This is a genomic window from Paenibacillus macerans, assembly GCF_900454495.1.
In the GTDB taxonomy this organism is placed as follows: domain Bacteria; phylum Bacillota; class Bacilli; order Paenibacillales; family Paenibacillaceae; genus Fontibacillus; species Fontibacillus macerans.
In genome coordinates this window covers 57672-115342 of record NZ_UGSI01000002.1, presented here as the reverse complement: position 1 = coordinate 115342, position 57671 = coordinate 57672, and the positions used below count along the sequence as shown (strand labels likewise).

50 protein-coding genes (1 of these 50 only partly in view) are annotated in these 57671 nt (G+C 52.4%); 7 read left to right on the top strand and 43 right to left on the bottom strand.

The genetic code is table 11. The annotated features are described in order from the left end of the window. Nucleotides 1-202 precede the first annotated feature (202 nt). The gene (locus DYE26_RS23590; RefSeq protein WP_036618319.1) at nucleotides 203-1540 is read left to right on the top strand and encodes a 6-phospho-beta-glucosidase; all 1338 of its coding nucleotides are present in this window, start codon (nucleotides 203-205) and stop codon (nucleotides 1538-1540) included. A gap of 1403 nt (nucleotides 1541-2943) precedes the next feature. Here the strand turns inward: DYE26_RS23590 and DYE26_RS23580 are convergent. After that, on the bottom strand, nucleotides 2944-3810 hold the full coding sequence (locus DYE26_RS23580; RefSeq protein WP_036618316.1) for an AraC family transcriptional regulator: 867 nt from the start codon (nucleotides 3808-3810) through the stop codon (nucleotides 2944-2946). Between the two features lie 154 nt (nucleotides 3811-3964). Here DYE26_RS23580 and DYE26_RS23575 point away from each other — a divergent pair, with 154 nt between their 5' ends. Further along, nucleotides 3965-5359, top strand: coding sequence for a family 4 glycosyl hydrolase (locus DYE26_RS23575; protein WP_036618314.1), 1395 nt, complete (start codon nucleotides 3965-3967; stop codon nucleotides 5357-5359). Nucleotides 5360-5423: 64 nt separating this feature from the next. Then, a complete protein-coding gene (locus tag DYE26_RS23570) occupies nucleotides 5424-5813 on the top strand; it encodes a GGDEF domain-containing protein (protein WP_036618313.1) in 390 nt (129 codons plus the stop codon). 70 nt (nucleotides 5814-5883) lie between these two features. On the opposite strand, the gene DYE26_RS23565 is transcribed toward DYE26_RS23570, so the two are convergent. The 3 genes from DYE26_RS23565 to DYE26_RS23555 form a co-directional block, all read right to left on the bottom strand. Then, nucleotides 5884-6069, bottom strand: coding sequence for an aspartyl-phosphate phosphatase Spo0E family protein (locus DYE26_RS23565; protein ID WP_036618311.1), 186 nt, complete (start codon nucleotides 6067-6069; stop codon nucleotides 5884-5886). 399 nt (nucleotides 6070-6468) lie between these two features. Beyond that, the gene (locus tag DYE26_RS23560) at nucleotides 6469-7851 is read right to left on the bottom strand and encodes a helix-turn-helix domain-containing protein (RefSeq protein ID WP_036618309.1); all 1383 of its coding nucleotides are present in this window, start codon (nucleotides 7849-7851) and stop codon (nucleotides 6469-6471) included. 168 nt (nucleotides 7852-8019) lie between these two features. Next, the gene (locus DYE26_RS23555; protein WP_306308141.1) at nucleotides 8020-9369 is read right to left on the bottom strand and encodes a helix-turn-helix domain-containing protein; all 1350 of its coding nucleotides are present in this window, start codon (nucleotides 9367-9369) and stop codon (nucleotides 8020-8022) included. Nucleotides 9370-9765: 396 nt separating this feature from the next. On the opposite strand from DYE26_RS23555, the gene DYE26_RS23550 reads away from it, so the two are divergent. Further along, on the top strand, nucleotides 9766-10731 hold the full coding sequence (locus DYE26_RS23550; RefSeq protein WP_051985155.1) for an Rpn family recombination-promoting nuclease/putative transposase: 966 nt from the start codon (nucleotides 9766-9768) through the stop codon (nucleotides 10729-10731). 106 nt (nucleotides 10732-10837) lie between these two features. Here the strand turns inward: DYE26_RS23550 and DYE26_RS23545 are convergent, their stop codons facing one another. After that, nucleotides 10838-11224 carry a hypothetical protein gene (locus DYE26_RS23545; RefSeq protein WP_227872791.1) on the bottom strand — a complete coding sequence of 129 codons (387 nt, stop codon included), beginning with the start codon at nucleotides 11222-11224 and terminating at the stop codon, nucleotides 10838-10840. 142 nt (nucleotides 11225-11366) lie between these two features. Between DYE26_RS23545 and DYE26_RS33195 the strand changes: the two genes are divergently transcribed. Further along, nucleotides 11367-11561 carry a PIN domain-containing protein gene (locus tag DYE26_RS33195; RefSeq protein ID WP_124332254.1) on the top strand — a complete coding sequence of 65 codons (195 nt, stop codon included), beginning with the start codon at nucleotides 11367-11369 and terminating at the stop codon, nucleotides 11559-11561. A gap of 609 nt (nucleotides 11562-12170) precedes the next feature. After that, nucleotides 12171-12896: a hypothetical protein gene (locus DYE26_RS23540; RefSeq protein WP_036618305.1), complete on the top strand. Its 726-nt coding sequence runs from the start codon at nucleotides 12171-12173 to the stop codon at nucleotides 12894-12896. 298 nt (nucleotides 12897-13194) lie between these two features. On the opposite strand, the gene DYE26_RS23535 is transcribed toward DYE26_RS23540, so the two are convergent. The 18 genes from DYE26_RS23535 to DYE26_RS23450 form a co-directional block, all read right to left on the bottom strand. Beyond that, the gene (locus DYE26_RS23535) at nucleotides 13195-13932 is read right to left on the bottom strand and encodes an amino acid ABC transporter ATP-binding protein (protein ID WP_036618303.1); all 738 of its coding nucleotides are present in this window, start codon (nucleotides 13930-13932) and stop codon (nucleotides 13195-13197) included. 14 nt (nucleotides 13933-13946) lie between these two features. After that, entirely contained in the window at nucleotides 13947-14618 is a 672-nt protein-coding gene (locus DYE26_RS23530; protein ID WP_036618302.1) for an amino acid ABC transporter permease, read from the bottom strand. 33 nt (nucleotides 14619-14651) lie between these two features. Continuing rightward, nucleotides 14652-15446, bottom strand: coding sequence for an amino acid ABC transporter substrate-binding protein (locus DYE26_RS23525; protein ID WP_036618301.1), 795 nt, complete (start codon nucleotides 15444-15446; stop codon nucleotides 14652-14654). Nucleotides 15447-15546: 100 nt separating this feature from the next. Next, nucleotides 15547-16068 (bottom strand): GNAT family N-acetyltransferase, encoded by a 522-nt coding sequence (locus tag DYE26_RS23520; protein WP_036618300.1) that lies wholly within the window; start codon nucleotides 16066-16068, stop codon nucleotides 15547-15549. 118 nt (nucleotides 16069-16186) lie between these two features. After that, entirely contained in the window at nucleotides 16187-17563 is a 1377-nt protein-coding gene (gene purB, locus DYE26_RS23515) for an adenylosuccinate lyase (protein WP_036618299.1), read from the bottom strand. Between the two features lie 527 nt (nucleotides 17564-18090). Next, complete coding sequence (locus DYE26_RS23510; protein ID WP_036618297.1) at nucleotides 18091-19464, bottom strand: MmgE/PrpD family protein; 1374 nt, start codon at nucleotides 19462-19464, stop codon at nucleotides 18091-18093. Beyond that, nucleotides 19461-20627 carry an amidohydrolase gene (locus DYE26_RS23505; RefSeq protein ID WP_036618295.1) on the bottom strand — a complete coding sequence of 389 codons (1167 nt, stop codon included), beginning with the start codon at nucleotides 20625-20627 and terminating at the stop codon, nucleotides 19461-19463. The genes DYE26_RS23510 and DYE26_RS23505 overlap by 4 nt, the downstream gene beginning before the upstream one ends. 367 nt (nucleotides 20628-20994) lie before the next feature. Continuing rightward, a complete protein-coding gene (locus DYE26_RS23500) occupies nucleotides 20995-22146 on the bottom strand; it encodes a LacI family DNA-binding transcriptional regulator (protein WP_036618293.1) in 1152 nt (383 codons plus the stop codon). Nucleotides 22147-22399: 253 nt separating this feature from the next. Beyond that, on the bottom strand, nucleotides 22400-24544 hold the full coding sequence (locus DYE26_RS23495) for an alpha-amylase family glycosyl hydrolase (protein WP_036618292.1): 2145 nt from the start codon (nucleotides 24542-24544) through the stop codon (nucleotides 22400-22402). Between the two features lie 322 nt (nucleotides 24545-24866). Continuing rightward, nucleotides 24867-25154, bottom strand: coding sequence for a nucleotidyltransferase family protein (locus DYE26_RS23490; protein WP_051985153.1), 288 nt, complete (start codon nucleotides 25152-25154; stop codon nucleotides 24867-24869). After that, on the bottom strand, nucleotides 25144-25575 hold the full coding sequence (locus tag DYE26_RS23485) for an HI0074 family nucleotidyltransferase substrate-binding subunit (RefSeq protein WP_230876948.1): 432 nt from the start codon (nucleotides 25573-25575) through the stop codon (nucleotides 25144-25146). The genes DYE26_RS23490 and DYE26_RS23485 overlap by 11 nt, the downstream gene beginning before the upstream one ends. Nucleotides 25576-25677: 102 nt before the next feature. Continuing rightward, on the bottom strand, nucleotides 25678-26484 hold the full coding sequence (locus DYE26_RS23480; RefSeq protein WP_036618289.1) for an MBL fold metallo-hydrolase: 807 nt from the start codon (nucleotides 26482-26484) through the stop codon (nucleotides 25678-25680). 9 nt (nucleotides 26485-26493) lie between these two features. Next, nucleotides 26494-27243, bottom strand: coding sequence for a two-component system regulatory protein YycI (gene yycI / locus DYE26_RS23475; protein WP_036618287.1), 750 nt, complete (start codon nucleotides 27241-27243; stop codon nucleotides 26494-26496). Nucleotides 27244-27294: 51 nt separating this feature from the next. Beyond that, nucleotides 27295-28590 (bottom strand): YycH family regulatory protein, encoded by a 1296-nt coding sequence (locus DYE26_RS23470; RefSeq protein ID WP_036618285.1) that lies wholly within the window; start codon nucleotides 28588-28590, stop codon nucleotides 27295-27297. Next, on the bottom strand, nucleotides 28587-30410 hold the full coding sequence (gene walK, locus DYE26_RS23465; protein WP_036618283.1) for a cell wall metabolism sensor histidine kinase WalK: 1824 nt from the start codon (nucleotides 30408-30410) through the stop codon (nucleotides 28587-28589). Before walK ends, DYE26_RS23470 begins: the two co-directional genes overlap by 4 nt. 3 nt (nucleotides 30411-30413) lie before the next feature. After that, nucleotides 30414-31130: a response regulator YycF gene (gene yycF / locus DYE26_RS23460; RefSeq protein WP_036618281.1), complete on the bottom strand. Its 717-nt coding sequence runs from the start codon at nucleotides 31128-31130 to the stop codon at nucleotides 30414-30416. A gap of 263 nt (nucleotides 31131-31393) precedes the next feature. Further along, entirely contained in the window at nucleotides 31394-32965 is a 1572-nt protein-coding gene (locus DYE26_RS23455) for a M23 family metallopeptidase (RefSeq protein WP_051985151.1), read from the bottom strand. A 242-nt stretch (nucleotides 32966-33207) separates the two neighbouring features. Continuing rightward, complete coding sequence (locus tag DYE26_RS23450; protein ID WP_036618279.1) at nucleotides 33208-33996, bottom strand: nucleoside-diphosphate kinase; 789 nt, start codon at nucleotides 33994-33996, stop codon at nucleotides 33208-33210. Nucleotides 33997-34388: 392 nt separating this feature from the next. On the opposite strand from DYE26_RS23450, the gene DYE26_RS23445 reads away from it, so the two are divergent. Continuing rightward, on the top strand, nucleotides 34389-35102 hold the full coding sequence (locus DYE26_RS23445) for a hypothetical protein (protein ID WP_036618276.1): 714 nt from the start codon (nucleotides 34389-34391) through the stop codon (nucleotides 35100-35102). 299 nt (nucleotides 35103-35401) lie between these two features. Here the strand turns inward: DYE26_RS23445 and DYE26_RS23440 are convergent, their stop codons facing one another. From DYE26_RS23440 to DYE26_RS23340, 20 genes are all read right to left on the bottom strand, one after another. Next, nucleotides 35402-36688 (bottom strand): adenylosuccinate synthase, encoded by a 1287-nt coding sequence (locus DYE26_RS23440; protein WP_036618274.1) that lies wholly within the window; start codon nucleotides 36686-36688, stop codon nucleotides 35402-35404. A 344-nt stretch (nucleotides 36689-37032) separates the two neighbouring features. Continuing rightward, on the bottom strand, nucleotides 37033-38112 hold the full coding sequence (locus DYE26_RS23435) for a methyl-accepting chemotaxis protein (protein ID WP_255310176.1): 1080 nt from the start codon (nucleotides 38110-38112) through the stop codon (nucleotides 37033-37035). Nucleotides 38113-38595: 483 nt separating this feature from the next. Then, nucleotides 38596-39957, bottom strand: coding sequence for a replicative DNA helicase (gene dnaB, locus DYE26_RS23430; RefSeq protein WP_036618272.1), 1362 nt, complete (start codon nucleotides 39955-39957; stop codon nucleotides 38596-38598). Then, entirely contained in the window at nucleotides 39958-40401 is a 444-nt protein-coding gene (gene rplI, locus DYE26_RS23425) for a 50S ribosomal protein L9 (RefSeq protein ID WP_036618270.1), read from the bottom strand. After that, nucleotides 40398-42389, bottom strand: coding sequence for a DHH family phosphoesterase (locus DYE26_RS23420; RefSeq protein WP_036618268.1), 1992 nt, complete (start codon nucleotides 42387-42389; stop codon nucleotides 40398-40400). Before DYE26_RS23420 ends, rplI begins: the two co-directional genes overlap by 4 nt. An 11-nt stretch (nucleotides 42390-42400) precedes the next feature. Continuing rightward, complete coding sequence (locus DYE26_RS23415; RefSeq protein ID WP_036618266.1) at nucleotides 42401-43321, bottom strand: DUF2232 domain-containing protein; 921 nt, start codon at nucleotides 43319-43321, stop codon at nucleotides 42401-42403. A 6-nt stretch (nucleotides 43322-43327) separates the two neighbouring features. Continuing rightward, the gene (locus DYE26_RS23410) at nucleotides 43328-43630 is read right to left on the bottom strand and encodes a MazG-like family protein (protein ID WP_036618264.1); all 303 of its coding nucleotides are present in this window, start codon (nucleotides 43628-43630) and stop codon (nucleotides 43328-43330) included. Between the two features lie 83 nt (nucleotides 43631-43713). Continuing rightward, nucleotides 43714-44142: a CBS domain-containing protein gene (locus DYE26_RS23405; RefSeq protein WP_036618263.1), complete on the bottom strand. Its 429-nt coding sequence runs from the start codon at nucleotides 44140-44142 to the stop codon at nucleotides 43714-43716. A gap of 174 nt (nucleotides 44143-44316) precedes the next feature. Then, the gene (locus tag DYE26_RS23400) at nucleotides 44317-45408 is read right to left on the bottom strand and encodes an LCP family protein (RefSeq protein ID WP_036618261.1); all 1092 of its coding nucleotides are present in this window, start codon (nucleotides 45406-45408) and stop codon (nucleotides 44317-44319) included. 477 nt (nucleotides 45409-45885) lie between these two features. Further along, nucleotides 45886-47082 (bottom strand): IS4 family transposase, encoded by a 1197-nt coding sequence (locus tag DYE26_RS23395; RefSeq protein WP_115311256.1) that lies wholly within the window; start codon nucleotides 47080-47082, stop codon nucleotides 45886-45888. A 702-nt stretch (nucleotides 47083-47784) separates the two neighbouring features. Beyond that, complete coding sequence (locus tag DYE26_RS23385) at nucleotides 47785-48828, bottom strand: ABC transporter ATP-binding protein (protein WP_051985150.1); 1044 nt, start codon at nucleotides 48826-48828, stop codon at nucleotides 47785-47787. Further along, nucleotides 48825-49853: an ABC transporter ATP-binding protein gene (locus tag DYE26_RS23380; RefSeq protein WP_036618258.1), complete on the bottom strand. Its 1029-nt coding sequence runs from the start codon at nucleotides 49851-49853 to the stop codon at nucleotides 48825-48827. The genes DYE26_RS23385 and DYE26_RS23380 overlap by 4 nt, the downstream gene beginning before the upstream one ends. Continuing rightward, nucleotides 49820-50830, bottom strand: a complete 1011-nt coding sequence (locus DYE26_RS23375) for an ABC transporter permease (RefSeq protein WP_230876947.1) — start codon at nucleotides 50828-50830, stop codon at nucleotides 49820-49822. The genes DYE26_RS23380 and DYE26_RS23375 overlap by 34 nt, the downstream gene beginning before the upstream one ends. 5 nt (nucleotides 50831-50835) lie before the next feature. Beyond that, nucleotides 50836-51807 carry an ABC transporter permease gene (locus tag DYE26_RS23370; RefSeq protein WP_036618254.1) on the bottom strand — a complete coding sequence of 324 codons (972 nt, stop codon included), beginning with the start codon at nucleotides 51805-51807 and terminating at the stop codon, nucleotides 50836-50838. Between the two features lie 115 nt (nucleotides 51808-51922). Further along, nucleotides 51923-53656 carry a peptide-binding protein gene (locus tag DYE26_RS23365; protein WP_036618252.1) on the bottom strand — a complete coding sequence of 578 codons (1734 nt, stop codon included), beginning with the start codon at nucleotides 53654-53656 and terminating at the stop codon, nucleotides 51923-51925. Nucleotides 53657-54125: 469 nt separating this feature from the next. Continuing rightward, complete coding sequence (locus DYE26_RS23360; RefSeq protein ID WP_051985149.1) at nucleotides 54126-54893, bottom strand: carbohydrate-binding protein; 768 nt, start codon at nucleotides 54891-54893, stop codon at nucleotides 54126-54128. 364 nt (nucleotides 54894-55257) lie between these two features. Next, nucleotides 55258-55527, bottom strand: coding sequence for a 30S ribosomal protein S18 (gene rpsR / locus DYE26_RS23355; RefSeq protein WP_082207605.1), 270 nt, complete (start codon nucleotides 55525-55527; stop codon nucleotides 55258-55260). A gap of 21 nt (nucleotides 55528-55548) precedes the next feature. Next, entirely contained in the window at nucleotides 55549-56046 is a 498-nt protein-coding gene (gene ssb / locus DYE26_RS23350) for a single-stranded DNA-binding protein (RefSeq protein ID WP_036618248.1), read from the bottom strand. Between the two features lie 43 nt (nucleotides 56047-56089). Further along, a complete protein-coding gene (rpsF, locus tag DYE26_RS23345) occupies nucleotides 56090-56374 on the bottom strand; it encodes a 30S ribosomal protein S6 (protein ID WP_036618247.1) in 285 nt (94 codons plus the stop codon). Between the two features lie 160 nt (nucleotides 56375-56534). Further along, nucleotides 56535-57671, bottom strand: the 3' portion of a protein-coding gene (locus tag DYE26_RS23340; RefSeq protein ID WP_063836287.1) for an MFS transporter. It continues 129 nt past the right edge of the window; the window shows 1137 of its 1266 coding nt (coding positions 130-1266); its start codon lies beyond the right edge, outside the window; it ends in the stop codon at nucleotides 56535-56537.

Here is a 57671-nt window from a genome sequence, read left to right as displayed (position 1 = left end):
AGTTGGGGTTAGAGGTGTGCCTTGTGTAACTTGTGTATCTTGTCAGAATTAATGCAACGCTAGTGTTTATTTGCCCGATAACGACCAAATCATGCCCGAATGTGCCTAAATATTCCCTAATATCCCTGTAAAGGCCAAATAAGGTCGATAGGGTCTGCTTTTTATTAAATTGAACTTATAATATCGACAGGAGTGATGGATCTTGGCAACGGAGCAAGGCTTGAAAATCGCCGTCATCGGCGGCGGCTCTTCGTATACGCCGGAGCTCGTCGAAGGCTTCATCCTGCATTACGGGGGGCTGCCGGTACGCGAGCTGTGGCTCGTCGACATCGAGCCCGGCCTGCGCAAGCTGAACATTGTCGGCAATCTGGCCCAACGAATGGTCGAGAAGTCGGGACTGCCGATCGAAGTACACCTGACGACCGACCGCCGGGCGGCGATCGAAGGCGCCGATTTCGTCAGCACGCAGATGCGCGTCGGCATGCTGGACGCCCGGGCGCGCGATGAATCGATTCCGCCGAAATACGGCGTGATCGGCCAGGAGACGACCGGTCCCGGCGGCATGATGAAGGCGCTGCGCACGATTCCGGTGCTGCTGGACGTGTGCCGGGATATCGAGGAGCTGGCGCCGGACGCGTGGCTGCTCAACTTCACCAACCCGGCAGGCATGGTGACCGAAGCGATTCACAAGTATTCCAAGGTGAAGAGTATCGGTCTCTGCAATGCCCCGATCGGCCTGATCAAGCAGGTATCGGCCAAATACGGCGTAGCTGCGGACCGGGTGTATGCCGAATTCGTCGGCTTGAACCACCTGCATTGGGTGTCGCGGATCGATGTGAACGGCGAAGACAAGCTGGATGACATGCTGGCCGACACGGGCGGCTACAGCGCGCAAAACGTGCCGCCCCGGGAATGGAATCCGGAATTTCTGCAATCCCTGCGCGCCCTGCCCTCTTATTATTTGAAATATTTTTACATGACCGACGCGATGCTGGAGGAGCAGCTGGAATCCCTGAAACAAGGGCAAAACCGCGCCGAGGTTGTGAAGCGCGTTGAAGAAGAGCTGTTCGAGCTCTACAACGATCCCGATCTGAAGGAGAAGCCGAAGCAGCTTGAGCAGCGGGGCGGCGCGTTCTACTCGGAGGCGGCGGTCAATCTGATGCGCTCGCTCTACAATGGCACAAACGATATCCAAACGCTCAACGTGGCCAATCGCGGCATCCTGGACTTTCTGCCGGACGACGCCTGCATCGAGGTCAACTGCGTCGTGACCCGAAACGGCCCGCTCCCGCTCCCGCTGACCAAAATCCCGCCGATGGCCAAAGGGCTGATCCACGCGGTCAAAACCTACGAGCAGCTGGCCATCGACGCCGCCGTCACCGGCGACCGCAGCCTAGCCCTCCAGGCGTTGGCCCATCACCCGCTGGTGCCGTCCGTCGAGGCGGCCATCCGCATGCTGGATGAAATGCTGGAGGCGAACAAGGAGTTCCTGCCGAGCTTTTTCCCGAAGGAAGCGGCCGCAGCGAAAGACGTTAACTAAACTAATCCGCTATTTAAAAGACATCAATAAAGATGTATTAGAAGGCAAATATACTACTAACAAGAATTTGTCTTGCTACCTATGAACGAGTTATTAATCTTGCCGCTAAGAATGGAAATGGAATAATAATAATGCAGAATAAAAACTGGCAAAACCCTGATTTGCCAATTATCACTGTAGTACCGCAAGGTGAGTGAATAATAACATGAAGATGAGTCTGGCTTCCCTGTTTTTGGGGAGTCAGACTCAAAACTATGTTTATTGGGAGTGCTTCCAATGTATCGGCTTCAATTAAAATTAATAATTATCTATTTTATTGCTTCTCTAATAATAGGTCTCTCTGTCCTATATGATTATCATCAATTTGGCGCTATAACCAGATCGGATTTATCTTATATATTTCTCACACCTGGACTTATCACTGGGCTCTCCTTACATTACATCTACAGTAAAAGTAAAAATGGAATGCATAACTTTTTATTTTCAATATCCCATTTTTGCTTTTACTTAATCCCCTTTTTAATTATTTTTATGATTTCCGGTATGAGTCCGCTCGAAATAACGAACTACTTTTTAATCTCTCTATTCTATTTCGTGATTTCTTTTCAGTTCTTTTTTGTCTATAACGTAAAGAAGTATTTGTTTATAAGAGTAACAATGACCATCATCTTTATAGTTATCTTTATAGTTATCTTTTTAGCCCCATTATTCCATGTTTTAACTTACTTACAGGCTGTAACCATTTCGCCAATCATTGCTTTTCTTTATTCCTTGATACTCGTATTAATATTTAACTCAAGCAAAAAATACAATTAATCTTATCAGCCCCACTCCTGCGAAAAACATAAGGACAATAAATGGCGTTATTCCGACGATATCCGTCCATTTGAGAAAAATAGAGGAAATTAATGGCTCAACACCGAGATCAGTGTGCTTGACAAAATAAATTATGACTTTGGCTCTGGGGTGGCTGTCTATAGTGTTCGTGTCTTGGTATCCCTGCATACTGCTTTGCACGATTATCCCTTTTGTTCCGGGGGTTGAGGGTGGGGGTTGATCACGGTACTTTCGTTTTTCCCGGTGTCTTGCCCCGTTCCTCCCGTCAGGTCTGCTTCACTTCTCCTAGACCTCCTTCTCACAAACTTGTCTAACGATCTCGAGCATGTCTGCTGCTCCCAAACCTATTTTCTTCTCCTGAATTTATCTTTTTCTCTGCTTCCGGATCAAACGGGATAATCATGCAAAGCGTCCGGACAGTGGATATTGACCTGCCGGTATTTCTTGCCACGATCGGTTACCGGCTTAACTATCAAGCGCTGCCTTCTAGGTTGGGATCCTGCTTCGGGGTGCTTTTTGCATGGCTCAGTTAAATAAGGGAGCTCCTTCCCACGTGATCCCCCGCCCTATCCCCCCAACATCCCCTGCTCCCTTCGATACCCCTGCGGCGAGACGCCTTTCGCCTTTTTGAACACGCGGCCGAAATGCGTTCCGCTTTGGTAGCCGATGCGGTAGGCGATTTCCGTCACCGGCAGCTCCGTCTCCCGCAGCAGCCGGCAGGCCTGCTCGATTCGGACGCGGTTGATGTAAGCGACCAGCGTCATTCCTGTCACCCGGGGAAAAATGTGGCTGAGGTAATACGCGCTGAGGTGGAATCGGCCGGCAAGCCCGCTTAGGCTGAGGTTTTCTTCGTAATGGGCGGTGATGTACTTGGCCACCTCGGTGACTTCCCGGTAAGGCCGCTTCCCCGCCTCCGCTTCCCCATGATCAACTGGGCGGTTCTCCGCCAAGCGTACCAGGGTTAGCAGCAGTTGTGACAAAAGAAGCCGGCAATAATCCTCGTACCCGGTCCCCCTCCCGCTCTGCTCGGCAAGCATCCGGGCGAGCAGAGGCTGCACAAAGTTTTGCTCATCCGCGCTTAACCGCATCACCGGAAAGTCATTGAACAAACGCTCAAAGTCCTCTTTCCTGCCCGGCAGATGACCGGCGAACGCCTCCGTGCGAAAATTGATCAGAATCCGCTCATGGGGCTGCGACAGCTTGCCGGAAGGCGATGTTTTGTGCAGCACATCCAGCGGGATCAGCACCACGTCGCCGCCGCGGATATGATATGTTTGATTTTTGATAAAATAGCAGCGCTCCCCGGACACCAAATAGTAGATTTCCCAGGCATCGTGAAAATGCTCCCCATCCATGGTAAACCGGCCCGGCTGCTTGGCCGCCTCGATCGTGAAATGCCGCGCGATGGGCGCGAGCTGCCCTTCCATATTCATCCCGGTTCCCCCCTGCCGCAGATGGATTTACTTCCCTGGTCCATTTCAGCAAAAAATGTAGAATCCGCCGATCAATTCAGCAATAATCGTGCTGTAATCGCTCTCATTTTGCTCTATCGTAATTGTAACACGACACGAAGGAGTGAATAAATCGATGGATTTGAAAATCGCTTATATCGGGGGCGGCTCGCGCGGCTGGGCTTGGGGGTTGATGAGCGACCTGGCTTTAGAGCCGGCGCTTTCGGGGGCCGTCGCTTTGTACGATATCAACTTGGCTGCCGCCAAAGCCAACGAGCAAATCGGCAACCGGCTGCAGGAGCATCCCGAGGCCGTCGGCCGCTGGCGTTACCAAGCGGTGAAGACGCTGCCGGAGGCGCTGAAAGGAGCCGATTTCGTCATCATCTCGATTTTGCCCGGCACGTTCGCCGAGATGCAATCGGACGTTCATGCGCCTGAAGCATATGGCGTGTATCAGTCCGTCGGCGACACCGTCGGTCCGGGCGGCGCCATCCGCGCGCTGCGCAGCGTCCCGATGTACGCCGAGATCGCCGCCGCCATCCGCGACCACGCGCCGCGCGCCTGGGTCATCAACTACACCAACCCGATGAGCGTGCTGACCCGTACGCTGTACGAAGTGTTCCCGGGCATCAAAGCGTTCGGCTGCTGTCATGAGGTGTTCGGCACGCAGTCGCTGCTCGCCGAAATGCTCAAGGATATGCAAGGGATCACCGATGTCCGGCGCCAGGACATTCAGGTGAACGTGCTCGGCATCAACCACTTCACCTGGCTCGACCGCGCTTTTTACCGGGGCGCCGACCTGTTCCCGCTTTATCGTGAATTTGCTGTAAAATACGCCGAGGAAGGGTTCAGCGGCCACGCCGATAAAGACCACTGGATCAACAACAGCTTCGCCTCCGCCAACCGGATCCATTTCGATCTGTTCCTGCGGTTTGGCCTGATCGCCGCCGCCGGGGACCGCCATCTCGCCGAATTCCTGCCAAACACCTGGTACTTGCGCGATCCCGAACACGTCAAAAGCTGGAAGTTCGGGCTAACCCCCGTCTCCTGGCGGATCGACAACCAGAAAAAGCTGATGGACCGCAGCCGTCGCCTCCTCTCCGGCGAAGAAACGTTTACGCTGAAAAACAGCGGCGAAGAGGGCATCGCCATGCTGCGCAGTTTGACCGGGGCCGGCGGCCCGATGGTCACCAACGTCAATCTGCCCAATCGCGGCCAGGTGGCCTCGCTGCCGATCGGCGCCGTCGTCGAGACTAACGCCGTGTTCAGCGCGGACAGCGTGCAGCCGGTATTGGCCGGCAGCCTGCCGGACGATATCAACAACCTGGTCATCCGCCACGTTTACAACCAGGAAGCGCTGGTCAAAGCCTCGCTGAACCAAGACCGTGAGCTGGCGCTGCGGGCGTTTATGAACGATCCCCTGCTCTCCGCCCTGACGCCGGCGCAAGCGGAGGAGCTTTTCGTGACCATGCTGAACAACACCAAGGCTTATTTGCCGGATTGGCTGTTGGAAACGTACATGAAGGCTTGATGATCGCTCATAAATCGTAAAATAGGGGTGCCCGTGGCTCCCGAGTTATGGAGAACAATAACCAATGGGTGCCTCAATCAACGTATATATTAGGCTTTGTCGCCATGAAGCCGGGGACAAAGCCCTAAGGTATATCACCGCAGTGTACAGGACTATTTTTCGGTCGGGGGCCTTGTTTGCCAGGTATGGCGGTGAGGAATTTGTAATCGGCCTGCCAGCAGCTTCCATCCGGGAAGCCGGGGAAGTCGCGGAACAGCTCCGAACTGCTTTGGAGGAAAAACCGTTCGATACTGCAGGCGAGCTAGTCCCGATAACCGCAAGCTTCGGCGCCGCCCAATATGCAGGGGCTCACGATACGCTCGAGTCGCTGCTCCGGGATGCCGACACCGCCCTTTACGAATCTAAACGAAACGGCCGGAATGCGGTCAGCCTGCATCCTGTGGCCATGTCATAACGGATAACCTTGCATCAAAGCTTGAATTCCGTTCCTAAGTTACTGCTTTCTGCGTCCTGAGCCCATTGGTTTATACATCGGCTCTTTTCTTTGTGGAAACCATAATGCTGAACCTGTAGTACTGATTAATGAGCTCGTCCAACCGCACGGATTGTTTCAGGACCAGAGCGTGACCAAGCCCGTAGATCATCTCTAATTGGACAAGCCTCTTTCGGGCTAATTCAATCCTTATTTTTAATTTTTCGGGGCTTTCCATCAACGATTTTCCTCCTACCGCCATCATTCTAATGTATGATGTTAAACCCAGGGTGTGGCTATTTTGTCAGCAGTGGAACTTTCTTACAGAGGGAGGAGGGAGTGAGAGAGCATCGATCCGGAATTTTTTAGCAATCCACGAAATGCAAAAGCCGATTTTTAAAGAAGGTGGAATGCACTTTTGCAGTTGAATAAGCCAAGTTGGAGTTCTTTTTGCGATTACAATTGGTTCAGCTTCCATAGGATTAAAAAAAGCGTCCCCTGGATCAATAATCCAGGAACGCTTTTTAGGTTATGTAATTACATTCCGTGCCCGTGACCATTTATAGTCAATACAGGAGTTGGCTGTTTTTCAATAGAAATTAGATTTGAACCTGGAAGAATTGTAACCGCCACCAAGCTACATAAAGCTACCCATAAAGCCAATTTTCTTCTCATTAAGTTTTTGCACCTCGCCGATTAAATTTTTATACCTTTGGTTCGCTGCTTCATTTGCAAAATTCCGGTGTTGTTCAAAGAAGCCGATACATTTAAGAATACCGTAACCGCTGCGAATTTCAATAGCGAATGCAAAACAATCGAGAACATACGCCAACCCTTGTTGAAAATCGCCTTTCTTTAAATAGTACTCGCCTAAACCTGCTAATAGATTTAGATAGCAATCGTCTGTAACTTGCTCCATGATCTTTCCAAGACGATTATGTTGTTCGCTATACTTTAAATGAGACCCATATTGTTCAAGCACGAAATCAATATTCATGTCGAACTTGTTTGCCGCAGTTACGATCTCACTTAAGGCAACGAATACTTCGTTTTCTCTTGTGGAAATATACTCTAAATATTCAGGAAGAATTTCTACTTTGCCGGACATTAATTGATACAGGTAACGATTCCCCTCAGCACATTCCTGAAACTGGTGAATCACGACCAGTTCGTCTTCATTTGGTTCCTTCACCCAACTACAATCCGTATACAAGGAGACATAATATAAGGCATTCTCATATTCTTTTAAATGAAAATATGTATCTCCTAATTCCAAATAAGAGTACATGATATAAAAAATAATCGGTTTTTTCGTTTCCTTCGGCTTTTTGTTGCCGTTTAACTCATAGTGAATAGTTGCCATTACCTTTAGTTTTTCGGCCAATTCTTTAACCTTATCCCGCCGATTGACCGTGGCAAACACATTGATCAAATCTTTAATTGCATCCAGTTGATAAGGTTCGTCGAGCCGATCCACAAAATGTTCAAATTGCAAAGCCAGCAACAAATTTCGATTCTGATCCTTGGACAACCCCAACGTAAACAACCGGTATTGGCAAAGCGCCAGCCGCTCGGAATGCTGCTTCTGCTCACTTTCCGCGATTGATTCATAAAGTATGGCAGCCGCTTTCCATTTGTTCTCGTGAAAAAACTGCTCGGCCAAGTTAAACAACAACGGTATGTAAGCAAGGTTATCCATCATTAACCGAACCGATTGCTCAATACAGTCGAGCTTATTCAGCTCGGCGCACCGCTGCAGAAATGGTCCCAACCTGCGCCAGTCCGGCGCGGCCTGAAAAAAGCATTCATCAATATACAACTCATAAAAATGTCCTTCGGGCAGTCCCATCCCTGCCGTAATCCGGTCAAGCTGCTGCATGGCAATGGGCCGATGCCCATTGATAATGCCGCTTAACGTTCCGGAATTGATCTGCGTAAGTTCGGAGAATTGATTGAGCGTGATACTCTTGTTTTTTAAATAAGCCTCCAACTGGGAGCGAATCGTCGTTGCCGCTTTCAAGCGAACACCTCCTTTTACACAATAATGGAATAAACAACCATATATGACTAATAGTATAGACTAATATAACATCGGTCAATAAGGAAAAGGAAAAAAATGTTACAAAATTAACTTTTTCTAAAAAAAGAAAACCTCGACGGTGCGGAACCGATCAAGGTAATCTAACTTTTATACGCTGATTTCCGTAAAATTCATTTTCTCATATAACCGTTTGTACTCCCGGTTCACTTCGTCAGAGGCATAACTTCGATATTGTCCAAACAATTCCACACTTTTTAGCATTCCGTGTCCACTACGGGTATCAACAGCGTACGCCAAACTATCTAAAACAAACCTAAATCCCCGCCCTAAGTCACTTTTCCTTAAATAATACTCTCCCAAACCAATTAATAAATTCAAGTACTTATCATTAGTATTTTGCTCACAAATCTTCCCGAGGCGGTAGCGCTGTTCCTGGTAAGTTAAATAAGACTTGTACTTCTCAAGTATAAAATCGATATTAAAACCATACCGGTTAGCCGCAATAACAATTTCGCATAGAGCGGTAAAAACTTCGTTTTCCCGGGTAGATATATACTTCTCGTAATCCGGCAGAACCTCAACTTTCCCCGACATTAATTGATACAAGTAACGGTTACCCTCGGCCCATTCCTGAAACTGACGAATCACGACCATTTCTTCTTCGCTAGGATTTTTTACCCAATCGCAGTCCATATACAGGGGAACATATTGCAGCGCATTTTCATAGTCTTCTAAATTGAAAAGTGCGTCACCTAATTCTAAATAGGCATATAAAACATAAAAAATAATCTGTTTTTTGGTTTCCGTCGGCTTTTTACCACCATTCATCTCATAATAAATAGTTGCCCTTACTTTTAATTTTTCCGCCAGTTCTTTGACCTTATTCCATCTGCGCAATGAAAGAAACACATTGAGTAAATCATTTAACCCATCCAACTGATAAGGTTCATCCAGCCGATCCACATAAGGTTCAAATTGGGCGGCCAGCAATAAGTTCTTGTTTTGGTCCTTGGACAAACCCAGTGTAAATAAACGATACCGGCAGAGCGCCAGCCGCTCGGAGTGCTGCATCCGTTCACCCTCCGCGACCGCTTCGTATAATAGTACGGCCGCCTCCCGCTTGCCTTCATGAAAAAACTGTTCGGCCAAGTCAAAAAGCAATGGTATATAGGAGAGGTTGTCCATCAATAACCGAACCATTCGCTCAATACATTCCAGCTTGTTCAGCTCGGCGCACCGCTTTAAAAAGGGGCCCAGCCTGCGCCAATCCGGCGCAGCATGAAAAAAGCATTCCTCAATATACGCCTCATAGAAAAAACCTTCGGGCAATCCCATCCCCGCCGTGATCCGGTCCAACTGCTGCATGGCAATGGGCCGATGGCCGTTGATAATCCCGCTTAACGTTCCGGAGTTAATCTGCGTTTTTCCGGAAAACTGATTCAGCGTCATCCGGTTGCTTTTCAAATATTCCTCCAATTGCGTGCGAATCGCAGCCACAGATTTCAAGCGAGCCCCTCCTTCCTCAATAAACCGAGACAATCGATATACTAATTTTATAATACGGTTAGCTGCATTATGGAGCAATAAGGAAGAAATGTGCATGATTGGGTTGCTATTAATCCCTGGCTAACTGAGAAGCCTAACAAAAAAAAATCTCAAAAGCATTAGAGCCAATCAAAGACGAAAAATCTTAGGAATCATTGAGCAGTCGTCTTTAAACGCGGAATTGTTTCAGTAAACATAACATTGCTTCTCCATGCTGATCGATGATATAGTTTACATATAAAAAACGAACGAAAAGTGAAGCACACTTGCCAGCGCCCAAGGGGCGTTGTAGCGGGTGTGCTTTTTTTGTTGAAAATTGCCGCATTATGGGAGAGGAAGGGATTATTTATGAGTGCTTATGAACTGGCGGTAAAAGAAGAGAAAGCGAAATGGCCGGAAGGCAGGCCATTCACTCCGCATGACGAAGCGTTCAAGAAACTGCTGCAGACCTTTTTTGCGGAGTTCATTGAATTGTTCTTTCCTGAGCTGGACAAGCTGCTCGATCATCGGCATACTCGCTTTTTGATGCAGGAACTACTTGTGGATATCGTTGGCGAGGAGAAGCGGACGCTGGATCTGCTGCTGGAGACGAGATATTTGGAGTTGGATGCGTACATACTGATTCACATCGAACCGCAATCCTACCGGGAAAACGACTTTCATGAGCGGATGTTCATCTACTTCAGCCGTTTGTTTGAGCGGCATCGGAAGGAGTATAAACTCATTATTCCCATTGCCGTCTTTACGGCGGACGAGGTCAGGGAAGAGAAAAATACGCTGGAGATGAGCACTCCTCAGCAGCCGATTTTGCGCTTTGAATTTATGAAGGTGGAGATGCGAAAGCAACCCTGGCGGCAATTTATCGATTCCGGTAATCCGGTGGCTGCTGCGCTGCTGGCGAAAATGGGCTATACTAAGGGAGAAAAGCGAGAAATACGCCTGGCGTATTTACGGATGATTTTAAGGCTGCAAGGAAAGTTGGATGATGCGCGAATGGCCCTGATCATGTCGGTGGCCGATCAGTATTTCAATGCCGATCCCGAAGAGGACAAGCGGTTGCTCGAAGAGTTGAAAGAACAATACCCGGAGGAAGGTGAGTCCCTTATGGAACTGATGCCCGCATGGAGTCGTTTGGGGTACGAGAAAGGTTTGGAGAAAGGCTTGGAAAAAGGGATTGAGCAAGGCATCGAGAAGACAGCGCTCAATATGCTTCGTGAGGGAATAGAGGCATCGCTGGTGGCCAAAGTTACGGGGCTGTCCGCAGAGCAGGTGGCGAAACTGAAGAAAACAAGCAAGCTATATAAGACGAACTAAATAAAAGATAATACTCCCACAATCTTACATGGAAACTTCGAGACCTCTTTTGTGATGAGGGGGGGAGTACCTATTTCTAAAGCTTGATTTTAAATCAGCTCCCCCCTTATGAGAACTGCCAAAATTCCGCAACGGGATTTCGTATCTCCTTGTTTAATATGTTAGCGAATACATATATTGCTCCAAAATTAAAAGGCAAATTTCCCTCAACTAAGTCCATTGTGTAACCATCTTCATCTACTTGGAGCATAAATTCAAATGAATCTTCTGTTAACTTAGTAAAATAATAGTCCTCATCTTGAATTAGCTTCGAAGTCCCTCCGATTTTAATCAAAAAGGATTGTTCCATTGATTTCTTATCAGCAATTATCTCCCCTCCACTAATTGAATGTTTTATGAGCTCAGAGTGAGTGAAGATATCTCTAGTGCTTTCTGAGGTCATGGGATGATCAATACTTGTATTGAACAATTCGGATAAATGTTGTTTTTCCATAATCAATCTTATTATCAAAGAATAAGGGCGCTCTTCCGCCTATCCAGCTTGTACATTTTTCCTCATATGGGCTTGCCTGAAAGATCATACAATGTGTTCTTTCAATGAAATTTCATTAAATTTACTCATGAGCATAGACGTAATGCATTTGATTCGTGAGCATAACAAGGAAAGTTTATTTTTGAGTGTAGTAGCATTTGGAGAATTACAAAAAGGAATCAATGAATTAAGCGATAAAGCTTGGAGCGAGCGGCTTCAAGCCTGGGTCGATCAGGATTTAACCAAACGATTTGAAGGACGAATTCTTCCCCTCGACTTAGATGTACTCTTAACGTGAGGTAAAATCCAAGGAAATTCAGAAAAAAACGGAACAACGTTACCTGTTATGTATAGCCTTACTGCTGCTACGGCAATTACCCACAAGCTAACCGTTGTAACCCGAATGTCAAAGACATCGAGCGTTGTTCTTTCGTATCCATCGCCGATATTTTGAAGACCAGTTGTTTAATCGCTTACTATCCGCTTACGTATCAACCGATACCATTACCTACGAGGGATTTGACAAACTAAGCCTAACGTTGCTAGCCTGATTTCAAATTTTCAATTCTTTTTAGTGCTCTTCCATTTCATAAAAGTATTCAACCCAATAGATATTATTAAAATAAACAATAGAAGGTTGGTAACCCCAAGACTAGACTCTAATTCTTTAATACTATTTGATATTTGATAGGACCCACTACTAACCGATGAACCGACACTACTTACTTGATTGGCTACATTGATTAATTGTTGCTTATAATCCCCTTCAGAATTATCCAATTTATCAACTCTTTTCTTCTTTATTGTATGTTTACAAGAATAGCATAAAAGTTTCTCATTTACAATAATAAGGATTATATGTTATATTATAATAGTAATTACACTAAAATATAGAAGGAATGTTTTTATGCGGAATCATAAGTTATTTTTTTCACTAAGCTTTGCTGTTATTCTTCTTATGAGTTCTCTAACAGGAGTATCGGCACAAAGTGTTAACAATTCAGCTACTGATGTTGAAAGGACAGAAAAATCTGTTTACAAATTAAAATTAGATGGCCTTACAGTTGAAACTCCCTACAGTCCAGACTTATACAATTTTCTGAGGGAAGAAAGTGAAAATAGTGTTAAAGTGACAGTTGTAGAAAAGTCGTCGGGAAAAACTGTTTCGGCTTACGGGGAAATTGTTGAATACAAAGAGGCCCCAAATAAATTACATGGTGAAGTAACTCCCCTTGGAACCGGCACATACACTACAAGAACTACATACAGAACATATTATGATCAAGGTTATAATGGGCTACATTTTGCAGGCGCGAATCTTTACACAGTTTATACATGCTGGCAGGACGGATCTTTTGGACAAATTAATTCTGTAGAGGATACTTACTGGTCTCCTGTTCCAGGAACCGGGAATTTCGAGTTAGAATCTCCACACGCCACTACTGTTCCTACGGGATCAACTAATAAATTCCCGACTAACAAGATGACAACTACTGGAACTGTAGTATTTAAGACGACATCCAAAGAGGCCTTTAATGTAAATCTTAAGTTTTTTGGATTTACCCTTGGTAGCGACAGTATTAATAGATATGCTATTACTAGTGCTGGCTACAATATTACCTTTGGTAGATAATATACATCCCTAATAAAATACCTCTCCTTTTTCTTACAATTAAGCCCACTGACCATATAGGTTAGTGGGCTTCACAACAGAAAAAACTCACCAGCAAGACTTTACTCATATTTTTCAATAAAAGAAAATCACCGTTTAACGCAACCCAAAACTCGTCTGACGGATTTTTTAGAGATTTCCCCCTATATGACATCGAGCCAGATGTTGAAAGAAGCACGACCTCTAACGGAAAAGGATTTCTGTCAAAAAAAGAAACCGCCCCCCTCCGGGATCCGGTCTCCAGTTAAATCAACCTGTTCTATCCATTTGAAAAGTTTTTAAGAAACTGCTTCGTCCGATCTTTCTGCGGATGGTTGAAAAATTGATCGGGCGGGCCCTGTTCAACGATGTTGCCGTCAGCAACAAACACGACTTGGTCCGATACCTCGCGGGCAAATGCCATTTCGTGCGTCACGATGATCATGGTCGTATCCAACTCCGCGATCGATTTGATAACCTGCAGCACTTCGGCTACCAGCTCCGGATCGAGCGATGAGGTCGGTTCGTCGAACAAAATGGCGTGCGGGCGCATGGCCAGCGCACGAGCGATGCTGACGCGCTGCTGCTGGCCGCCCGACAGCGTCGCGGGATAGTTGTCCTTCTTGTGGTCCAGCCCGACTTGCTTCAGCAGCTGCATGCCAAGCTCGTCCGCATCCTTTTTCGGCATTTTTTTCACAACGATCAAAGATTCCGTCACATTTTGCAATGCCGTTTTATTTTTGTACAAATTATAGTTTTGGAAGACCATGGCGGTTTGCGAACGCAACTGCTGAATTTCCTTACGCGTGCAGTTTTCCGCGTCCAGCTTGGCGTTTCCGATTTCAATGATCCCGGTGTCCGGCTTCTCCAGAAAGTTCAAACAGCGGATCAGCGTCGATTTCCCCGACCCGGAAGGGCCGATAATCGAGAGTACTTCCCCGTCTTTGAGTTCAAGATCGATGCCTTTAAGGACCTCCAGGCCTTTAAAGCTTTTGGTTAAATTCGTGACTCTAATCATATCCCATTCAACCTTTACGTCCGGTATGGACGCTCCAAGTATTTTTCCAGCAGCTGCTGCAAATAAGTGTACACGATAATCATCGCCCAGTAAATCAAGGCCACGGCCAAGTAAGCCTCAAAGAACCGGAACGATTCCGCCGCTTGCATTTTCGCTTCCGCAAAGATTTCCACAACCCCCAAAGTGAAGGCAAGCGAGGTTTCTTTGAGCAGCGAGATAAAAACGTTGCCTGTACCCGGAAGGGCATTGCGCGCCGCCTGGGGCAAGATGATGCGCCAGTACGCCTGCGCCTTCGTCATTCCTCCGGTTAAACAAGCCTCCATCTGCCCTTTGTCCACCGACAGAAGCGCGGCGCGAAAGATTTCCGCAAGGAAAGCGGCCTGCTTGATCCCGAGCCCGATAATCGCTGCGGTGACCGCATCCATTTTCGTAAAAAAGGGAAACAACTGCGGCAATCCGTAGTAGATCAGGAACAACTGTACCAGCATCGGGATGGAGCGAAAAAACGAAATATATACGCTGGCCAGCCCCCTTAGCCCCCGGTTGGAGCTGTTCCGCAGGAAAGCCAGCACTAGCCCGACCACCACGGCGATAACCATCGCTACAACGGCCATAAGCAAGGCAATCGGGATGTACTTCATCGCACCCGCCATCGCCACTAGAATATAAGAAGGATCAAAATTCATATCGAATCGCCTGCTCTCCAGTCACCAGAGCCATTACTCCGGTTTTACCGTAATATCTTCTCCGAAGTATTTATCAGAAATCTGTTTTAGCGTACCGTCGTCTCTCAATTTTTGAATCTCGGTGTTGATTTGCTCGATCAAAGCGGCATTTTTTTCATTCTTGACAAACGGGAACGCAACATCCTCGTAATGGAACGGTTCACCGACAAACTTCAACGGCAAGTCCTGCTTTTTGATTTCGGCCAGCAGGGACGACTTAGAATTCACATAGCCGTCCACACGCTTGTTCAGCACATCGTTTTGCGCGCCGTCGCGAGTTTCGTACGTCCGGACTTTGATCTCGCCTTTCGTATCGAATTTCTCCAGGTTTTTCACGTTTTGCGAACCGAATACGCCGGCTACGGTTTTGCCTTTCAGGTCGTCCAACGTGTTGATATTCGTGTTGTCTTTATGCGTAACAATCGTCACCCCGGCGTAGGAATACGGAGCCGTGAAATCGTATTTGGCCTTCCGCTCGTCCGTCACCGCAACCGCATTAGCGATCGTATCGATTTTGCCGGTCTCCAATTGTCCTAACAAACCGCTGAAATCCGAATTGGTCCACTCGACGGTGTAACCGAGGTCGGCGGCTGCTTTCTCAATGACTTCCACGTCGAAACCGACTAGCTTGTCCCCTTCTTTATAGCTGTTGGGAAAAGATTGTCCTGTCGCCCCGACGCGAAGCACTTTCTTCCCGTCTGTCGCCCCGGAATTTGAACCGGAGCAAGCGGTAGCGAGCAAGCCGATTAAAAGTATAGAGATTAAGGTAAATAGATATCTTTTCTTCATTTTTGTGTTTTCCCCCTCATTCATGATGTTATTCACTTATATCGACAAATTCGACAATTTAATGAGTTTCATTATATATATTCCTATCAGACTAGTCAACTTAATGTCGTTTTTCGCCGTCTTGCTTTAGCATACCCGAAATGAGGATTTTTTTCATGTAAATCGTAATATGGCCTTTTCCCAGATCCGCGGAGCCTTCAATTTCGTACCCGCGCCGCTTGTACATGTCGATAAGCCAAGGATGCTTGTCTGCTGTTCCCAGCGAAACGGCCGGAGATTTCAAGGTATCGCGAACGATCGTTTCCTCGCACCAGGAGATCATTTCCCGGCCAATCCCTTTCCGTCCTGCATCCGGTTCGCTGGCAAACCACCACAGGTGCGGCACCCCGAACGGTCCCGGCGACGGTCCCCACGGCATTCTGGCCGAAATCGTGGACACGATTTTTCCGTCCTCCTCCATCACGAAACAGAGGTTTTCCCGGATATTTTTTTCCACCAGGGCGAGGTCGGCCGTGGCGGCGGCAAAGTTAATGCCGAGCTGGCGGATCGGTTCATAAGCGCGCAGTGATAAATCGAGCAAATCAGGCGCGTCGTTCAAGGTTGCCATACGAAAATTAGTCATGTCGTTTTCCGTCCTCCTGCCGTTCAATGCCGATGAACGCCGCCCGGCCACAGGTGCCAGGCTAACGGGTTCTATCGGGGAACGTTAATGTAGATGTTCTGTGCCGCTGTCCCCGTATTTACGCTTGTTCTTCCCGCAGCCACCCGCTCGCCTCGGCGGCGGCCAGCACCCGGTCTACCGTTTGCGGAGCCGAACCCAAATACGTCGATGGGTCCATCAACCGCTCCAGCTCTTCCACGGCGACCGCTTGCCGGATGCGAGTGTCAGCCATCAAAATATCGCGGAAAGGAATCTCCTCCTCGACGCTCTTCATACACAGCTCATAAACGACCTCATGCGCGGTCTGCTTGCCCATCGGCTTCGCCAGCGCAAACATAACGCGCTCGGAAAGCAACAGTCCACCGAGTTTGTTCAAATTGCGCAGCATATGGTCGGGCTTGACGACCAGTCCGGCCAGAACCGCTTTCGTGGACGCCAGCTGGGCCGCTAAATAAATGCAGCTTTCCGGCAGCGCGATCCATTCCCCGCGCCAGGACATTGCGTCCCGCTCGTGCTCGACGATCATCGACTCCTGCACGAGCGCGGCATTGTAACGGATCGGCTTGGTGAGGCTGGCGATCCCTTCCAGCGCCGCCGGGTTCCGTTTATGCGGCATCGTCGAGGAGCCGATTTTGCCGGATGTAAACGGTTCTTCCACCTCGTCTATCTCGGTGCGCATCAAATTGTAAAATTCGTTGCCCATTTTGCCGAGCGTTCCGCTGATCATGCCGAGCAGGCCGGCGTATTCCGCCGAACGGTCCCGGGACGAGTGCCAGCTAATATTCGGCGCTTGCAGGCCAAGCCGCTCCATTGTCAGCCGCTCCACCTCCGGCCCGTGCGGACCGAAGGAGGCGTAAGTGCCAACACCGCCGCCCATCACGCCGGTGAATACCCGGGCTTCCGCTTCGCGAAGCCGGTCCAGATGGCGGACCGTCTCGTCCAGCAGCACGGCGATTTTAAAGCCGAACGTGGTCGGCAGGCCCTGCATGCCGTGGGAACGCCCTGCCATCGGAGTTTCCCGATGCTTGCGCGCCAGCCGCGCCAGCTCGCGGGCGACCGCGCGCAGATCGCGAACGATAATCCGGTGAGCTTCCTTAAGCTGCAGCATCATCCCGGTGTCGACAATGTCCTGCGTGGTCGCGCCATAGTGAATCCATTCCCCGTGCTCCGGGCCGCACAGGTTTTGCAGCGCCTTCAGCGTCGGCATCAGAGAATGCTTAACCTTCAGCACTTCCTGCGCGATTTCCTCTATATTCATAAGCTCTACCTTCGCCTTGTCGGCAATGACGGCCGCCGATTCGGCCGGGATGAGCGCAAGTTCCGCTTCCGCAAGCGCCAGAGCCGCTTCCACGTCCAGGTGCTTCTGCAGCCGGTTCTCGTCCGACCAGACCTGGCGCATTTCCGCGGTTCCAAAATTGTTTTGCAGCATAATCATATCGATAACATGTGACGGCATGATGTGTACCTCCTATGTGTGCAAGTTCAAAAAGCGAGTTCAAAAGTGTGTGCTCAAAATGCGAATTCAAAAAGTCGGCTTTTCAGCACCGAAGCGTATGCTTTCGAAGTGCGTTTTTTCAATGGCTTTTTGAACTACATCTAGTAGAATGATCCGGAAATAATATGGTTTATCTGCGGACAGGGACCATGAACCACTTTGTTCTATATTAGTCTTATGCTCAGTATCGTCCCCCATAAAAATAGAGGAACTTTAGGGTATTATTTTTCGAATTTGAGCCTATTCATCACCATAGGGGAACTTTAGGGTCTTATTTTTCGATGAACAGGTCGAAAGGCGGCCTTTCGCCACTAAATCGTGAAAATAGCGCCATAAAATTCTTCTATTTCACTCAACATGGGGGATAGCGCTGAAATAGCGCCCTTTTTTTCCTTTATGTTGTCACCCGAGATCTTCAATAGACTCATTTTGCCGTTTTCTCAAGTCTTCATTTACCATTATGCTAACGTTATTTCCAGAATCGTCTACTAGGTATTGGGAATCAATACGTGCATATCGGTTAGCTGCTCCAGCCGCCCGACCTTGCCGGGCAGCTCCTGCCAAGCGGCGGAAAGGCCGCGCGCGGCGTCCACATACTTGTCCATTCGCTCCTCCGCAGTCAGCGGCCGCCCGGGCGCACCACGCGGGCAATCCACCCGCTCCGTATGCGTCGATCCATCGGCGTACGCGACGCTGACGATCGTAAACCGCTCCTTGGGCATCGCGTTTGGCGCAGGAACAACAGCGGCGTCGTAACGCCGCTCTACCTTGGCGGCCAGCGCCAGCAAATCGGGGCGGATCGGCTCGTCGGCAAACGTGCCGATGCCAAGCTCCCCGTCCGCCAGCGCCGCCGCAATCACGTATTCGACGCTGAAGCGCCCCTCCACGCCCGTTTTCGGTTCGCGGACGATGAGGGCCGCATCTCCCCCGGGCGGAAAAGTGACGGTCACCCGGTCGATGGCCGTGATGTCCGCCGCCCTGCGGGCGGCACGGATCGCCAGCGCGGCATCCGCGGCATGATGAGACGCCGAGCAGCACGGATACCGTTTGAACCATAGACCGGGTTCGGCGATTTGCCACGGCTCGCCCCAGCCTTCCGTCATCTTCTCCGGCTTCGCCGCGCCCCCGCCGAGGGCCGCAAAGAAGCCGAGCGGCCCCTCCAGCGGCTCCTCCGCCCCGGCGATTCCCGCCTCCGCAAGCCGCGCCGCCAGCAAGCCCGAGCGGGCGGCCAGACCCGCGTGCAGCGGCTTAACCTGCGTGCCGAAATGCACTCTTAGCCCGCCGGCTTGCGTGGCCGCAAGTCCAAGCGCTTGGGCCGTCGTGGCGGCGTCAAGCCCTATAAGCCGGGCGCACGCAGCGGCGGCCCCCAGCGCGCCGAGAATGGCGGTGCTGTGCCAGCCGGCCTCGTAGGGCTTGGGACCAAGCGCCAGCCCGAGCCTGCACATCGCCTCAACGCCAACGATATAGGCCGCCAGGAATTCGGAGCCGGCCGCGTCCCGCTCTTCCGCTTCCGCCAGCAGCGCGGACAAAATCACGGCGCTCGGGTGGCCCCGGACGCTTTCGTGGACATCGTCGTAATCGAGCGCATGGCTTAAATAGCCATTAACCAGCGCGGCATCAAGCGCCGCAAGCCGTTCCGGCCTTCCCGGCACGGACGAGCGGCCGTTGCCTGTCCCGCCCGCACCAATCCCAAGCGCCGCGATGATGCCAGCCGCTCCCGCATCGTCCCTAGCGGCCAGCGTCGACGCCAGCCAGTCCAGCACTCCGGCGCGGGCGGCCTCCACGGCCCGCGTATCCTTCAGCGGTTCGGAGCCGGCGATCCGCTCCGCTAGCTGCCGGGTAAGCGTCCTCCCCGTACTCATCCAAGCGCCTTCAGCGCCTGTACGGCCGTTTCCGCGAACAAGGCCGCGCTAATCCCCAGCGCTTCTTCCTTCAAAGTAAACTTCGGATGGTGCCATTGTTCCGTCCCGCCGGTCCCCATCCATATAAAACAACCCGGCACATGCTCCTGGTACAGGGCGAAATCCTCGCCGCCCATCGTCGGCTCCGCTTCCACCACTTGGAGCCCCTGCGCTTCCGCCGCCGCATGCATGATTTCCGCCATGTTAGCCTCATTATTTACCGCGGGCAGCATTCCCATCCAGTTCAATACCGCCTCGGCCCCGTATCCGGCGGCCACGCCTTCGACAACCCGTTTCATCTGGTCGGGAATTCTTATACGCGCTTCCGGCTCAAACGTTCTCACCGTACCTTCAAGTACTCCCGTGTCCGGGATCACGTTCCAGGTCGATCCGGCTTGCAGCTTGCATACGCTGACCACGGCGGAATGCTTCGGAGAGGCATTGCGGCTCACCAAGGTTTGAAGCGCGCCCACAATGGCGCTGCTGACCACCACCGGATCGATCGCCGCTTCCGGCATCCCCGCATGGCCTCCCTTGCCTTTGACTTCGATTTCGAAGCGATCCACCGACGCCATCAACGGGCCGGTCCGAATGCCAACCGTGCCGACGGGCAGGTCAGGCTTGTTGTGCATGCCGAAAATCGCCGTCACGCCCTCCAAAGCTCCCGCTTCGATTACCGCGCGGGCGCCGACCGCCAGTTCTTCCGCCGGCTGGAACAAAATGCGCACCGTGCCATGCAGCTCGCCGGCCCGTTCCTTAAGCAGCGCCGCCGCTCCGATCATCGAAGCCGTATGAAAATCGTGGCCGCAGGCGTGCATTTTCCCGGTAACGGTCGAAGCGAACGGCAGTCCCGTTTCCTCCTTGACCGGCAGCGCGTCGATATCGGCCCGCAGCATAATCGTCGGTCCCGGATGCGCCCCCTTCACCTCGGCCAGCACGCCGGTCGGCAACTTCAAATCGAGCTGATGAATGCCCAGTTCCGTAAGCCAGGAGCGAATCCGCTTCGTCGTCTCGTATTCTTCATTAGAAAGCTCGGGATGCCGGTGCAGCTCCCGACGCATTTCGACAAGCTTCGGCTGAAGCGATGCAGCTTCTTCGTTGAAGAAGTTCGATATCGTAGTCATATGCACATCTCCTTTTGCAATTAATAACAATGGGCCAGCCGGAAGCTTTCGGCCGGAAGAGCAAAAGCCGCCCAAAATGAATAATGGGCCGGGATTGTCCCTCCCGGCCGCCGCGGCTCGCCTTCCGAATAGTATAGCCGGGCGTGACCCCTTCAATCATGAGACGCTAACGTCCTTGCACCTACCACATTGCCGCGCTAAAACACAAAAGAACCAGCCCAAAGAGCGACTCTTTTGTCCACCCCACTACCTGCGATCTGCCTCACTCTTGCCAAACTGGTTTCAAATAGTATATCGGAATAGTCCGTTTTGAGATTAATTAAAAATTATAATCCGCCTAATTACATGCTGTCAACCTGCGTACAGATCAAGTCGCTTTCTTTTCCGTGGAGCGCCGCACTACAAGCTCGGGTTCCACCCATCGGCGCCTGCCGGACGGCGCCGTCTCCAACCCGTTGATCTGCGCCATCAGCATTTCGCCGGCCGCGGCTCCCAGCGCAAAAGTGTCCATGTCCAGGCAGGTAAGCGGCGGAGTGGTGAAGGGGGCGAGCGGCCTGTTGTCAAAAGTGGCGACGCCCATCTCGTCCGGGATGGACACCCCTTGCTCGCGCAGCTCCTCCAAGGCCCCGAAAGCGACCAAATTGCTCATGCAGATGATCGCGTCGGGAACGCTTGGCAGGGCAAGCAGTTCGCGCACCAGCCTGCGCCCGTTGGCTTCGTTGGCATAGCCGGGCAGCACAGTGCCGGACGCCATGAAAGGGCCTGCTTCCGCCGCCTTTTCCTTTTGCCGGGCCGCCGCTTTGATCTCTTCTTCCCGCAGGGCTCCTGCTGCGGCCGCCCGTTCTCGCGGCTTGAATCCAGGTTTGTTCGCCCTGTCTCTTGCGCTCTCCACCGCGGCAAGCGCGTCGCGGAACCCCGCCACCCTCGCTTCAAACATCGGATCGCCCCGCTCCCCGCCAATAAAGGCGGGATTGCGGTATCCCCGGGTAAACAAATGGCTGGCCAGCATTGCGGCCCCGCGACGGTTATTGATATCGACCCAGCACAGCGGGGCCACCCCGGGGATTTCGCCGATCGAAATATAAGGAAAGTTCAACTCGTTCAGTTCCCGGGCCAGTTCCGGAGTCAGGATGGAATTGTCCATAATCAGCCCGTCCACTTTGCGCCCCAGCACAAAACGGCTGACAAACCGCTCTCTTCCGACATGTTCGATATTGCCGATCGTCAGTTCGTAGTCAAGCGGCCCAATGACGCTCTCCACGCCTCCGATAATATCGTAGAAAGAAGCGTTCAAAAAATCGCTTTTGCGCGACAGATCGATAACCAGTCCGACATTATAGCCTTTTTGTTTCGCTAATCGCGTGGCCAAACTGCTTGGTTCATAATTCATCTCGCGCATGACGGCCCTAACCTTGGCCTTGGTCGCTTCCGAAATGCTCGGCGCGTCGTTCAGCACTTTCGACACCGTTGATTTGGCTACATTCGCAGCCTTGGCAATGTCGTTAATCGTCACCTTCATCGTATTGGACCCTCTTCAAAATAGACAATCATTTATAACCCCATCAACAATTATATCGGTTTTTCGTCCTTCACAAAAGCTGGAAATTTAAGCGCATACAAAGAAAACGCGGGATCTCCGCTTGCCCTCCGGCAGCAGAGATCCCGCACCTGTATTTCACAATCCTCCCCGGCACGTTTGCACGTCGACTTTAACTGCCGGCCGCCGCAGTTTTTTGCCGGATGCCTCTCGTTCAGGCCGGCCGCTTAGCCGCTTAATTTTGCCAGTCCACCGTCACCGTCCCTACGCCGCTGGCCGGCGTCGTGTACGTATGGTTGCCCCCGCCTTCCCAAGTCACCGTACCGCCGCCCTTTTTAATAAATTTAAAATCCAGCTTTGTCCCCGCCGGCACGCTGACATCGTAATACCAGGACGGGTACTTGGCGATCACCTGATTGTACATCGGCCCAATCGCTTTGTTCGGGTCCCAGGAGCCGAGCTCGGCGGCGTTGCCGACAAGATAAACATTTGTTCCGTAATTGGTATTGGCTTGATTGACCAGGAAACGCACCGTGACCTGATCCCCCGTCAGTACATTGAAGCTTTTGAATGTATTGCTGGCGGTGCCGGACGACGTTTTGACCGATACGCCCGTTTTGCCCGCCGCGACCTTCGGTATGACCGCCTTAATCTGCGTGTCCTCCCAGCTTACGATGCCGGAGCCGGTCACCGCCGTCGTCCCGAAATAAACCGTGCCCGCCGTGCCGCCAAAGCCGCGGCCGTCAATCGTCACTATATTCCCCGGCTGGCCCATGGTGGGACCCACATTGCCGATCGCCGGCGACGTTTCCGGCGCTGTGTACTGCCATACCGCCGTGCCGCCGGCCGCCAGCGTAAAGTTGGTGACGGCGCCGCCGCTGCCCACGGTAATGGAGTTGCCGTTTAAGAGTCCGTTCAATACATCCGAATAAGTGCCCGCCGGCAGCGAACTCAACAGACCCGAAATCGGATAAGCGGCGGACGAGTTTCGATTAATCGCCACCAAAGCGGCGCTGCTGCCGAATTTGCGTTCAATAATCAACACATCGTTGTTAACCCAGCGCTCTGTCGTCGTCCCATAAGCGATGGCCGGATTGGATTTACGCAGCGGCGCCAATGCCTGAATCACTTTATAAGCCGTCGTCCCGGTATTAAACGAGGTCATCATCGCCCGGTTGTTGGGGTCGCCATCGCCGGTCATGTACTGCTCCGTGCCGTAGTAGATGGCTGGCACGCCGCGGGAAGTCAGCGTCAGCGCCAACGCTTGCTCGGTCGCCCGCGTACCGGAACCGGCAACCTGGAACCGGTCCATATCATGGTTGTCGATGAAGGTCACCATATTGTTGATGTAGTCGTATTGCGACTCCGTGCTGGCCAGCACCTCATAGAGATCCTTCATCGTTTCCGTTTTGTCCCGGAACACTTCGCGCACTTCCTGCGCGTATTCAAAGTCCAGCAGGTTCATCCCGCTTTCGTTGGCGAATTTAATGTTGTCTCCGTCGGTTTGATCCGCGCCAAGATACCATTCCCCGAACGTAAATACCGGATGATCGCCGCCGTAAATCGAGGAAACGAAGCTTTTTTGCCAGCCGAAAGGCATATGCTTCACCGCGTCAAAACGAATCCCGTCCACACCCATGCCGAGCCAAAGGTCGATAGCGCTTTTAAAATAAGCGTCCATAGCGTTGTTGTTATGGTTGATGTCCGCCAGGTCGTAGAGGTTCTTGTAAATACCGTCTTCAATCGTGGAAAAATCGGTCCCCCCGTTATGATGGAAAAGGCCGGCCGTATCATTGCTGTAGGCGCCGAGCAGCGAACCGTTATCATACAGCGCACCGTTCTCGGCGAAGCCGGGGTTGTCCCTGTCGGCCGGAGACGTGTGGTTGGGGGCGAAGTCGATCACGACCTTGATGTTATGAGCGTGAGCCGTATCAATCAGATTTTGAAAATCGGCAAAATCCCCGAAAGCGTCGTTGGTTTGCTTAAAATCCCTCGCCCAGTAACCGTGATAAGACGTATTGTTAACGCCGGAATACTTGATGACGGAGGTGATATTTTCCACAGGCTGGGATATCCAGAGGGCGGTGACGCCCATGCCGGTCAAATAACCGTCGTTAATCTTGTCGATAATCCCCTGCCAGTCTCCCCCGAAATAGAGCTTCAAATTGGATCGGTCGCCGCTGAACGCATCCCCCGCCGGATTGTTCGTCCTGTCCCCGTCCGCGAAGCGGTCGGTCACAATCTGATAGATGACGTCCGTACTGAAATTGACCTTGTTGTCCACGCTCGTATCGGGTGATGCCCATGCGGGCAGTGAAATCCCCAACGCCATACTCAGCGAAAGCGCCAGGGAGGTCAAACGTTTGTACCGCGATTTCATTGTCCTACCTCTCCTCTCAAATGTTCTGCCGATCTTTGGGAGTCGAGCCTGCCTAAACCTGCATAAGGCGGGTGCGCAACCGCCGGAGTCAGAATGGCAGACGCAACAATAAAACGCTTACACAATTCAAGGAAACCGGTTTCTTTCCTAAAAATACCATCCGCGATGAGGACAAGTCAATACTAAATTTGGAATTTTCCAACAGGTAGAAAAAGAAACACCGTCATAGAGGCCCAATAAGCGTTATCACTACTAACCGTTAGCGCAGAAGCTAAAAAGGCCCCCCTGTCATTTGCAATGACGTACGGGAGGCCGTGTTTTTCTATTTTTCCGGATAAAATAACACCTTGTCCTTGCTAATACTCTCCAATAAATACTCATTGTCGACGAAAGGCAATTCGACGATATCTATTTTGAGAAAACCTGCCGCATCATCAAGAGCGCTTTTAACATGGGGAGGAAGCTCTTGTTCTACCGCCAAATCGATGTCCGAACTTGCTGTACTATCGCCTCTGGCCCTGGAACCGAAAATATAAACGTTCGATAATCCGCTAGACTTACAAACTTCCAACAACCTGCGATGAATCCGATCAGGGATATCAAAGGGCATTTTCCACATACTCCTTCAGAACTTGCCGCAATTTTTTAAATTCCTCCAGATATATTTTGGTGATGCGTTCATACACGGAATCGGCTTTTGCTGCAAAATATTGATGCGTAGTGGTATTACAATCATATACTATATCTTCCCATAGAACGGCATCTTCGATCCAGCCTCTAGACAGAGCTTCACGAAAAATATCTTTAGGGTAAGGCGGAATATTGGCCAATCGTTCTTGAAAAATTGAATGAAGAAGCCCCTTTGCCATTTCATATGTATATTCGAACCTTTTTATAACCGAATCCCGAATATACACATTGTAAGGTTGCGCACAGGCGTCTTCCAGCGTTTCAACTGCGTTATAAAACAAACGAAACTTAAACAATACCCGTTCACGAGCCTTGTCCTTGCCTGAACTGAATACATTCATCCTATCCACGACACAATCCCCTCTCAATATAAATTAAATGGATCGCCATGACGTATAGGTAATGTAGATAATAACCATCATGCCCGGTTTCACTGCCAACAATCACCGCTCCTTCAGCACATCCCAGGGCGTCGGGCGGTCGTAATACGTGTCGCACAGCTTGAACTCGCTGTCCTTGTAGAAGCAGCCACGGTCCTCCATGGCGCTGCGCACGGACATTTTGGCCAGGTCGAGCATGTTGTGCTCGCGGCTCAAATGCGCCAAGTACACCCGCTTCAGACGGCCGTTCAGAATTTCGCTCATCAGCTCGCCGGTCGCTTCGTTGGACAAATGCCCCAGATCGCCAAGGATGCGCCGCTTAATGTTCCACGGGTAACGTCCCATGCGCAGCATCTCGATATCGTGGTTCGCTTCGAGCACCAGCACGTCGGCGTCGCAGATCGCTTCCTTCACCTTGTCGCTGGCATACCCGAGATCGGTGCACACGCTCAGCTTCTCTTTGCCGTCGTAAAAGTTGTAGCCCACCGGTTCGGCGGCGTCATGCGAAATCGCAAACGACTCCACCCGCAGCGAGCCGAAGTCGCGTGTTTCCCCCGTGCCCAGCACACAGCGCTGATCGTCCGGGATCGCCCCGATCGCTTTGTCCATGGCGGCCCACGTCTTTTCGTTGGCGTATACCGGGAGATTGTACTTCCGGGCTACCGCGCCCAAGCCTTTGATATGGTCGGAATGCTCATGCGTAACCAAAATGCCGGACAGCTCTTGCCCGGTCACTCCCCGCTCCATCATCAGCTCGTCGATCCGCTTCGCGCTGAAGCCCGCGTCGATCATCAGCGTGACTTCCCCATTCGCGACCAGCGTTGCATTGCCTGTCGAACCGCTCGACAGCACCGAAAAACGTATCCCCATGATCTCCCATTACTCCTTTGTCTTCTCTGTGTTCGGACTGATAACGTCCCCGCTGATGCCCTGCACGTAGTACTCTTTGCCGCTCTCCAGCATAAACCGCCAGGCCGGCGCGGCCGGCAGGTGCGCGTCGGAATCGAACACTTCGCCATAGTAACCCAATTCGATTTCCGTCACAACCGATCCTTCCGGCAGGAAGTTCTCGATCAGATTGCCCAGCGCCTTCGACGCCGACAGCACCCGCTGCGGCTTCTCTTCCCCGGGGTGGCTGATTTCGATCGCCTGGCGCTGGTACGAAACAATCTTCTGATTGCTGCCCAACAGCTTCATCTCGATTTTAAACAGCGGCCACTTGCCGTCGACGAGCGGATGCAGAACAAACACGTCCGCGCTGCTCGCCACCTCGTCATACCGGTATTGATCGATATCCGGCAGCGTGTTTTTTAACGCCAAGGCCAGCTCGCGCGGCGAAAAAATCAGCTTGCTGTCCACCGGCGCCGGCAAATCCACGGTTTTTCCCTGCTGTTCGCCATCCACGAAGCGGTAAGCGATTTTAGCCAGCTCCGGCGTCTCCGTCGGAATTTTGGCCAGCACGCGGACCTGCTTCTCATCCATGATCCTTTGCGTGTTGTTATCCAGGGAGGTGATATCCAGATTGGAGTCCCTTTGCTCCCGCACACCGTTCCACAGCTGATAGCCAAGCACCAGATTCAGCAGCAAAAACGCGTAAATCAGCACATTTTTCGCCCGGCCCCAATCCATGATTCATCCCCCCTTCGATAAAGTCGTAAATCTATATTTGCGTCCCCGCCTCTACCTCAGCATCCGGATCGCCCCGTTGCTCAGCTCGGCCACCCAGGTCGGCGCAAGCAGCAGCCCGTCCTCGGACAAGGACGGCAGATAGGCCGGGTACAGGCGGGCGATGTCCGCCCCCGTCTGCAGCTTGGCGATCTGCTCCCGCAGCGTTTTGCCGCCGGGCAGTGCGACGACCTTCTTCTCCCAGTTGCCGCCCGCGCTGTAGATCAGCGACCGTTCGTAGGCGGTGATCGTCCCCTGGCGCATGATCAGGGAAATCGCTCCATAATGGAACGAAGGCAGGTCGAGGATCGGAAAAGCGCCGTATTGTCCGACTCCGTAATACTGCTGAAAAACAACCCGAGGCTCGTCTTCATTCAGCCCGTCGGCTTGCTCCAGCCGGTATTTGCCGTTCCAGCCGCCGTGCTGGTTGACGAAATCCACCGCCGACAGCACGTTTTTGCTCGGGCTGTTTTCGCCTCCCGAAGGGGCCGCCGGATCGGTGTAGTTGATCCAGTTCCGGTCCTGTTTGACCTGCAGACTGCGCTTGCTGTCCGTATAAATTTCCGAACCGTCCTTTTCGCGGATGTACCGGGTAATGCTCGGGTCGAAAAAGAGGCTGCGCTGCATCTGTTCCGTCGAATACACCCCGATGTTCAGGCCCGTTTCCACCAGCTCGACCGGCTCCTCGGGAAGGTAGTAGCCGTCCGCCGTCAGCGAGTACGGCACCCAATTTTTGCCGAAATCGGCCTGCTGCTGCACGTCCTGCACCGTCAGGTCGGCTTTGGTCGCCTCATAAACGACATCCCCCTGCGAGCTGAAGAAAAACACCCGCACCTGGTCCTCGGTTCCCGTGTTGTAAATGAGCAGCCGGCTGACCGTTTCCGCATCGAACAGCGGATCGGGAGCGATCTGCATCACCTTCTGCAGCAGTTCGACCGGGATGCCGTCCCCAAACTCCAGCTCGATGCCGACATGTTTGCCGCGGATCGCCGGCCAATCGAAGTTTTGCACCGCGTGGCGCTGGAAACCGTCAAATTGCCGGACCTTCAGCCGCGAATAAATCAAGTTGTAAAACGTCGAATCGGGATAAAAAACGGTATGCCGCTCCTTGCCCAAATGCACCGCAATCTGCGCCGGATACAGCATATCCTCGCTTTTCAGGGCGGTTCCCATGTTTTCCGTGCGGATATAGTCGCTCCCCGACTTGACGACCGGATTGCTCCCCGGCAGCTGGTAAATCAGAAAATAGCTTTGGATCAGGCTGCACGCCACCAGCAAGGCCAAGGTCAGCGATTTGACCTTCTCTTTCATCTCGCTTCGCCTCCTTGGGGTTCCATCGGCAGCGTAAAGGTCACTTTCGTGCCTTTGCCGAATTCCGACTGCAGGGAGATCGTCCCTCCGTGCGCCTTCACAATTTCCCGGGCAATCGACAGGCCGAGGCCCGTACCGCCCATATTCCGCGAACGCGCCTTATCTACGCGGTAAAACCGCTCGAAAATCCGGTCCAGGTCCTTTTTCGGGATGCCGATCCCGTTATCCTGCACCGAGACGGCGAGCTGCCCGTCTTCGTTCTTGCGGGCCTCCAGCGCGATCGTTCCGCCTTCCGGCGTATATTTCATCGCGTTCGAAATAAGGTTGTCCAGCACCTGGTCGATTTGGTCCCGATCCAGCCAAGCCGTGTCCACATCGCTGGCGATAAACAGCGTCGGCTTGATCTCTTTCTCCTGCATTTGAAAAGAAAACCGGTCGGCCACCTCCTCCAGCATCTCCATCACGCTGGTCGGCTGCTTGCGCAGCTGCGCTTCCTTGGAATCGAGCCGCGACAAGTGCAGCAGGTCGGTGACGAGGCGGATCATCCGCTCCGTCTGGTTCTGGATGACGGCGGTAAACCGCGGACCCAGCTCCGGGTCCTGCAGGGCCCCGTCCTCCAAGGCCTCCGTGTAGCTTTTGATCGTCGTCAGCGGCGTGCGCAGCTCGTGCGACACGTTGGCCACGAATTCCCGCCGGGAGGCCTCCAGCTTCTCCTGCTCCGTGACATCCTGCAGCACGGCGATCGTGCCGATGATCCCGAACTCCCGCCGGTGAATCGGCGTAAACGTCACCCGGATCAGGTACACGTTGCCGTCCGGTCCGCCGTTCTCCAGAATCGTCGAATGCATCGCCCCCTGCTCCAGTACGCCCTGCTCCTCCGGCGGCAAATGGAGCAGCGACATGATGTCCGTCCCAAGGGCCAGGCCGTCTTCGACCTGCAGCATCTCGCCGGCCCGCCGGTTCATCAGAATGACCCGGCCGGTCTCGTCGGTCGCGATCACCCCGTCGCTCATGTTGGTCAGAATCGAAGCGAGCTTCTCCTTCTCCTCTTCGTTTTGCGCCAGCGCGTCGCGCAGCCGGCTCGTCATATAGTTAAACGCCTTGCTGAGCTGGCCGATTTCATCGTTGCCGAGCACGGCCATTTTCTGGTGGAACTCCCCTTCCGCCACCGCCGTGGCCCGCCGCGTCAGCTCCTTGATCGGCGACGTGATCGTATGCGCCAGGATGACGCACAATACCACCGTCAGGCCCAGCGCCAGCAAAATCCCGGAAATAAAGATGTTATTAATCCGCTCCATCGTGCTGTACAGCTCGGTCATGGAAGCCGCGATATAGATCGCGCCGACGATTTTCCCGCCGCTGACGACGGGTTTGGCGACCACTTTCTTGCGGACGTTGTCGTCGTCGATGATGTATTCCTCGTTGTCCCGGATACCTTGCAGCGCCCGGCTGACCACGGTTTGCGTGTTTTTCGTGCCGACGTAATCGGCGTGCGATGGTTTGGACGTCGTGAGCACCTTGCCGCTGGCGTCAAGTACTTGAATCTCCGCCCCGTTAATGCTGAAAAGATTGTTGACGAGCACGCGGAGATTCTCCAGCGATTCCTCCGCCGACTCCCCGGACACGCCCAGGTTTTGCGCCGCCAGCACGGAGATCAGCTCCGCCCGCTCATTCAGATCTTTGCTGAAATTGCTGGTCAGCGAGGTTTTCATCGCGCTCACGAAATAGACCCCGATCAGTTGCATCGCGATCAGGATCAGCAGTACGTAAATAATGATGAGCTTGGCCTGGATCGTGCGAAAAAAGGAGGGCAGATTCATCGCTTAGAATCCACCCGCCTTAGAGCTCCGCATCATGTAACCGAGCCCGCGCCGCGTCAAAATATACTCCGGCTTGCTCGGGTCTTTCTCGATCTTCTCGCGCAGCCGCCGGATCGTCACGTCGACCGTGCGCACGTCGCCGAAATATTCGAACCCCCACACCGCCTGCAGCAAATGCTCGCGGGTCATGACTTTGCCGGCGTTTTTGACCAGGTAATGCACCAGTTCGAATTCCCGGTGGGTTAAATCCAGCGGCTCGCCGTTCTTATGCACCGTATACATGTCCGTGTCGATGAACAGTTCGAACAGGCTGATGCCCTGCTTCGTATCTTCGGCCCCGTCCTGCACCGCCGGCTTCTGCCGTCTGCGCATCTGCGCCTTGACCCGGGCCAGCAGCTCACGCGTGCTGAACGGCTTGGTCACATAGTCGTCCGCCCCAAGCTCGAGCCCCAGCACTTTGTCGATCTCCCCGTCCTTGGCGGTCAGCATGATGATCGGCGTTTCCAGCTTCGCCCGTACTTCTCGGCACACGTCCATGCCGTCTTTGCCGGGCAGCATCAAATCGAGCAAAATGAGGTCCGGCTGCTCGGAAAACGCCAGTTCCACCGCCTCGATGCCGTCGAAAGCGAGAATGACCTCGTAGCCCTCTTTTTCTAAATTGAATTTTAAAATATCCGCAATCGGTTTCTCATCGTCCACTACCAAAATTTTGCCTTGCATGACACAGGTTCACCCCCAAACTCTCGGTCATGGCTTCCATCTCCCTCTATCTTACCATATCCTCGGCGGCATCAGCCATCCGGGAAACTTTAATGCCTGCCACGTGAGAAAGGCTGCCTTTCCGGAAATTAATTGGGAAAGGCAGCCTTTCTAAATCGATGGTGCAGATAGCACATGCTTAAACGCGGTCCGGTTACTTTGAGAGCAAGTTCGCACTTCGTTCGATAGCATGAACGGTTAAACCGATTTTTTATTGATCTCTGTTATAGGTATTTCATCGGGTTTTGGACGCCCCCGTTTTTATGGATTTCAAAATGCAGATGAGTGCCGGTGGAACGGCCCGTGCTGCCCATAACCCCGATCTTCGCGCCTTTCTCCACGATCTCGCCTTCCTTGACGCTGATCTTGCTCAGATGTCCGTATAACGTTTCGTAGCCGTTTTTATGATCGATAATAATGACGTTGCCGTATCCGGTTTTCGTCCCGGTGAAAGAAACCACACCCTCGTCCGCCGCAAGGATGTCGCGGTCCGAGGATACGAGATCGACCCCTTTATGCATACGCCCCCAGCGAGAGCCGTAACTGCTTGAAATGTTTGCCCCCGAAACCGGCAAGGCAAACTGCCCGGTTCCTTCGCCAACCACCTTCGTTCCCTTCAGCACGATCCGCGGCGTCGCCTTTTTCGTCACGTCCTGACCGAGCCATTGCTCGGCAATGACGATCCCGTTTTCCTTGGTGATGCGGTATTCCATCGTTTTCAGGCCGTTCGACCCTTTCGCGACGACCTTGGATTCGCCGGCCTTCAGGTTATCGCTTTTGCGGATGATCAGCTGCGGTTCGGTCACGATTTCTTCCGTCACCTTCTCCACCGTTCTGACGGTTAAAGCCGGCTGCAGCGCTTTTACGTTCAGCACCGTGCCGATTTGCATCGTCCGCTCCTCGACGTCGGGGTTATTGGCGAACAATTCGGCCTGGCTCACGTCAAACCGGGCGGCGATGGAGGATATCGTATCTCCTTCCCGCACCTCGTACTCAATCGCCTCTTCGTTGCCCTGCACGATTTTTTGCACCGCCTCGTCAACGGTAAGCACCTTGTTCGGGTCCGCTTCTACGGCCCCCCGCGCCACTTCCTCGGTGATTTTGGCCGACTCCAGCGTGACGCTGGCGCCCTTGGATTTCACTTGCGAAGTTTTGGAAGTTTTGGATTTGGCCCCGCCGGTCAACTTCACTTTGGAAGCCAGCGTTTTCCGGTCGGTTTGCGGAACGTATTTTTCTTTAACCCGTTCCAGGACCGCCTGCGCCGCCGCCTCATCCTTCACGATGGCAATGACTTTTCCGTCCACTTTCAGCTCGACGCTTTTGGCGTATCCGGTCAGCATACTGTACAGCTCGTCCAGCGTTTCGCCGGAAGTCACCTTCGCTTTATAAGCTTGTTCCGGCTTCAAAGTAATGCCTTCGGTATGTACGGCCATTTCCGCATGGGGATACTTTTGTCTATATTCCTGTTTTTTGCGTTCGATAACGGATTCATATTCCGCTTTGCTGGCGATGGTGCCAATCTCCTTGCCGCCTATATAAACCCTGTAATAGGACACCGTATTGGCTTTGACGTATTGCTGGACCGCCAAGTAAATCGATCCGGCAACCAGTACGACCGCTGCCGCCGTTATAGCGGTTTTGCGGGATTTAAGCATATTGGACAAGGCCTTGGTGGCTTCCGCCTCTCCAGTCTGTTCGGATATCTCCAGATCATTTTCCGGGCGGCCGTCACTTTCCTGCGTCCGGGACTTCTCCCCGCGCCATAGCTGCCAAAGTTTCCCCGTGAAACCTCTCATACTGATCTCCTTTTTTCCATCGACTCATTTCGACCAAAAATGGTTTCAAAATTTTAACCTTTTTACCGCCAATGATTACTTTAACACAGTCCGACAAAGAATTTCAACTTTGGGTCAACATGCAAAAAACCCGCGCAGCGCGCGGGCTTGGCCCATATATCAATAACGTTTTTACCCTTCGTTTGGTTACAACCCGCGTGCACGGAAGCACTGGCGTGTCCGGCCCAGCGCAGGTTAAACTTCTATTTTTTGAGGATTTCCATCACTTTGGCATATTCCGTTTTATCCAGATGTTTCGATAAAATCTGCTCGATGTTGATCAACTCCTCCTCCGTCAACCCGCCCTCCAGCGCTGCTGTCAACGACTGCATATCCTCCTGCGGCAGCTTGGACATGAGGATTTTGAACACCTCTTCCTTGTCTTTGTCCGGCAATTCGTCCTTTTTCGCTATCAGATCATCCGGCGTCACCACGACCTGCTGGCCCTGATCCGATGCCCCCTGTCCGGCCTCGCTGGAGGACATCCCGCCCATGACCGGCAGCGCGTCTTCCGGGGCGTTGTCGCCGGTTCCCTGCCCCGTGCCTGGGGAACCGGAGCCGGCCTGGCCGGAGGAGCCGTTAGCGCCCGTGGCCGCGTCACCAGAGCCGCCTGTGGACGTGCCGGCTGTCGAGGGGCTGTTGCCGCCTGTGGAGGCGCTCCCGCTTTGCCCGGCGCTTCCATTGGTTCCGTCGGTTCCGTCGGTTCCGCCGCCCGCAATGCCACCGCTGCTGCTGTGCCCTCCCCCTACAGTACTCCCATCCGCATCCGCGGTTTGATTATTCTCTCCGGTCTTGCTGTTGCCTCCGCCCAAACTTAGCATCCCCTTCACGATACTGCCCACACTTGGCGCCTGACCCACCATAGGAAGATTGAAACTGCTTAGCAGTGATCCGATATACATATTTACCACATAGCCCGTTGTCACCACACTGATCAGGCTTACCGCCACGATCGTCGCGCATAATTTCAGCAGCCAGCCGATCCATTTCATGAATGATTTCCTCCTTCTATCCTTGCAACTCATCTAGCTCTAGTATGGACAGCAGAAGAAAGATTCAATCTGCATCGACTTAGAATAGTTTTGTGTAAATATCGGGTAGGGACAGTGAGTTAATGCAAAATCCCAGGCGAAATGCAAAAGTGCAGTTCATTTCCGCTCAAAAGATTCTTTTTTAGCCGATAGCCCCAAAACAGATGCACTTTTGCAGTTGATTTGCCTAACTGAGTCGTAGCCCATTCCGGTTTCAATCCCATCACTTTTTGAATGGCTCCCTATAACGTGTTAATGTAAAGGAAGCACAAGTAAAAGAGAGAGGATTTAGGTGAATTAACTACCAAGTAGTTAGTTCACCTATTTCCACTTTTTAAGAAAATGGTGAGGGTATGAAAAAGATCAGCTTTAACGAAATGAAGGATAACCACACTTCCTTTTTTTCTCCAAGTCAGCTCGTTGTTCGTAAACTGCCTGTTATTTCAACGACTGACGAAGAGCAAATAAAAGAAATCCTGATCAACATGATCAACATTCAAGGGATCTTGGCTAGGCATTATTTTTATCAAAGAGAGCTAGGAAGCTCCAATATAGAAGATTGCTCCTTCTTTATCACTAATAAAGTGGATGATGAAGCTTTAATGTTTAGCATGATTTTTGATTCCGTTACTGTAACAAAGACCCGATACGGGCAACCATGCGGTCTCCAAGTTAATAACGCCAAAGATATAGCTTATAAGGTTTTTGAAAGAATGATTAAAGAAAAACTGGTTAACAATGAAATTGGCCACTTTATTCTAGGCAGAAAATTTCAGAATGATTATCGCCAGTTAGGATGTTTTGAAATAGAAGGTGATGGCAGAGAGGTTATTGAAAACGAGTTTTTTACTTATTTGATCAAAAGTTCAGCTTTGTCCACGGCTGTTTATCCTGCATATCTCGATGTTAGTGGTTTAAAAATGGAAGAAATAGAAAATGATCAGCTCGTACTTCAGTTAGCAAATCAAGTTAGCAAACTCTATTTAATGGTTTATGATTACGAAAATACTGAAGGGGTTCCTTTCTTTCGAAAAGAATTGAGATGGTATATTGAAGGTTCAACCTAAGTGCTTGACAGTCAAGTCAGCAACAGATCGGGGCCTGGGGCGAGACTCGCTATATCTGGAGGCTTTGCACGATTATCCCGTTTGAACAGGTGAATTGGCCTCCTGAAGCAAAGGGATGATCATGCAAAGTGGTTTGGAGAGACACCCCGCCCCCTATCGTCTATCCTTTGCTAGAAGTGTAAGCTAAACAAAAAAAGCGCAAGCAACAGGGCTTTACAACTCCTGCACTCGCGCTTTTTTTCAAACGCTCATAACCTTAGCGTATTCTGTATTACCAGGGCCTTGATAACATTTGCAGCTTATTCGTATATCGGCAGCACCTGGTTCGTTTGGCTGCGGTTGCGGCCCACCGAGAAAATCGCGATCGGCACGCCGGTCAGCTCGGAGACGCGACGCACGTAATTGCGGGTCGCTTCCGGCAAATCCTCCAGCGTTTTGGCACCCGAAATATCCTCCGACCAGCCCGGCATCTCTTCATATACCGCCTCGCATTCAGCGAGCATCTTGAGGCTGGCCGGATAGTGGGTGATCACTTCGCCGCGGTATTTGTAGCCGGTGCAGATCTTCACCGTTTTCAGACCGGTCAGCACATCCAGCGAGTTGAGCGATAAGCCGGTGAGTCCGCTCACGCGGCGCGTATGGCGAACCACCACACTGTCGAACCAGCCGACGCGGCGCGGACGGCCGGTGACGGTGCCGTATTCGTGCCCGGTTTCGCGGATGAAATCGCCGATTTCATCGTTCAGCTCCGTCGGAAACGGGCCGTCGCCAACGCGGGTTGTATACGCTTTGGCCACGCCGATAACCTGATGAATCTTCGTCGGTCCTACGCCGGAGCCGTTGCAGACGCCGCCCGCCGAAGGATTCGAAGACGTTACGAACGGATAGGTGCCCTGATCGATATCGAGCATAACCCCCTGGGCGCCTTCAAACAACACCTTCCGGCCCGCATCGATCGCATCATTCAAAATAACCGACGTATCGGCAACATAAGGACGAATGATTTCCGCGTACTCCAGGTACTGCTTCAGTACCTCTTCCACATCGAGCGGCTGCCCTCCGTATACGTTCTGAATCACCTGGTTCTTCTCTTTCATGATATGGCGCAGCTTGGCTTCAAACTCTTCCGGGTCCATCAGATCGGCAATCCGAATCCCGCTGCGCGCCGCTTTATCCATATAAGCCGGTCCGATTCCCTTCCGGGTCGTTCCGATCTTGTTCTCCCCCTTGCGATCTTCCTCCAAAGCGTCCAGCACCAAGTGATAAGGCAAAATAACGTGGGCCCGGTCGCTGATGACCAAGTTTTTCGCGCTGAATCCGTTCTCTTCCACGTACTGGATTTCTTCGATCAGAGCGGCCGGATTGATGACCACGCCGTTCCCGATGACGCACAATTTATCTTGATTGAAGATGCCTGACGGAATCAAGGTGAGTTTGTACTTCTTGCCGTCGATAAGTATGGTGTGACCGGCGTTGTTGCCGCCTTGATAACGGGCCACCACATCTGCGCTCTCCGCCAGAAAATCCGTGATTTTACCTTTACCTTCGTCTCCCCATTGCGTTCCCACAACGACTACCGTTGACATGTACATTCCCCCGCCCGGTGCGTCCGGCACCTGTATTTAAGCACTCCAAAATGCAGCCTCGATTCACTTTCCCCAAATCGTAGGCCGATGACTGTAACAACCTGACCAACTTGACTGCCGCTTCCGCCGTTTGAACGCGCTCACACGCCTACGGGACCGCAGCTCATCTGCCGCTTTAACGCAGCAATTCCAGTTTAACAGTCTCTATTTTCAAAGTCAAATTAAAAAACGAACGATTTTCATACTGCTTTTTATGATTGTTCGGAAATAATGTGATTGCCGCACTCCGAAACCGAAAGTTTTCGGCAAAAAAGGGATGTCCGCCGCCGATGTCAATAATAGACTCACGCGGACATCCCCCTCCTGAACCTTGACCCTGCTTGCAGTTTAAAGATCGCCACCGCCTTTTGCAGGTCTTCAGACAACGCCGACAGCTGGCGGATCGCCGCAGCGATTTCCCCCATCGCCGCGCTTTGCTGCTCGCTCGCCGCCACTTCTTCGGAAGAAGCCGCCTGCTCCTGCGTCACGCCGGAGATTTGCTGCACCGAGGCCGAGATGCTCTGATAGGAATTTTCTACCAGAACCAAGGATTTCAGCAGCTGATCGGTGCGGGCGGAGAAATCGCCGATGCCCTGGAAAATATCCTGAAAGTTCTGGTACGTCTGCCCCATCCATTTTTGCCCCTCTTCAATCGCCCGGTTGCCTTCACCGATGCTCTCAATCACCAAGCGGCTGTTCTCCTGCGTTCCCGCTACCAGCTCCGTAATCGACGCCGCGGCGGCGGCCGACTGCTCGGCAAGCTTGCGCACCTCGCCTGCGACCACGGCAAAGCCCCGGCCCGCTTCGCCGACCCTCGCCGCTTCGATGGAAGCGTTCAGCGCCAGCAAGTTGGTCTGCTGGGCAATATCGGTGATCATGCCGATGACGTCGCCGATTTCCTTAGACCGTTCTTCCAATTGCCCGGCCGTCGTCACCGAATGGCGCATTACCTTTTCAATCGTATTCATTTGACTCAAAGTATGATCGACCATGTTCCGCCCTTCCGCCGACTGCTGGCTGACCTTCCCGGCGATGGACTGCATCTCGTTCACATCCGCCACGACCCCGGACAGCTGCCGCTCGATTTCCATGACCGACGCGGAGCTATGCGCGATCGATTCCACCACCTCGTTGATCCCCTCGCTCATGTTGTTCATCGATACCGCTACCTGCTGGGCGCTTTCGCTGGACTCCTTGGTTACGTGCATCAGTTGGGAACTAGTGCCCGATACCTCTTTCGATGAGGTCGAAATATGGCCGATCAGCCGCTTCATGCTGTCACTCATCGCGCGGAAGGCGTCCGCCAGCCGGCCGACTTCGTCCACGTTTCTAACCCGGACTTCCTCGGACAAATCGCCCGTGGCCATCCGTTCCGTCGCATGCACCAGCGTTTTATGAAATGGCAGGTTTTGATTTTCTTCAAGTTAAATGCCTGCTAAATTGCTCGACGGTTTGCTGCCAACCCCAAACTTACGGTTGCCGCAGGCGCTATTTGCTTCAATAACGCCAATTTTAAATGCTAACGGTTGCCACAAGCGCTATTTGTTCAAATAACGTTGATTTCAAATTGTAACGGTTGCCATGGTGCTTATTTCGTTGAAAACCGGTAATTTTTGCTTGGATTCAGGCAAATAACGGCGATCGCAACCGTTAGAATTTAAAAAAGGTCTTTTTTCGGCAAATAGCCGCTGCTGCAACCGCTAGACTTTCGGCCGTTCGTTCCCGTTGCCCGCTTTAACTTAAACAAAAAAAGAGCCGACGATAAACGTCAGCTCTTGTATCTTGCTCGTACCATATACTTCAATCAGCAGCTAAATAATATGGACAATTAGTTCCTTCCTGCGTGTTTTGCAGTGTCTTTATAATTTTTACCCGGCAAACGCGTCGGTATGCGCCCGTTCGTAGTTGGCGAATTTGTTGAAGTTCTTCAGGAACACCAGCTCGACCGTCCCGACCGGCCCGTTCCGCTGCTTGGCAATGATGATTTCGATGATGTTCTTCTTTTCGGTCTCTTGATTATAGTAATCGTCCCGGTACAGAAACGCCACGATGTCAGCGTCCTGCTCGATCGAACCGGATTCCCGCAAGTCGGACATCATCGGCCGCTTGTCCTGCCGCTGCTCGACGCCCCGGCTAAGCTGGGACAAGGCGATGACCGGCACTTCCAGCTCCCGCGCAATCTGCTTGAGCGTCCGCGAAATCTCGGATACTTCCTGCTGCCGGTTTTCGCCCGGTTTGCCCCGGCCGTGGATCAGCTGCAGGTAATCGATCAGAATCATGCCGAGGCCCTTTTCCTTCTTTAAGCGGCGGCATTTCGCCCGGATATCCGCGACCGTCACGCCCGGCGTATCGTCGATGTAAATCTCCGCTTCCGACAAGGCGGCGATGCCCATCGTCAGCTTCGCCCAATCGTCGTCGTTTTTGAAATCGCCGGTCCGCATGATCCCCGCGTCGAGGTTGGCCTCGGCGCAGATCATCCGCTGCACCAGCTGCGCCGCGGACATTTCCAGACTGAAGATGGCGACCGTCTCTTTGGCGCGCACCGCCACGTTCTGGGCGATATTCAGCGCAAACGCCGTTTTGCCTACCGACGGCCGGGCCGCCACGATAATCAAATCGCTGCGCTGGAACCCCGCCGTCATTCGGTCCAAATCGACGAAGCCGGAAGGAATGCCGGTCGTCGTTCCGCGGTTCTGATGGAGCTGCTCGACGCGGTCGAACACCTCCATCACCACGTCGCGGATCGCCACGAACCCGCTGCCCGAGCTGCGGTTGGAAATCTCCAGGATGCTCCGCTCGGCGTCGCTGAGCATGCCGGAGACGTCCTCGCCGCCGGCATAACCGTCGCTGACGATCTGCGTCGCCGTGCGGATCAACCGCCGCAGCATCGACTTTTCCTCGATGATCCGCGCGTAATAATCCACGTTCGCGGCCGTCGGCACGGCATGCGCGAGCTTGGCCAAATAGCTGACCCCGCCGATATCTTCCAATTCGCCGCGGTCCTTCAATTTGGCCGTCAGCGTGACAAGGTCGATCGGCTTGCTCTCCTCGCCAAGCTGAACCATCGCTTCAAATATCAACTGATGGGGCTTGTCATAGAAATCTTCGGTCCGCACCCGCTCCATCGCGGTGATGAGGGCCTCCGACTGAAGCAGGATCGCCCCAAGCACCGCCTGCTCCGCTTCCAGATTTTGCGGGGGGATCCGATCGAAAAACAGATCGCCGCTCATTTACTCCTCCGCCACGTGAACCTTCAGCGTCGATTTTACTTCCGGATGCAGCTTCACCGAAACCTGGGTCACGCCAAGCGAGCGAATCGGTTCGGGCATTTCGATTTTCCGTTTATCCAGCTTCACGCCGGATTTCTCCAGCGCGTCCGCCACCTGCTTGCTGGTGATCGCGCCGAACAGGCGTCCGCCTTCACCGGCTTTCGCTTTCAGTTCAACGGTGATCTCTTCGAGCTTCTTGCCCAGCTGGATCGCGTCTTCCTTCTCCTGTGCCTTTCGTTTTAGCTCCGCCGCCGTTTGCTGCTCCAGCGTTTTCACGTTGCCTTCCGTCGCCGGACGGACCAATCCGCGCGGGATCAGGAAATTTTGCGCGTAGCCTTCCGATACGTTTTTGATTTCCCCTTTTTTGCCTTGACCTTTGACATCCTGCAAAAAGATTACTTTCATTCGAACAACCCCTCTTCCTTCTCCATTTCATCCAGCACGGCGAGCAGCTTCTTCTCCGCTTCCGCCTGGGTTCCTTCCAGCTGCACGGCGGCATTGGTCAAATGCCCCCCGCCGCCCAGCCGTTCCATTACAACCTGCACGTTCATGCTGCCGAGCGAACGGGCGCTGATGCCGATCAGGCCGTCCGGCCGCTCGCAGATCACAAACGAAGCCTGCACGCCCGTCATGTTCAGCAGCGTATCGGCCACCTGGGCGATCAGCAGCTGCGGGACTTTGCGGCCCGGCTCCGCCGCGGCTACGGCAATATGCCCGTGAATCATCCGCGCATGCTTGATGATATCGGCCTTGGCGATATACTCTTTCAGGTCTTCCTTCAGCAGCCGCTGCACCAGCACCGTGTCGGCCCCGTTCCGCCGCAGGAACGCCGCCGCCTCGAACGTGCGCGACCCGGTATGCAGCGCAAAATGCTTCGTATCGACCGTCATCCCCGCCAGCAGCGTCGTCGCCTCCAGCGGGCTGATCTCCACCTTCTCGTGAATGTACTGCAACAGCTCGGTTACGAGCTCGCAGGCGGAGGAGGCGTACGGTTCCAGATAGACGAGCACCGCGTCGCTCACGAATTCCTCGCCCCGCCGATGGTGGTCCACGACGACTACCCGGCTCGCCTCCTCCACCAGCCGCGGCTCCATCGTGATCGACGCCTTATGCGTGTCCACGAGCACGAGCAGCGTATGCTGCGTCATCATACCGAGCGCCTGCTCGGGCGTAATGAACCGCCGCATCAAGGCGTCGTCCTTGCCGATATGCTCCATCAGGCTGCCGATGCCCGGGTTCGGGCCATCCAGGACGATGTGGGCTTCGACCTTGTACATATCGGCGGCTTTCAGCACGCCGATGGAGGCGCCGATCACGTCGAAGTCCGGGACGCGATGGCCCATGATGATGACGCGGTCGCTCTCCTGCATCAGGTCGCGCAGAGCGTGCGCGATGACGCGGGCGCGAACGCGCGTCCGCTTCTCTATGGCGCCCGATTTGCCGCCATAGAAAGACAACCTCTGACCGGCCTTCACCGCGGCCTGGTCGCCCCCCCGCCCGAGCGCCATATCGAGGCTGGACTGGGCGAGTTCGCCCAGCTCGCTGAAGCGCTCGGTGCCGAAAGCGAGGCCGATGCTGAGCGTAATCGGCACCTTCAGGTCCGCGGTCATCTCGCGGACCTCGTCGAGGATGACGAACCGGCTTTGCTCCAGTTCGTTCAGCGATCTCTGATTCAGGATCATCAGATACCGTTCGGAAGACAGCCGACGCAGATAAACGCGGTACTGTTTGGCCCATTCCGTGATCGCTGTCGCGACCCGGGCGATCAACGCCGTCCGCTGCTGGTCGTCCATCCCCTGCGTCGCCTCGTCGAGATTGTCCAGCAGAACGATGCCCAGCGCGGCGCGTTCGTCTTCGTAGCGCTCGCGCAGCACGGCCAGTTCCGTCATATCGTGGATGTAAATGAGCCGCTCCGCCTGATCAACGGTAAGCTCGTAATAACGATCATCCACCATCGCTTCCGCTTTCGTTTTTCCGCCGTGTCCTTCCTTCTTGTCCCGTCCCCCCGGCTGCGGCAGCTGCAGCTGCGGCAGCAGCTCGGCGAGCGGCTGACCGACGACCGAATCCCTGCCGTACATCCCGCCGACGAACCGGTTGTGCCATTCCACGGTCCGGTCCTCACTGTAGAGCATTAGCCCAAACGGAAGACTGCCGACCACTTGGCCTTCCACCCGTTTGACGCGATAGTTCAGATCCGTGACGTAACGGACCAGTTCCTTGCGGAACCGGCGTTCCGCCTGCAGCATGTTATAGGTCAGCACCCCGACCAGGCAAAGGCTGACGAGTCCCAGAATCCAGTTGTAATAGGAGACGAAGATGACGAGCAGCAGCTGAAGCATGAACATCCACACGGTTTGATAACCGTACCAACGTTTTTGCAAAAGATTTGGCATGCCTTCTCACCCTATCGTCTTGGTCTAGTAATCATATCCCGCAGCGGAAAAGCGATGTCCAGAATCCCCACGATACGCAAAGGCGGAATGAACAAGAGCGCCACCACGAGCAGCACCGGTATGGCCGGGTTCCACCTGCGATGATAAGCCACAAAGAAGAAGAAGCTTGCCGTTTGTACCATAAACAAAAACTGCAGCAGCGGCATCAGATTGAGCACGATCGTGCCGAGGAACCCATTTTGTATGACTCCGCCGGCAAACAATTGGATCAGCAGCCCGATCAAATAGTACCAGATTAGCGAGCGCGGAAGCTTCCAGTCCCGGATCGGCGCCAGCTTCGGAACGGCATGCCCCAGACTGGCCAGCGTCGGCCGGGAGACGGCATGGGCCACGGCGGCCATCAGCAGCGAGCAGACGATCATCGTGAACGGCACCATCCGTACGGTCAGGCTGGAAAACTGCTGGCTCAACTCTGGCGACCAGACCAACCCGCCCGACATGGAGCTGTCGGCCACGTCCTGCAAAGGCGCAACCGCCGCATTGATCATATCTTCAATGGCCGTGGCCAGATTGAAGTTGAAGAACACCGTGCTGATCAGCAGCACCAGAATAAATTCCAGCAGGAGCGTCCCGGTCCCGGACATCACGATCCGAAAGGCCGGGCTTCTTTTTTTATATAAATAACCCATCACGATCGCGGGGATGATGAAAAACACAGCCTCCAGCAATAGGAACGGCCCGAAAACAAGCGCCGCAATCAGCCAAACGGCCGCCGTATGCGCGATAAACGCTCTGGTGGACAACGTCGTGTAGAGCAAGACGCCCGGTACCATTAGAAAAAAAATCGTAACAACGGTCAGCGGAGTAGCGAGTGACAGCAGAAGCAGCAAATAAACGGCGCTCCAGGCCACCGATGTCCAGCGCAACTTCAAATGGGTTCACCTCTTACGCATATGTTCTTCAAGTGCAGATATATCCTGATACCAATCCTCCAACTGGTGACCCTCCTGCTGATGCTTCCTTAGTTTTTCCAGAATACTGTCATCCATATCCCGATAGGAAACACCAAGTCTGCGCCCCAAAATATAGCTGCTGACGATCAGACTGGCAAGACTGTCCGTTACCCGTGTCGTGCTGCCTTCCCAAAGTGCCTTAAACAAACGGGATACGTGATCGACAACTTCGGTTTTAAGCCATTCAATCACCTTGGCGCGTTTGGCCACATCCATTTCCCTTTGCATGGCGGACAGCTTCCACCCTCCCCGAAAAAAACTTATTCTTCATTATAGCATATAGCAAATGCGCCAAGGGACGCAAACGCCTTCTATTTATTGGATTCCAGCACGTTTCTGGTGACGAACTTTTCGCAATATTCGATAATTTGGCTGCGGCGGACGATACCGATAAACCGCCCCCGGTCGTCCACTACCGGCACGAAGTTCTGCACCTTTGCCAAATTGATCAAATCCTCCATATCCGCATCGATGCGCACCGGCTTGATATCCATCTTGAGCGGAACATCCTTCAGCAAAAATTTTGAAGCGGTCTCAAAGTTTATTTTGCCGCCGGAGTTTTTCATATGCCACAGCAAATCGCCTTCGGTCACCGTTCCGACATAGGCCCCGTCCTGGCTGATAATCGGCACCGCCGTATAACGGTGAAACTCCATCCGCTCCAGCGTCTGCCGCAGTGTGGAATCCAGCGTGACGGTGACGACATCGTTTTTGGGCAATAAAAAAAATGCAATATTCATCGGATCGAAATCCTCCTCACCTTTCTTCAGGCTCCCCTATTTGTTACGTTTCAAAACGGGAGTTGTTCCGCCCATCCCGCGAGAAATCGGCAGCCGGAAACCGGACTGCCGAATTTTTTCACTATATTTTAAAATATGACGGGATTCTACGGCTATGCTCCTATCGCTCTCCCGCTATTGCGCCGCGGACGTTCCCGAATCGCTTCCGTTTGAAGCCCCGGCTTCAGTCTCGGCCTTTTCCGCGTCGCGCGATTCCGGTGTAATCAATTTATCCGGCTCCGTTTCCGGATCGATCCAGCTCCCGATCATCTCTTTGGCGAAGGCGACATCCTCTTCGTTGGCTTTATCATAATAAATCCCTTTGATGCGCATCCCTTCGCCCATAATGGTGAACCCGCTGATCTGTGGCTGCTGCTTCCCGAGCAGCACCTGCTTCGACAGGTCGATGATTTTGCTTGGCGCAAGATCGGTTTTGAAGTTTTCCCCCATCATGTCCATCAATTCGGGAATTTTCGTCACCTGGTCCAGCTTCAGCATCCGGTTTACCATCGCATTCAAAAAGATCTGATGGCGTTTCGTCCGTTCAAAGTCGCTGTCCTCCCGGTATCTGACGTAATTAAGCGCTTCTTCCCCGCTATACAGCGGTTTGCCGGCCTTAATCGTAAATTTCTCGTGGTATTTCTCCTTATTGACGATATCCTTGGTGATCGGCAGCTCAATGCCGCCCAGGGCGTCTACAATTTCCCTCAGCCCATGAAAGTTGATCGCCGCATAATAATCGGCCGGATAACCGAGTAAGTTCTCCACGGTGTCCTTCGCCATTTTCTCGCCGCCAAAAGCATACGCGTGGTTAATCTTATCCATACTGCCTTTACCCACAATTTCCGTATACGTATCGCGGGGAATGGAAATGAGCAGCACTTTTTCCTCTTCCGGGCGCACCACCGCATAAATCATCGTATCGGATCGGGCCGGTTCATTATCCCGTTGATCGACACCAAGCAGCAGTATGGTGAACGGCTCCTGTCCCTGCTCCTGAGCAACCTGCTGCGGCTCCGTTTCGCCCCCCAGCGGAGCATAGGATTCCTGCAATTGCTTCTCCACCTGTCCGGAGAGGAACAAGTCAAACGCCATGATGGCCAGCGGCTTGCGGAACATGTAGGCTCCCGCCCCGATGATCAGCACGATGGCGATGATTGCAATCCACGACTTTTTACCTAGCTTCTTCTTTTTACGCTTCGAGCTGCGTTTCTGCCTTTCTATCATATGATGCCTCCGTTTTTAATTCATAGATTTAAATTTCCATTATATAGTAAAAATACCATTCCCAACTTGCCGACAAAAATATCTCTATCGTTTCGTACTATAACACATTGAGGAATTACGGTACAACAATAACCGACATACCTCCCGCCGGACAGGCCGCTTAGGTATCTGGTAAAACATCTCCCAGCGCAAGAGATTAATCCGACAAGATACATTTTCTCGTCACCACATTCTGTCACCATATTCTAACGGTTGCCACAGCCGCTATTTGCTCCAATATCGCCGTTTTCATATTCTAACGGTTGCCGTAGCACTAGCGTTGCAAGAACACTAACATCAATTTTCAGCAAAACCCACATTTGGATTATTGAAACTATAAATGGATTTTTTTACAGTCATTTTTTAAGCTTAAGACCAAAAAGCCAAGGTTACCTAATGCGTAGGTCGCGATGTCCCATTAAATGTATATAATGGATATTATTCCTTGAACTTGCTTGGCTTAATTATCCCAACCATTGTGCGCACCGATAACGCTTTGGGACCTGACCCCGGACGTCTCCCCGGACTACTTCGACTGGGTTTCCGATCCAGTTCGGTTCGAAAGGATCGCCATGAACGGTACAAATACTCGCGGAGAATCCGGAGCACTTGCCAGTTTGTTTTTGCCGTTTGGGTGCTGTGCCGGATGTGCTCCACGAGCAAGGCAGTAATTAAAGCCAAGAATAACTGGTTCCAAATAGCCTGTGGTTTATGACTGTGCAGCTTCTTCAATCGCAAATGTTGCTTCAGCCATTTAAAATACAACTCGATGAGCCAGCGATTTTTGTAGATCTGCGCGATTTCTTCAGCGGTCTTATCCCATACCGATGTAAAAATACGATAAGTCCGTTCCTGCTCGTCATAAAACTCCACCAAACGAACGGAATGTTCCATGGATCGGAAGGAACTGCCCACGCAAACCTTGGCGTCCCGCGTGATGTTCGAGCCTTCCGGAACAGGATACTCCTCAATGACGGTGGCAAGCGCGCGATCTCGCATACGGATCACAAACTGGATGTTGTCCTGGACCCATTGATCCATCCGGGCATAATCATCATAACCGCGATCCATCACATAAATCGCATCCGAGGGGACGACCAGTTCAACGGCCCCCGCACGATCCCCTACATTGAGCGAACTGGGGATCATGGCATCAGGAAATAGCTTGTCGGGAGCTGTAACAACGAGGCGCAGATGCATCTTGACGCCGCTACTCTTATTTGACATCTTGGCCCAACTTCCAAGTTGAAGCGGCAGTCGAATGCTGGAAGAATCAATGATGTGCAATTTCCCGCTCTGGCCCTGGTGGCAAGCACGTTGCTGTGTTTGTGATGCCAGATGCTGAAACATCCACTCCAACAGCTCCGTTGGGATCTGATCGAGTTTTCGGGATAATTGCGAGCCGCTGATACTCTCCAACTGTAGAAGCTGCTGAAGTTTCGGCTCAGCACGAAGTGCAATTTCCATTTCACCGTAAGATGACCATTGTTTCAACTGAGCATTGATGAAGAGCATGATCGCTTTCATCGTGGTAAGTTTCTTGGTGTAATGGTCGAAGAGTAAACGTTGATGCACATCGATGGGCAGTAAGGAAATCAGTTGACAAATGACCGTTTTAGCTTTAACGTTATCCATGGTTGGTCTCCTTTTGTAGAGAGTTATGGACAACGTACCTACCTCTTTACAATAGGAGATTTTTTATGCTTTTTCCATGAAAAATGATCATAATTACCCATATTTAACTAATATTTGATTATTCGCGTTAGGTTTTATGCAACGCTAGTGTTGCCGTAGCGCTTATTTAGCTAAAACCCGGCGATTTGGGCTCAGATTTGAGCAGATAACCGCGCTCACAACCGTTAAAATTTAGAAAGGGTCTTTTTATGCAAAATAGCGAATAATACAACCGTTAGATTTCTGACGTGATCTCAAATGGAATAGCGGGCAAGGTGTACCTGAGATTTTGTATAAGCGTTAATGCAACGCCAGTGCCCTAACGGGCCCACATGACCCTATTTCGCTCTAAACCCGTTCACCCAAGCCGATTTGAGGTAAATAAGGTCATCTGTGTCCGTACATTTTGCATACGTCCGTTTTTCCGAAAATAACGGCTCTGGTGTCCCTTAGCCCCAGATTCCCCTTCTCCTCCCTTCTCTAGCTGCGCAACCTCCCTAACCCTGCCGAAAATTCCATAAAGAAGCCAGACCGCGTTTAGCGGTAGTTTTCCTTGAAGTATCAGGAAACCGAGGCTCCGAATCCAAAAAAACAGAGGCCTGTTCCTCATATGAGAGCAGCCCCCTGTTCTTTCTATTATTCCATTGCTACCGATTTCCAGCCTTATACCAAACCGCTATCCGCGCCGAGCGGAAAGTGGCAAGCCACTTGGCGGCCGGGCCCGGCTTCCGTCAGCTTCGGCTCCACCTTGGCGCATTTGTCCCCGGCAAACGGGCAGCGGGTGTGGAACCGGCAGCCCGATGGCGGATTTGCCGGCGACGGCACATCCCCCTGCAGCACGACGCGCTCCTTGCGGCGTCCCGGCGCAGGCTTGGGAATCGCCGACAGCAAGGCGGCCGTATAAGGATGAAGCGGCGCGGCAAACAACGTTTCGGTTTCCCCCACCTCCACCAGTTTGCCGAGGTACATCACCCCTACCCGGTCCGATATGTGACGGACGACATTCAAACCGTGGGCAATGAACAAAAACGTCAACCCCAATTCACGCTGCAGCTTCATCAGCAAATTGATGACCTGCGATTGCACGGAGACGTCCAGCGCCGAAACAGCCTCATCCGCGACGATAAATTTCGGGTTCAGGGCAATTGCCCGGGCAATACCGATCCGCTGCCGCTGTCCCCCGGAAAATTCGTGCGGGTACCGGTTGCGCCGGCTGGCATCCAGCCCGACCAGCTCCATCAGCTCAACAACGCGCTCGTCGATCTGTTTGGCCGACATGCTGCGGTGAACGCGCAGCGGTTCGCCGATGATATCCCTAACCAGAAAACGCGGATTCAGCGAGCCAAACGGATCTTGAAAAATGATCTGCATTTCCTCGCGCAATTTTCGCAGCTCCTGGCCCTTTAACTTGTGAATATCCCGCCCCCGGAACACGACCTCCCCGTCCGTCGCGCCCTGAAGCCGTAATATAACGCGTCCCAACGTCGATTTGCCGCAGCCCGATTCACCGACGAGCCCGAAGGTCTCTCCTTGGCGAATGGCCAATGAAACGTCGTCAACGGCTTTCACGTGCCCAACGACCCGGCTTAACAATCCTTTTTGAATCGGAAAATATTTCTTTACGTTGCGGATATCCACCAAAATCTCCCCGGAATCTTGGCTCTCCGCCTTCGGTGCTGACTGCAAAGGCGCCGTGTTGATGATCATGCCGGTTTCACCCCGCTTCTTCCGCTGGGCTCCCCCGCCGCGAACACCGGCTTATCCTCATACAACCAGCACGCCGCGCGATGATCGTTCCCAACCAGAAATTCGCCGGGCTCCTTCTGCCGGCAAATGTCCTTAGCATACGGACAGCGGGGATGAAACCGGCACCCCGAGGGCAGCTGTCCGATCGGCGGAATCGTTCCCTGGATCGTATACAGCTCGCCTCCGCGCTCCCCTTCAAAGCCCGGAATCGATTGCAGCAGCCCCACTGTATATGGATGGCTCGGATGGGCGAAGATTTCCTCCACCGGCCCTTCCTCCACGATCGCTCCAGCGTACATGACGGCGACCCGGTCGGCCATTTCCGCGGCCACGCCCATGTCGTGCGTAATCAGTAAAATCGACATCCCCAGCTCGGCCTGCAGCTTCCGCAGCAGATCGAGAATTTGCGCCTGCACCGTCACGTCCAGCGCCGTCGTCGGTTCATCGGCGATCAGCAACTCCGGATTGCAAGCTAGGGCAATGGCGATCACGACGCGCTGGCACATGCCCCCCGACAGCTCGTGCGGATATTGCTTGGCGCGGATCTCCGGAGCCGGAATCCCGACCAGACGCAGCAAATCGACCGCCATGCTCCAGGCTTCCTCCCCGTTTTTGTTCTGGTGCAGCTTTAAGCTTTCGGCAATTTGCTCCCCGGCCGTAAATACCGGGTTTAGCGCCGACATCGGATCCTGGAATATCATGGCAATCCGATTTCCGCGGATTTGGCGCATTTCCTCCTGGCTCATCTGCGACAGATTCTGCCCGCGGAACCTGATATCTCCCTCCAAAATCATCCCCCCGGCATAATCAAGCAGCCGCATAATGGCCAGCGAGGTGACGCTTTTTCCGCTGCCCGACTCGCCGACCAGGCACAGCGTTTGCCCTTTGTCCAGGCTAAGCGAGATGCGGTCGGTTGCCTTGACGACGCCCTGCTCCGCAAGAAACCCTGCCGTCAATTTGCGGATTTCGAGTAATTTTTCCGCCACTTTGTCAGCCTCCTCCGCGATTTGCTGATGTTCTGTCTGGGATCCAGGGCGTCGCGAATGCCGTCGCCGATAAAGTTCACCGCCAGCACAACGATCAGGATGCACAGCCCGGGATAAACGGCTTGCATTTTATCGATCAGCATAAATTCCTGCGCATTGCTGAGCATAAGCCCCCAACTCGTCGCCGGCGCCTGGATGCCGAGCCCCAGGTAGGACAAAGCCGATTCGCTCAAAATGGCCGTGCCTACCATTAACGTCGCATTGACGATAATCGGAAAGCTGGAATTGCGCAGCAGATGGCGGAAAATGATCCCCATATCCGATACCCCGATCGCCCTTGCCGCTTCCACATACTGCATTTCCCGCAGCTGCAGAAAGTTGCCCCGGACCAGACGGGCGATGCTCATCCAGCTCGTCAAGGCCAAAATCATGATCATGTACCGGATTTCGGACCCGAAGATGGCAAGCACAAGGATATTGAGAAACAAGGTGGGCACCGAATTCATCACATCAACGATGCGCATGCATACCGTGTCGACCCAGCCGCCGAAGTACCCGGACAACGCCCCGACGACCGATCCGATCACAACCGACGCCAAAGCCACGGAAAAGCCGATCAGCAAGGAAATGCGGGCGCTGTACAGCAGCCGGGTAAAAATATCCCGCCCCAGCTCATCGGTGCCGAGCAGATGCCCTGGCGAACCGGCCGGAAGGTTGGCGTACAACAGATCGATTTTCGCCGGATCATGCCTTGAAATCAGCGGTGCCAATACAGCGGCGATAATGAAAAACAACAGCACGCCCAGACCCGTCATGGCGTACGGATTATGCGAAAATTTGCTCCAGAGCATTCTCCATGGGCCGGGCGGCTTTTTGGACGAAAGCGCCGGCTCGGCTTTGCCGCCGGTTACGGAAGATTCCGCCGGCTTCGGAACGGGCGGCTCCGGAGAAGGGCCGGACGGATACGGAACTTTCAGCTCGCTCACGCCGCCGTTCCCCCCTTCTGCCCCAATTTGACCCGCGGATCCACGATCGCGTACAAAATGTCCGCCAGGAGGCTGCCGATAACTACCACGACAGCGGTAACGATGGTAATTGCCATCAGTACGGAATATTCACGCGCCGTGGCCATCTCAACATATAATCGGCCCATGCCCGGCCAGTTAAACACGTTTTCCGTCAAAGCGGCTCCCCCGACCAGCAGCGGCAAATCAAGGCCGATGATCGTGATGATCGGAATGAGCGCGTTGCGCAGCGCATGCCGGAACACCACCTTGCGTTCCTTGACGCCTTTGGCCCGTGCGGTGCGGATGTAATCCTGCTCCAGCACCTCAAGCATGCTCGCGCGCGCGTATTTCATATAAGAAGCCAAGAACCCCAAAGACAGCACCGAGACCGGCAGCACCAGATGCATAAACAAATCGGCGATGCTGCCTTCCTTGCCGCGGCTGTGCATGTCCGAAAGCGGAAACCAGTCGAGTCCCAGGGAAAGCCACTGCTGCAGCAAAATGCCGAACCAGAACGTCGGCATGGCAAACCCCAAATAAGAGATAAAAGACGCGGTCTGGTCGGACAAGCCGTACTCCTTCGTACTGTTGTAAATCCCCCAGGGAAGCGCAATAACCAGCGTCACCAGCCAGGCCGCCCCCATCAAAATCAGCGTGTTGGCGATCCGCGGCCACAGCAGATCCCCCACCGGAAGATGATTTTTAAACGTATAACCGAGGTCGCCCCGCAGCAGGTCCCCCACCCAGCGGACGTACTGGACGGGGATCGGCTGATCGAGTCCAAGATTACGCTTCTGCTGTTCGAACGTTTCCGGCGATAAGCCCGGAGCCAGCATCATCTGGGTGGGACCGCCCGGAGCAGCGTGGATGAGCAGAAAGGTGACGACCGTAATCAAAAATATGACCAGCACCGATTGCAGCAAACGACGGATCAGATATTCTGTCATTGTTTACCCTCCCGAGGCAGCAGGCGATAGAACCACCGGACCCTTTCCATGAAAGAGAAGGAGAAAGAGAGTGCTCCCTTTCCCCTCCGGCGATTCTATTTCCCGTACGCCTTTTCTAGTCGGTTACCCACCATTTGATGACATGGAAGTATTGACCGTATCCAAGCGACGGTTCCGGACGGTCTTCTTCCGCCCAATGCACCCGAGGTCCCGTTCCGATCGCCTGCCCGTATTGATACAGGAACACGTAAGGCAAATCGGTGGAGATCTCCTTGGCCACTTCTTTATAAATCGCCTGCCGTTCCGCCTGATCGACCGTCGAGTATCCGTCCACCCATAGCTGATCCAGCTTCTCGTTTTTGTACCAGCCGCTGTTTTGGCCCGCCGGCGGGAAATATTTAGAGGAGAATACGTTTTCCGAATCGGGATCCGGCGTATTCAGCGACCAGCCGAGCAGGATCGCTTGGTATTTGCCCGGCGTTACGTTCTGGTCGATCCATGCCGCGAAATCGATCGCTTTCGGGGTCACCTCGATCCCGACATCCTTCAGATTTTGCTGAACGATCGCAGCGATCTGCTCGCGGCGGCTGTTTCCGGCGTTGTACTGCAGTTCAAAGGAGAAGCGGTGTCCGTCCTTCTCGAGAATGCCGTCCTTGCCGGCCACCCAGCCGTCTTCGGCCAGCAGCTGTTTCGCCTTTTCCGGATCATAGGGATAATTTACGGCCGCGTCTTTCGGGTCCGCCCACGTATCCGGCAGGAACGGCGCATTCATCAGCGCGCCGACGCCTTTCAGCACATTGTCGACCATGCCTTGACGGTTAAGGGCATAAGCGATCGCCTGTCTCGTCTTTTGCCCTGCAAACAATCCGTAATTGTCCTTGAAGTTTTTCGGGTCAAAATTAAAGTTGACGTATTCGTACTGAGCCCCCGGCTTTTGGATGATCGCGATATCCTTGTTCGCTTTTACAGCTTCCACCTGAGTCACAGGTATCGCGCTGATATGGTCCGTATCGCCTTTCAGAAGCGCCTGTACTTCGGTGTTTTGATCGGCGTAAATTTTGTAAATGACTTGGGAGATATGCGGTTTCACCGCCCCCCAATAGTTAGGGTCCGCATCCAGCGTATGGCTTTCGCCCTGTTTCCACGCCGTCCACTTCCACGGTCCGCTCGTGACCGTCTTGGCCGGATCGGTGCCGAAGGCGTTCTTCTGCAGTTCCTTCACCGGAACGTCCTTCAAGATATGGGCCGGAGCCAATTCTTGGACCAGTGAATACTGGAACGGAGCATAAACCTGCTTCAGCGTAATATTAACGGTATGGTCATCGACCTTTTTCATTTTGTCGATTTTGTCATATAAACCTATTCCGGGAGCCCCGGTATCCGGGTTGCGAATCGTGTCGAACGTATAAATGATATCGTCTGCGGTCACCGGCTGTCCGTCGCTCCACTTCGCCGTATCCTTCAGCTTCACGGTGTACGTTTTGCTGTCCTCGGAAATTTGCGGAAGTTCCGCGGCCAATGACCACGGTTCGGCGGCGACATTTCCTTCCCGGTCCAAATCATACAACTTGGCAAAAATAAACTGCTCCACATCCCCCGAAGACGTGTCATTTATTAAAATCGGATTTACATTGACGATATCGGAAAACGAACTGAGCGTAAGCGTTCCGCCGTCCACCGGTTCATTGGCCGCCTTATCCGTTCCCGGCTCGGACGAATTTTCGGTTGGCGTCTTGTTTTCTGGCGCAGGTGTTTTGGAAGCCGTGTTGTCCGTGCTGCAGCCCGTAAACAAGATTCCGACCAGCGATAAAATAAGTAAAACCGACCACAATTTGCTCCTTCTGCCCATGATGCAATGACTCCTCCTTTTGAATTATGTAATTGAAACCGATCCTCTTATGGGAAAAAATCACAGTTGAATTATTGATCATAATACATGTGAAAATATCTTACGTCAATATCTTTTTTAGCAAACTGTTGGTTCCTGAATTATCATATTTTTCAAAAAATATAAATTAAAAGTTTGTGTAAAACGCTTACAACGTTTAATAAGTTATGTTTTATTACATATAACTAACATTAATGATAGCTTGTTTTTGACACATATTACATAAATATGACAAGATACGACTAGGCTTGTCTATAAAATAATCACATTTTGTCGTATCGCATCGATTGATATCGTTCAATCTCAGGGTTAGTATGTTAGAAAACCTGGCCAATTTCCCCCGCCCTTCTGGGGCATAGAGAAAAGAAAGGATCACGGAGCGGAACAATAATCCGCCTGTGATCCTGCTTTTGTTGTATATTAGAATGAATTAGAATACCTCGTAATTATGACCATAGTTATTATCCCAATACGTTTGCCCACCGGTTGTATACGAAATCGCATATTTAACATTGGTAGCACCCGGAACATTGAAACTGTAGTTCCAATTTTCAACACTATTGAAATTATTCAAGGAGCCATTATAAGTGGCGTAGCCCTCTTGAGTCGTTGCCCAATCATCCGTTGTGTACCGTATCTTCACGATTTTCGTAGGATCCAGGTTTTTCACATAAATATTTCCGCTAAATTCACCATTGCTCAGAGTACTATTGGCGTTAAGCACATTTGGTGATCCCAAAATCACGGATCTAAGTGGAACTGTACTATTCACTTCATTGTAATAATTCGCTGACCCGTTGTTATCCCAATAGCTCTGGTTATTCACTTCGTATTTGATTGAGAATTTTATGAATCTCAGATTCTTCAACTCAGAATGTTCTGTTGTGGAACCATTTGTGGAAATGCTAAAACGCCATTTCTCATGGTTTACATCTGTCGGACCTACATAATACGCACTCGTATCATACCAATTTGTGTTATCTGTCGTGTAATGGACAGTCACATTCTTCACGGGTCCCAGATTAACCACTTCAATATTGCCGCTGAATCCGACATATCCAGGTTTATATATAACGCTGACATCCGAGTCAATAAGCTTGACCTCATCACCGCTCGCAAATGCCGATCCAGCAAAAGATACACCAAAAATCAGAGTAAACATCATCAATCCAGCAAATATTTTTTTTATTGCTTTCACAATTTTACCTCCTCTAATTTTAAATCTTCACACCTGAGTCTGAACCGACAAGGAAAACATATATTTGTAGGCTTTATTGTTCTTTCATCCCTCCTTCAACTGTTCGAAACCATTTTGCTCCTTTCTGAAAGCCAATCATTTACTGTACAAAGGATAACTCTGGTGGGAATTTATGTAAATAGTAAATAAGTAACATATTTTGTACAAATACCTATTCTTTCTTCGGTTCTACTACGAGAACTCTTCCCCTTCTTTCATGAGCCAAAGTCCCTGCGCATCGCCCTCTACTCCGCCGGAAAATGTATATTCACAAAAAAAGCAGCCGGAACCATGTAGGTTCCGGCTGCCGTTTTCAGCTTGCCGATTACTCCGTAGTGTAAGGAAGCAATGCGATTTGACGAGAGCGCTTGATGGCAACCGTCAAAAGGCGTTGGTATTTCGCGCTGGTGCCCGTTACACGACGAGGCAAAATTTTGCCGCGTTCGCTGATGAATTTCTTCAGCAACTCGGTGTCTTTATAATCAATGTGAGTAATTTTATTCACAGTGAAGTAGCACACTTTACGACGTTTGTTGCGGCCGCCGCGGCGAGCCGGTCTCTTGTCGTCTCCGCCTTCTCTTTGTTTGAAGCTCATGCTTTTCAGTCCCTTCCGTAATTAAAATGGCAAATCGTCATCCGAAATGTCGATCGGTTTCCCGTCATCGGAGAAAGGATCATCTTGATTGCTGCGCGAGAATCCGCCGCTGCCACGGTTGTTGCCACCGTTGCCGCTGCCACCGCCTCCGAATGGAGACTCCTCCCGCATGCCGCCTCCGCCACCTGAGCCGCCTTCGCGGTTCGATTCCAAGAAACGGACATTGTCGGCAATAACTTCGGTGACGTACACACGCCGGCCTTCGTTATTTTCGTAATTCCGTACTTGAATACGTCCTTCCACCGCGGTAAGCCGTCCTTTCCGCAAATAGTTCGCGCAAGTCTCAGCGAGCTGCCTCCAGGTGACCACCGGAATGAAATCCGCTTCCCGTTCTCCACCCTGCGAGGTGAACGGTCTGTCCACCGCAATCGTAAACTGAGTCACCGCCACGCCGGAAGGCGTATAGCGAAGCTCGGGATCCCGGGTAAGACGTCCGATTAGAATGACACGGTTCAACAATCAAATCCCCTCCTTCGGGAAGTGTTTACTCAAACTTGAACAATTAGGCTACGTCTTTCGTGATGAGATAACGGATAACCTCGTCGGAAATCTTCAAAATCCGCTCAAGCTCGGCAACCACTTCAGGGGCAGCCGTGAAATTTACGAGCACGTAAATTCCGTCGCGAACCTTGTTAATCTCATACGCAAGCCGGCGTTTGCCCAACACGTCGTGTTTGGTAATTTCACCGCCGTTTTGGATGATACCTTGGAATTTTTCGACTGTAGCTTGAACAGCTTCTTGTTCAACGTCAGGACGAATAATGTACATCACTTCATATTTGCGCATCTGATTCACCTCCTCTTGGACTATGGCCCCTAAATTGCTGCGCTTAGGAGCAAGGAGCGAGCGTAAACTCGCACCATATTAATATACCAAATTGCCCGGGCCACTGCAAGTGCAAGCCTAAAGAGAGCCCAAACGGCCCCGGGATATAGATCGCGGCGGTTTAACGGCCGCCCTGGTTTTCCGTTTTCCCCGCAGCCGTCAAATCTTTGAATTTACTGGACTTCGTGCCGTAAGTCCCCTGCATCACGGCAATCCCCAAGACGGCGACCGCCAGCGTAATGGCCAGCGCGAGACGGGACCCGATTTCCCAAGCGGCCCCCGTAACGAGCGAGCCGATAAATGACCCCAGATACTGGATGCTGTTGAATATTCCGTTGGTCGTCCCCCGATAGCCGGCGCCGGCCATATCGTTGACGCAGCTTTGGGCGATCGTGGACACGCAAATGTAACAAACCATAAACAATACGCTGCCCGCCAAAATAAACCCGTAGCTCAGCTTGTAGAACAAGGCGATACCGACGGCGCAGAGCAAAAAAGCGGCTTGCAGCAAAATAAAGCGGTACCCTTTGGCCGCGATTCGGCCGGAAAATTTCAAAGCAATAATCGCTACGGCCACCGCAGGCATAAACACCTTCCACATTCCGTCCGTTCCCGTGATGGTCTGCAGATCCATCGGAACGATGTAAAACACGGCCACCATAACATAATTGTTGATGAAAGCAGCCGCGTTTAATTTTAAGTAGGCCTTATTTTTCAGCAAACTCTTCATCAGCGGTTTTAAACCGGACGGAACGTCTTCCCCCGCGGGCCGGCCTGCCGCCGCCCCCCCTGGCTCCCTCTCAGGCTCCTTTAAAAAGAACAAAATGAGCAGCCAGCTTACAGTAATAATGAAGGCGCACGCCAGAAACATTTCGTTGACGGTCAATATCCGGTGCACCATCGGCCCGAAGGCAAACGAAGCCGCAGCGGCAAAGCCGATGCTGGCGCTCGCGATGCTCATCGCTCTCAGACGCAGCCGTTCGTCCAATCCTGCGGATATCCAGGAAAATACCACGGCTATGACCGCGCCGCTCCCCTGAAGGGCGCGGGCTGCAATCAGCCAGTAGATGCTGGTGGCGTAATAAGCGAGGACAAGCCCGACGATGACCTGGGCAAATCCGATCAATATGACTTTTTTATTTCCGATTTTATCGCTCCATAATCCGAACGGAATCTGAAACACGGCCTGCGCCAGACCAAACACGCCCAGCGCCACCCCGGCGAGCGTCGGCGTATATCCGCTCAGCGATTTGGAATA

Bases quoted from the DNA above. Each gene is read 5' to 3' on its own strand.
- DYE26_RS23580 (WP_036618316.1), bottom strand. From the start codon at position 3,810: ATGAATATGGAAGGGCAGCTCGCGCCCATCGCGCGGCATTTCACGATC.
- DYE26_RS23575 (WP_036618314.1), top strand. From the start codon at position 3,965: ATGGATTTGAAAATCGCTTATATCGGGGGCGGCTCGCGCGGCTGGGCT.
- DYE26_RS23570 (WP_036618313.1), top strand. From the start codon at position 5,424: ATGGGTGCCTCAATCAACGTATATATTAGGCTTTGTCGCCATGAAGCC.
- DYE26_RS23565 (WP_036618311.1), bottom strand. From the start codon at position 6,069: ATGGAAAGCCCCGAAAAATTAAAAATAAGGATTGAATTAGCCCGAAAG.
- DYE26_RS23550 (WP_051985155.1), top strand. From the start codon at position 9,766: ATGAGTGCTTATGAACTGGCGGTAAAAGAAGAGAAAGCGAAATGGCCG.
- DYE26_RS23545 (WP_227872791.1), bottom strand. From the start codon at position 11,224: ATGGAAAAACAACATTTATCCGAATTGTTCAATACAAGTATTGATCAT.
- DYE26_RS33195 (WP_124332254.1), top strand. From the start codon at position 11,367: ATGCATTTGATTCGTGAGCATAACAAGGAAAGTTTATTTTTGAGTGTA.
- DYE26_RS23540 (WP_036618305.1), top strand. From the start codon at position 12,171: ATGCGGAATCATAAGTTATTTTTTTCACTAAGCTTTGCTGTTATTCTT.
- DYE26_RS23535 (WP_036618303.1), bottom strand. From the start codon at position 13,932: ATGATTAGAGTCACGAATTTAACCAAAAGCTTTAAAGGCCTGGAGGTC.
- DYE26_RS23530 (WP_036618302.1), bottom strand. From the start codon at position 14,618: ATGAATTTTGATCCTTCTTATATTCTAGTGGCGATGGCGGGTGCGATG.
- DYE26_RS23525 (WP_036618301.1), bottom strand. From the start codon at position 15,446: ATGAAGAAAAGATATCTATTTACCTTAATCTCTATACTTTTAATCGGC.
- DYE26_RS23520 (WP_036618300.1), bottom strand. From the start codon at position 16,068: ATGACTAATTTTCGTATGGCAACCTTGAACGACGCGCCTGATTTGCTC.
- purB (WP_036618299.1), bottom strand. From the start codon at position 17,563: ATGCCGTCACATGTTATCGATATGATTATGCTGCAAAACAATTTTGGA.
- DYE26_RS23510 (WP_036618297.1), bottom strand. From the start codon at position 19,464: ATGAGTACGGGGAGGACGCTTACCCGGCAGCTAGCGGAGCGGATCGCC.
- DYE26_RS23505 (WP_036618295.1), bottom strand. From the start codon at position 20,627: ATGACTACGATATCGAACTTCTTCAACGAAGAAGCTGCATCGCTTCAG.
- DYE26_RS23500 (WP_036618293.1), bottom strand. From the start codon at position 22,146: ATGAAGGTGACGATTAACGACATTGCCAAGGCTGCGAATGTAGCCAAA.
- DYE26_RS23495 (WP_036618292.1), bottom strand. From the start codon at position 24,544: ATGAAATCGCGGTACAAACGTTTGACCTCCCTGGCGCTTTCGCTGAGT.
- DYE26_RS23490 (WP_051985153.1), bottom strand. From the start codon at position 25,154: ATGCCCTTTGATATCCCTGATCGGATTCATCGCAGGTTGTTGGAAGTT.
- DYE26_RS23485 (WP_230876948.1), bottom strand. From the start codon at position 25,575: ATGAATGTATTCAGTTCAGGCAAGGACAAGGCTCGTGAACGGGTATTG.
- DYE26_RS23480 (WP_036618289.1), bottom strand. From the start codon at position 26,484: ATGGGGATACGTTTTTCGGTGCTGTCGAGCGGTTCGACAGGCAATGCA.
- yycI (WP_036618287.1), bottom strand. From the start codon at position 27,243: ATGGATTGGGGCCGGGCGAAAAATGTGCTGATTTACGCGTTTTTGCTG.
- DYE26_RS23470 (WP_036618285.1), bottom strand. From the start codon at position 28,590: ATGAAAGAGAAGGTCAAATCGCTGACCTTGGCCTTGCTGGTGGCGTGC.
- walK (WP_036618283.1), bottom strand. From the start codon at position 30,410: ATGAATCTGCCCTCCTTTTTTCGCACGATCCAGGCCAAGCTCATCATT.
- yycF (WP_036618281.1), bottom strand. From the start codon at position 31,130: ATGCAAGGCAAAATTTTGGTAGTGGACGATGAGAAACCGATTGCGGAT.
- DYE26_RS23455 (WP_051985151.1), bottom strand. From the start codon at position 32,965: ATGAGAGGTTTCACGGGGAAACTTTGGCAGCTATGGCGCGGGGAGAAG.
- DYE26_RS23450 (WP_036618279.1), bottom strand. From the start codon at position 33,996: ATGAAATGGATCGGCTGGCTGCTGAAATTATGCGCGACGATCGTGGCG.
- DYE26_RS23445 (WP_036618276.1), top strand. From the start codon at position 34,389: ATGAAAAAGATCAGCTTTAACGAAATGAAGGATAACCACACTTCCTTT.
- DYE26_RS23440 (WP_036618274.1), bottom strand. From the start codon at position 36,688: ATGTCAACGGTAGTCGTTGTGGGAACGCAATGGGGAGACGAAGGTAAA.
- dnaB (WP_036618272.1), bottom strand. From the start codon at position 39,957: ATGAGCGGCGATCTGTTTTTCGATCGGATCCCCCCGCAAAATCTGGAA.
- rplI (WP_036618270.1), bottom strand. From the start codon at position 40,401: ATGAAAGTAATCTTTTTGCAGGATGTCAAAGGTCAAGGCAAAAAAGGG.
- DYE26_RS23420 (WP_036618268.1), bottom strand. From the start codon at position 42,389: ATGCCAAATCTTTTGCAAAAACGTTGGTACGGTTATCAAACCGTGTGG.
- DYE26_RS23410 (WP_036618264.1), bottom strand. From the start codon at position 43,630: ATGCAAAGGGAAATGGATGTGGCCAAACGCGCCAAGGTGATTGAATGG.
- DYE26_RS23405 (WP_036618263.1), bottom strand. From the start codon at position 44,142: ATGAATATTGCATTTTTTTTATTGCCCAAAAACGATGTCGTCACCGTC.
- DYE26_RS23400 (WP_036618261.1), bottom strand. From the start codon at position 45,408: ATGATAGAAAGGCAGAAACGCAGCTCGAAGCGTAAAAAGAAGAAGCTA.
- DYE26_RS23395 (WP_115311256.1), bottom strand. From the start codon at position 47,082: ATGGATAACGTTAAAGCTAAAACGGTCATTTGTCAACTGATTTCCTTA.
- DYE26_RS23385 (WP_051985150.1), bottom strand. From the start codon at position 48,828: ATGATCATCAACACGGCGCCTTTGCAGTCAGCACCGAAGGCGGAGAGC.
- DYE26_RS23370 (WP_036618254.1), bottom strand. From the start codon at position 51,807: ATGACAGAATATCTGATCCGTCGTTTGCTGCAATCGGTGCTGGTCATA.
- DYE26_RS23365 (WP_036618252.1), bottom strand. From the start codon at position 53,656: ATGGGCAGAAGGAGCAAATTGTGGTCGGTTTTACTTATTTTATCGCTG.
- rpsR (WP_082207605.1), bottom strand. From the start codon at position 55,527: ATGAGCTTCAAACAAAGAGAAGGCGGAGACGACAAGAGACCGGCTCGC.
- rpsF (WP_036618247.1), bottom strand. From the start codon at position 56,374: ATGCGCAAATATGAAGTGATGTACATTATTCGTCCTGACGTTGAACAA.